We start from the raw sequence: 57671 nt of genomic DNA, 5'->3' as shown, positions 1-57671 counted from the left end.
TCGGTCAGCTGTACGCTTTCCGCGTCAGTTCCCGGAATGTACTTCCACACTTCGTCCGCCGTATGCGGGATAATCGGTGCTACAAGACGCACAAGAGCCAGCAGAATGTCATACATCACAGTTTGCGCGGAGCGCCGGCGAAGCGATTTCTCCCCGTCCGCGTACAAGCGGTCTTTCGAGATATCCAGATAGAAGGAACTTAGCTCGATCGAGCAGAAGTTGTGAATCACATGGTATACCGTATGGAATTGATACTCCTCATACGCTTTACGCACTTTTTCGATGACCTTCTGGGTTTTAGCTATCATATAACGGTCAAGCTCTTCCAGTTGTTCATAAGGCACACGGTCTGCGGCCGGATCGAAGCCTTCCAAGTTACCAAGCAGAAAACGGAATGTGTTGCGGATTTTACGGTACGCTTCGGCAATTTGTTTGAGAATAGCGTCCGAAATGCGCACGTCCGCCTGATAGTCTACAGAAGCAACCCACAGACGGAGAATGTCTGCGCCCAACTGATCCATAATCTTCTGCGGCACAATCACGTTCCCGAGCGATTTGGACATTTTCCGTCCCTCGCCGTCCAGCGTAAAACCATGGCTCAATACCGCTTTGTATGGTGCCCGTCCATACACAGCCACAGCGGTGGACAAAGACGAGTTAAACCAGCCGCGGTACTGGTCAGAACCTTCCAGATACAAGTCCGCCGGCCACACCAGTTCTTCCCGTTCGCGCAACACTGCTTCGTGGCTAGAACCTGAGTCAAACCATACGTCCATAATGTCTGTTTCTTTACGGAAGTGCTTGCCGCCGCATTTCGGGCAAACGGTGCCTTCCGGCATCAACTCTTCTACATCTTTTGCGAACCAAACGGAAGAACCTTCCTTACGGAACAGTTCGGAAATATGATGAATCGTATCGTCATTCACCAGCGGCTCATTACAATCGCGGCAGTAAAAAATCGGAATCGGCACGCCCCAGACACGCTGGCGGGAGATACACCAGTCACTGCGGTCCGCGATCATATTATGCAAACGCTGCTCGCCCCAATGCGGTATCCATTTCACATCTTTAATCGCCTGAAGCATCTGCTCGCGGAACCCGTCAATGGACGCAAACCATTGCTCGGTCGCCCGGAAAATAACCGGCTGTTTGGAACGCCAGTCGTGCGGATACGAGTGAGTAATAAAGCCCATATGAAGCAGCGCACCCGCTTCTTTTAACTTCTCAGTAACCAGCTTATTGGCATCATCGTAGAATACGCCTTCGAATCCCGGCGCTTCTTTGGTCATCATCCCTTTTTCGTCCACAGGGCAGAGTACATCTAGCCCATACTTCTGGCCAAGCATAAAGTCGTCTTCCCCGTGGCCGGGCGCGGTATGAACGCAGCCTGTACCAGCATCGAGCGTAACGTGTTCACCTAACAGCACTGGTGATGTGCGATCATAGAACGGATGGCGACATACGACGCCTTCCAGCTCCGCTCCTTTGTATGTAGCGGTCACCTCGTACTGTTCCCAACCGATCGTCTGCGCTACATTTTCAAGCAGTCCGGATGCGACGAGAAACTTGTCGGCTCCTACTTTCACAAGCGAATATTCCAGTTCTGGATGAACCGCAATTGCCAGGTTAGCCGGAATCGTCCACGGTGTGGTTGTCCAGATAACGACTTTATCGCCTTCTGCCAGTTTGCCCTTGCCGTCCGTCACAGAAAACGCGACATAAATGGATGCAGAGCGTTTGTCCTTGTATTCGATTTCCGCTTCCGCCAGCGCCGTTTCCGAAGACGGAGACCAATATACGGCTTTTAATCCTTTATAAATATAGCCCTTTTTCGCCATTTCACCAAAGATTTTAATCTGGCGGGCCTCATATTCTGGCTTCAGCGTAATATACGGGTTGTCCCAGTCGCCGCGCACACCGAGACGTTTGAACTGTTCTTTCTGCTTATCCACGTACTTGTACGCGTACTCGGCGCAACGCTCACGGAACTCGACGACGCCCACTTTATGCCGATCAATTTTCTCGTTTTTGATAATGGCATGCTCAATCGGCAGTCCATGCGTGTCCCAGCCCGGCACATACGGTGCGTCAAATCCCAGCATCGATTTCGAGCGCACAATAAAGTCTTTCAGCACTTTATTCAATGCGTGTCCGATATGGATATCACCATTCGCGTACGGCGGTCCGTCATGTAGGATAAACTTAGGCCGGCCTTTGGTGCGTGCCTGCACTTTCTCATACATTTTGTTTTCTTCCCACCATGCCTGCATTTCAGGTTCGCGTGTTGGCAGGTTTCCCCGCATCGGGAAATCGGTTTTTGGAAGCTTCAATGTTTTACTGTAATCCATCCTCGTTTCATCTCCTACAGTATAATCATCGCAAAATAGCCTTCCCAGCCCATGCAAACGGGACGAGAAGGCTACGCTATCCCTCGTAAAAATCTGGTATATTCTAAGAATTATAGACCAATCAATGCCCTAACGTCAACCGACAGAGTTTTCACATGTTGCTGCTTATTCTGTCATATTTTTCGCAAGGTCTTCTTCAATTTTTTCGAAGTCTTCCCAATCGCCGTTGTCCAGCATTTCAAGCTGCGCTTCCAAGATGGAGCGGAAACGCATGCGATATACGGAAGCGCGACGCTTTAGCTCATCGATTTCGGAAACAAGCTTGCGGGACTTCGCCAACGCCTCGTTAATCAAGCGATCTGCGTTCTTTTCCGCTTCTTTAATAATGAGCTGCGCTTCTTTGCGCGCGTTTGCCTTCAGCTCGTCCGCCGCTTCCTGAGCCATAACGAGCGATTTTTTGAGCGTCTCTTCGATGTTGGAGAACTGGGACAACCTCTCGTTCAACGTAGCCACGCGCTCTTCAAGCTGGCGTTTTTCCTTTAGCAAAATATCAAACTCTTTGATAATTTGATCAAGAAATTCATTGACTTGGTCTTCGTCATACCCGCGAAACACGCGGCTGAATTCCTTATTATGAATATCCAGTGGTGTAAGCGACACGACAGTGCACCTCCCATAAATCTAAAAAGCAAAACATAGAATCAGTCAAATACAACAACTTCCATTTTAATGCGGCCTTTTTTTGTTTCTCCGCCAATAGAAGTTACTTTAAAGCGGCCAAAACCTTTAAACGAAACAATGTCCCCTTCTTCCAGATAAAAAGACGGATCGTTTATTTCACGAAAATTCACCTTCACCCGTCCGTTTTGGATCGGAGCGACCACTTTGGCCCGGGACAAGCGGTATACATCTCCAACTACCGCATCCAGTCGGGGGGATTGTACGGTAAACGACAACGGATGAAACGACTGCTCAGGTACAGAAATCCCCTCAAGTGGAACCTCCTCCACTGTTACACGAACACGGTGAACCTGATTCATATATAAACGCACGTAACCAGCAATTTCTTCCGCCACCAAAAGCTGTGCGCCATCAGTATGAACAAGTATATCTCCAAATTTTTCCCGCTTTATACCTAACCCAATCAGAGCGCCTAAATAATCCCGATGTTCCAGCGTCAAAAAACGATTTGTCCCTTTGACCTGAAGCAGGGCTAACCCAAACTCTTCCCGCGATGGTTCCACATATTCAGGGTAAAAAAGGCCTCTTACTCGCTCCGCCTTTTCGTATCCGCCATATGTTTCAAAATATACGCCCGCTTCTCGGTTCGCAATCGATCTCGCAATAAATGCTTGACGCGGATCAAGAAAATCGGTGCGGAGCACCTGATACCGAGCGCGAACGCGCTCGGTCCATTCCAGCACCCGCTCCACGAACGGATGCTCATCCCGCCGAAAGTGCTGGTATATGCTCATCTAGTTACACCAGCGACATCAGGATGCTGATAAGCCCGATCTGGGCGAAATATAGCGCAAACAGCGCCACAATCGGCGAAATGTCAATCATGCCAAGCGGCGGGATAAAGCGGCGGAAAATTTGCAGATACGGCTCCACTAGCCGTCCCAACATTTCACCAAAAGATGTTTCGCGTACCTGGGGAATCCAAGACATTACAATATAAATAATAATCATATAATAGTATACATTGAATCCAAAATGGATCAGGCTGATAATTTGCGCCATTTCCTCACCTCGACTACTTTAACCTCTATCATCATATATCATTTCCGTAATATTTCCTTGTACTTCCATATGTTCAGGTAAGCACAAAAACGTCTTGTGTCCAACCCGTTGAATGCTGCCGTTAATAGCGTACACCGTACCGCTTAAAAAGTCGATAATCCGCTTTGCCTGTTCGCCCGGTACACGCTGCAAATTGATGACAACGGCGCGTCTGGAGCATAGGTGATCCGCAATCTCCTGTACTTCTTCATAAGATTTCGGTTCAACCAGCATGACACGGGGCGCCTGCTCTTTTACGGCGTGCAGGCTGACGACGTTATTCATCTGGCGGTTTTTGCGCGGCTTTACATACGCCTCTTCCTCTTCATACTCCTCCGCCTCATCGATAATTTCTTCATACACTTCTGCCTCGCCCCCAAGCCCGAAAAACTCCTTAATCTTGCTAACGACGCCCATGTTCATCGCTCTCCTTACCTAAATAATTTCAATTTCGTTCGTCGCCGACCAGCGTGGACCCCAAACGGATAAAGGTCGCTCCTTCCTCGACAGCGATATGGTAATCGTTGGACATTCCCATGCTTAAATGATGCAGCGGCATATGTGCATACTGTTTCCGCATCCGATCGCGCAACTGACGCAGCTCCCGGAAAATCCACCTTGTTTCCTCAGGATTTTCGACATATGGGGCCATCGTCATAAATCCACATGCTTCAATGTGCGGCATGTCCTGAATAGCCGCAAGAAAATCAGGTACCTCTTGCGGCGCAAGCCCATGTTTCGTCTCTTCACCGGAAACATTTACTTGCACCATGCATTTTGTCACTACGTCGTGTTGCGCTCCGCGCTTATTTAATTCTTTAGCGAGCGAAAAACGATCCAAGGAGTGCACATATGTAAACCGGCCAACCATGTCTTTCACCTTATTGGTCTGTAAATGACCGATAAAATGCCAGGTGGCTGCTTCCGTGCCGATTGCCTGCCACTTCGGCACGGCATCCTGTGTCCGGCTTTCCCCAATATGATGGATGCCGGCCGAAATAGCCGCACGCGTCGTCTCCAAAGACACATATTTCGTGACCGCTACAATTTGCACTTCGGACGGTTTACGCCCCACACGTTCGCAGCTGGCTTCAATCATTGCTTGTACCCGTCGTAAATTTTCCGCAATATATGACAATGTCTTCCCTTACCCCTCTTTCAATGCGATAAAAGCCGTCATCCGGCCCGTTTTTCCTTTTTCTTTCCTATAGGAATAAAATACATCGCTTCGGCAACTTGTACATAAATGACTCACTTCGATATGAGATGGCAAAATTCCTGCTCTTTCAAGCAAAATTCGATTCGTTTCCTGCAAATTTAACATATACTTTCCTTCGCGCGTCTCTGTCAATACACGAAAGGCTTTTGCACCAAGCACATTTTTAATCTCATCGGCCACTATATCATTCACTTCGTAGCAGCAGGCACCGATAGACGGCCCGATTGCTGCGTATATATTCTCCGGACCAATCGCCCATATTTTCCGCATTGTCTCAACCATTTTCGGACCGATACGCGCGACCGTTCCGCGCCAGCCCGCATGCGCCACACCAATCACTTGCGCTTTTGCTTTTGGTGCATAAAAGAAAAGCGGCACACAATCGGCGTAAAACGAAGCAAGAAACACGTTTCGCTTATCGGTCAGCAGACCATCCGTTTCTGCAATCGCGTCGCTGTGCGCCATTCTGCCCGCGCCTACATCATCGTCCGTTATCACGCGAATATTGCTTCCGTGTACTTGTTCTGCGCACGTCCAAGAAGCAAAAGAAAAACCGTTTGCTTCAACAAGTTTTCGTCTATTTTGAATGACATGCTCCACTGTATCTCCAACGTGCAACCCACAATTCAGACTTTCATATTCTCTCCTACTTACGCCGCCGTTCCTCGTGGAAAAGCCGGCCACAAGCTGCGGCCACTTGCTTTCCCATCCCGTAAGGCGGAGCATAAGCCCCTTCTCCTGCATGACGAATGGCTCCATCCTCTTCCCTCCTCACAATAAGAATCTTACCATTCCCGTTCTTATAAGAAAAGAAAGAATACGGATTTATGAACGGTACGAGCCTTCGTCCATACCCTGTTTCATAAGTGCCACCCCATCATCCAGCCGGACAAGAATTACATCTTTCCCGATTTTTACGATGTTGCGCCACGGAATTGTAATTTCTTCTCCTCCGCCAAACAACCCGAAAAACTTTCCGTTCCCTTTGCCCGGGACAACAATTGCCTCGACGCGCCCCGCTTGTAGGTTAATTTCCAAATCGATCACCTGGCCGAGATTTTTTCCATCTAATATGTTTACCACATCTTTCTCCTGAAATTCTGAAATTTTTACCATTATTTGTTCACCTCGCTTTGCAGCGCCCGGCTTCTCGGTTTATATAACCAGTATATGTACGAGATTTAGTAAATGTCCTAAAAGTATTTTTTATCTTCAAAGCACTTGCCAATAACGTATTATGCTCGTATACTTATTCATGTTACCTTATGAATAAACATTTTGTATAAATCCGTTTGAAATTGCAACATCGTTCTATAGTCTAAATGAGGAAATGCACATTATGTACAAAAATATAGGAGGTCTATACACAATGGGGAAAAAGTTTTTATTCACACTTATCGCCTGCTTGCTCGCGTTTGGACTTGCAGCTTGTGGCAGCAAGGAAAGCAATGGGGGAAATGCGGCAGGGGCAGAAAAAAAGAAGCTCATAGTAGCAACGGATGCTGCGTTCCCTCCGTTTGAATCAATGTCTCCGACCGGAGAGCCGGAAGGATTTGATATTGATTTGATTAAAGCGATCGCCAAAGCGCAAAACATGGAGATCGAAGTAAAGCATACGGGCTGGGATCCGATGATGGCCGGTCTTAAAAACGGTTCCGTTGACATCGCCATCGCCGGTATTACCATTACCGATGATCGCAAAAAAGTGTTTGACTTTACAACCCCTTACTTTACAGCAGAACAAGGGATTCTCGTTAAAAAGAACGCGCCGGCTGTGAAAACGGTAGCTGACCTGAAAGGCAAGAAAATCGGCGTTCAATCCGGTACAACAGGTCAACTCCTTGTGGAAGAAAAACTCGGAAAAGGTTATAGCGGCTTAAAAGGCTACGAAGAGGTAGCGGGCGCGATTGAAGATATGAGGAACGGCCGCATTGACGTGGTTGTTGCCGACAACGCGGTTGTGAAAAAATTCATGGAAAAGCTAAAGCTTGACGATGTGAACATTATTGAAGACACTTCAGCCAAACAAGAACAGTACGGCATCGCAGTGAAAAAAGGGAACAAAGAATTGCTGGATAAGCTGAACAAAGGTCTTGCCGCTATAAAGGAAAGCGGCGAGTTCGACCAAATCTACAACAAGTATTTCAAAAAATAAAAGTAATAATTGAAAAACGGACGCGGTACAACGCGTCCGTTTCTGTTATTGATCCACTATTCACTTCTTCACTGTACGTGCTTATACATCTGCGATATGGCGGCCTTCTCCAGCCTCGATACTTGCGCCTGGGAAATGCCGATTTCTTCGGCAACTTCCATCTGGGTTTTTCCTTCAAAAAAGCGCATAGAAAGAATCAATTTTTCTCTTTCCGTGAGCCGCTGCATCGCCTCCCGCAACGCGATCTCTTCTGTCCACTGGCTATCCCTATTTCGCTCGTCGCCGATTTGATCCATAACAAAAATCGGGTCACCACCGTCCTGATAAATCGGTTCAAACAACGAGACTGGATCCTGAATTGCATCCAGAGCAAACACTACATCTTCCTTCGGAACGTTTAATTCTTCCGAGATTTCCATAATAGTAGGTTCACGGGAATTTTTATTCGTTAGCGCATCCCTTACTTGCAACGCTTTATACGCAATATCTCGCAATGAGCGGGAGACGCGGATGGGATTGTTATCCCTAAGGTACCTGCGGATTTCCCCAATAATCATCGGGACAGCATACGTAGAAAACTTGACGTTCTGGCTCAAATCGAAATTGTCTATGGCTTTCATCAGCCCAATGCAGCCCACCTGAAACAAGTCATCCACGTATTCTCCGCGATTGTTAAAGCGCTGGATTACACTTAACACTAAGCGCAAGTTGCCATTCACTAGTTGCTCTCTTGCTGCATAATCTCCATTTTGCAGTTGGACAAACAATTCCCGCATTTGTGCGTTAGTTAGCACAGGAAGCTTGGATGTGTCCACTCCGCAGATTTCTACCTTGTTGCGTGTCACGTATTTTCCCTCCTAATGGAGCCAGCGTTACTGATAAGTATCTCCGCGAAGGGAAAAATTATGCAGCATCGACATGATACATTCGCTTTCGAATTATCACGCAATTCATGCGGTTATTATAGCATTTTGTTAAACTCTTTCTTAAGCCGTTTAATAATGCGCTTTTCAAGGCGGGAAATGTAAGATTGTGAAATGCCGAGAATATCGGCTACGTCTTTTTGCGTTTTTTCTTCTTCCCCATTTAACCCAAAACGCATTTCCATAATAATACGCTCGCGTTCCGACAGTTTATCAAGCGCTTTATACAGAAGATTTTTGTCCACTTGTTCTTCCAGATCACGGTAAATAATATCGTTCTCTGTGCCTAGTACATCGGACAGCAGCAATTCGTTCCCATCCCAGTCAATATTAAGTGGCTCATCAAAAGACACTTCCGATTTAACTTTGCTATTACGACGCAAGAACATAAGAATTTCGTTTTCAATGCAGCGGGATGCGTATGTTGCAAGCTTAATTTTCTTTTCCGGATCAAACGTATTAACAGCTTTAATCAAGCCAATGGTTCCGATACTAACCAAATCTTCGATATTAATGCCCGTATTCTCAAACTTGCGGGCAATATATACAACAAGTCGCAAATTTCGTTCAATCAAGATGGAGCGAACAGCTGGATCCCCGGTGTGTAAACGGCTTAGCAAATAGTCTTCTTCCTCACGGTTTAACGGAGGCGGGAGCGCTTCACTGCCGCCGATATAATGAACTTCTTCGGTTTTCGCGCCAATGCTAATAAGGAATCGGTACCACCACAATTGTACTAGCAAGCGTAGCTTTGCAATCATTGTATCCCTCCTTTTATCGTTAGGAAGCGAGCTCATCCTTTTCTGCCGTCGCTTTTGGATGTACTACCGCCTGATAGCTTCCATCCGCAGATAACGGGGAAGCTCGCAAACCAATCAACATCCGGCGTAAACGATATGTTTTGTTACCCGCATATACCCGCACTTCGTCCGGACGAATAGCAATAAGAAAACTTGCTTTGCTGGATACCGTACAGTACGGGATAAATCTCATTCTTTCTAACCACTTTTCCTCTCCGTCAGGCACGGCGCTTGCAATATCTATTTCTTCACAATATATCTGCCGCAAAATTCCATCCGGCAATACCTCTTTCCACAATTCGGCTTCCATAATAGTGACGGGGATGCGTGACAACGGATCATGCAATTGGTTGCCTGTATCAATAAAGCCGCGGCAGCGAACCGTGTGACCAAACACATCCACTTCAAGACAGACGTGCTGCACATCAACCTGCCGGTTGGCTTTCACGCTATAATACCCGTGACGTGTACACCACCAAAAAATTGGAAAACCAAAAGCAATAAATAGAAATGTCGGATTCGTTCCAGCAGAGCCTGTATGCGTCAATACGATCCCATTTACGACTTCACTCTTGGATTCCAGCATAGTGTGGGTAGCCATGAGCCCACCGCCGATAAAAAAGGAAACAGCGTAAAAGGCACCAAGAAGACGAAGCGTAGTCCATATTCTCGTCCAGCGGAACGCAAGCAAAATCATAATGCAAGAAAAAATAAATTTCGCAAGAAAAGTAAACGCGAAGGATAAGGGCGGAAAAAACAAAAAAACCGTATACGCGGCGCCAACGGCGGAAGCGAGTAACAACCTGCGTTTTCGAAGAGGCTGACGACAAATATGACCGGTTAAAAACAACAACATATAATCAATAACCATATTGATAACAAATACCATGTCGGCATACACCGTCACATTCGTTCTGAACCTCCTCTCCCATTTTCTCGTGTTCTTATTATCACATAGAAAAAGATGGCATTGTCCTTAAATCGTATGAAAAATTAAGACAAAATATGAGAGGAATTTTAGACAGGATATGACATAATAAAGGGAAAAAGAGGAAAAGTAAATCCTGAATATGCCGCACTCGCTTTTTGAAAATGTATGTTCTATAATAAAGATAAGTTATTCCCATTTTTCAAGCCAAAAGCCTTGAGTGATTGCATTTCACTCAAGGCTTTTGCTATTCCAGCTATCTTTCTTTATTTTTGCGTCTGCGATTGCGCAGGAATGTCGGAATGTCAAGATTGTCCATTCCGCTGTATGATGGAGCTTGACGCGGCTCTGGACGGGACAGAATTTGTGGCTCTTCGCTGTCTCGCTCCGGCTCAGCCTGATTTGTACGACGCAGCGGTCGCAAGTTCTGCACGCTTAGCGCCTTATCGCGACCTGCATCTATTTGTGGTCGGCGCGCCATTTGTTGTTGTGACTCTTCAAATCCGGTCGCAATGACTGTCACGACGATCTCGTCTTTCAGGTTCTCGTTAATTACAGCACCAAAAATCATGTTTACTTCCGAATCAGCAGCAGAAGCAACAATATCGGCCGCTTCATTTACTTCATATAGACTCAAATTCGTACCACCAGTAATATTCATTAGCACGCCGCGCGCGCCGTCAATCGATGTCTCAAGCAACGGACTACAAATCGCTTTTTTCGCCGCTTCGGCCGCCCGATTTTCTCCCGTAGCAATCCCAATCCCCATAAGTGCAGAGCCCCGCTCCGTCATAATCGTCTTCACATCAGCAAAGTCAAGATTAATTAATCCCGGTACGGCAATCAAGTCGGAAATGCCTTGCACACCCTGGCGAAGCACGTTATCCGCCTCACGAAACGCTTCAAGCATTGGAGTATTTTTATCAACAATTTCTAGCAGCCGATCGTTTGGAATGACAATAAGCGTGTCAACCTTGTCTTTTAGTCCGATAATCCCCTGCTCTGCTTGCACGGCGCGTTTACGACCTTCAAATGTAAATGGACGGGTTACAACGCCTACTGTAAGTGCTCCGATTTCTTTTGCGATTTCCGCGATGACTGGAGCAGCTCCTGTTCCCGTCCCACCACCCATTCCGGCAGTCACGAAAACAAGATCGGCTCCCCGTAGCGCCTGTTCGATTTGTTCACGGCTTTCTTCCGCCGCCTTCTTTCCAACTTCCGGATTGGCTCCAGCGCCAAGCCCGCGCGTTAACTTGGCGCCAATTTGCAGCTTATGCTGCGCCTTTGACAGATTAAGCGCTTGGTAATCAGTATTGACTGCGATGAATTCAACGCCCTGAATCCCGCTTTCGATCATCCGGTTTACCGCATTGCTCCCACCGCCGCCAACACCGATGACCTTTATCTGCGCTAGCGTATCCATTTCCAAGTCGAATTCTAACATGTATAAAAGTCCCCCTCACTTATCATGCACACAGTTCTAAATAAATTCACTAAACCATTCCTTAACCTTCTTGAAAACTCCCCCATGTTCCTTCAGCTCTTTTGAAGTTTTCAGTGCATTATTCGTTTTTTTGCTTTTCGGCTGAGGCTGTTTCACTTCCGGTTGCTGAGGCATCTGATTCATATAGTATTTGGACGCGTATTTGATCAGCCCCACTCCCGTTGTATAGGATGGATCACGCACACCTATGTAATCCGGAATCGCAATCCGCACAGGGGCCTGTAGCTCATAACGCGCCAACTCTAACAAACCCGGAATATTGGCCACTCCCCCGGTCAATACGAAACCATTCGGTATGCTTGTATCATAACCCATAAGATATAATTCGTCTTCTACCAAATTAAAAATTTCCGCAGCACGAGGTTCAATCACATTAGCCAATTCTAACTGGGTATATTCCTTCTCCACATCGCTCCCTATCCGCTTCACAAGAAAGCGCTCGTCCTCACTCGCTTCTTCGATAAGCGCGCACCCGCTGTTTAATTGAATTTGCTTCGCTTCTTCTGTTGTCGTCCTGAATCCGATCGCAATATCGTTTGTAATATAATCGCCACCGATTGGCAACACGGAAAAAGCGTTCAGCGTTCCTGACTCAAATACTGACACTGTCGTAGAACCGGCGCCGATATCCACAAGCACTACCCCTAAATTTTTTTCATCCTTCGTCAACGCAATCTCACTGGATGCAAGCGGCATAAGGTACATTCCGGCGATGGATAATCCCGCCCGTTCTACGCAGCGTACGAGGTTATGTATGACAGTCTTTGCTCCTGTAATGATCGTACCTTCCATCTCGAGGCGTACGCCCATCATACCTCTTGGGTCGCTGATTTCTCCAAGGCCGTCAACAATATATTGAATAGGAACCACATCGATAATTTCGCGTTCCGGGGGAACGGCTATCACCTGCGCCGCCTTCATTACACGTTCAATATCTTCGTCCGTAATCTCTCTGTTCTCGCTGGACACAGCAACCACTCCGTGGCTCGGCTGCAACTGAATATGGTTGCCTGAAATACCGACCACAACATGACGGATCGGCAAATCGACCATACGCTCCGCTTTTTCTACGGCTTCCCGAATCGATTGCACAGTCTCGTCAATATCTACAATGGCACCTTTTTTTATTCCATGCGAATCCGCCGTTCCAACCCCAATAATATTAATGGTTCCGCTGTTAATTTCTCCAATGATTACTCTGACTTTGGATGTACCAATATCTAAGCTGACAATATATTCACTGCTGTTCAAATTTGGCACCTCCTCTATTTTTATTTTTGGTAGTGTCTAGCGTAGCAATAAAAATGATGTACTGTATTTACTTCCACATCGCGCAGTATTTCCCCTCTTTTTTCAACGCGAAAATTTATAAAAAATATGCGTTAAGGGAGCGTTTTCTCCTCTTTTTCCCTGAACCAGCGCCCGATGAGTATACGGCGGATCACAGCAATATTGTTAAACAGGCGAACGCCAAAAGCAAAAATGGCCGCTAAATACAAATCGATCCCCATATACACGCCAAGAAAAGCAAGCCCGGCCGCCAGTAACGTATTAAAGAAAAAGCCCGACATAAATACTTTAATGTCAAAGGAATTCTGCAAATATGCGCGCAAGCCTCCAAAAATGGTGTCAAGGGCGGCCAGCACTGCGATGGACAAATAGCTGCTGTATTCCTCCGGTACCCGGAATTGAAATGATAGCCCGAGAATCACACCAATGACTAAACCGAGAATTGGTAACCACATTCGCTTACGACGCTCCTTTTTGTTCCATAGGCTTCATATATTTTACTCTTACAGTTCCTTGATACGCGGGAACCGTCACGCTTTCCGATTTTTGAATGATAAACTTTTTATTTAAAAATTGAAACCAGGCTTCCATTGATTCACGGTCCGAACCGGGAAGGCGCAGCGCAGCTTCCAAGCTCTGTGGTTCTCCGATTGCCTTTATAATATAAGGCATCTCAATTGGCTTTGTATCTACCTGAATGCCTTCACCGACGGTACGAATGGAACTGCTCACGATCAACCGATTCCCGTTAATGGCGATCGCTTTGGCACCGTTCGCGAATAACAGGCTTGTCAAATCGGTTAAATCTTGGTCAATAACTGGAGATTGAAGCTTGTTCATTCCTGGGGCGACAGGATTATCTTCAATCGTAATAATCACGCCAGGTCCCGTCACATCGGAAAAACCATTCTCTCTTTTAATGCGGGCAAACTCTTCCTGAATGACAGAAAGCCCCCCGCCTTCATTCATCGACGTTTCATATTCTCTCAACAGTTTTTCATACTTGGAAATGTCATTTAATAGCTTCTGGTGACGCTCCATTTCTTTTTGTACATTCTGACGCAGTTGAAACAAGTCTTGGCGTTCCGTTGCAAAAATCATCTGATTTGAGCGAAATTGGAGCGCTAGCATGAACCCAATAATAATACTTATTACTGTAATTATGAATGGGACCTGTCGATTATTTTTCATTTTTCATCGCTTCCTTACCGCTCCTATTAAATACACCTTAAGATACTAACATTCATCGACGTTATAAGGGAAAAAGTGATGTCAAACTATCATTCCCTTGATGCTTTAGGCTTCTGTCGACGCCTTCGCTTGCGTTTCACCGACATAGGCCGGCAGTTCAATTTTGTCTGAACTGTTGATGGTAATTTCAATCGTACGTTGCTTCAGCATGTCAATGACCCCACCGGGCAATTTTAGAGCTGAAAGAAGAGTTTCCTTGTCACCAATCGCCTTAATCACAAACGGAGGCGCAAGTTTTGTATCATTGACAATCACTGTCGGCCCGACACAGCGGACGCTTGAACCGCCCACCAAACGTTGATCATTGATGGCGATACCTTCCGCACCAGCAGCAAATAATTCGTTGACCACATCCCGAATATTCTGATCGTGCACAATCCCGTCGGCAACATTATTAAAGCTGCGGGCCGATTTACTGTCTTCAAGTGTGACCGTCACCCCCGATCCGACAACCGGTATCAATCCCGCCTTCATTCGCATTTGTTCCAATTCATTCAATACCTGTCGAGAAACTGCCTGTCTTTCCGACAGTTCCTTTTCTTTTTGATTCACTTCCAGCCGCAACTTTTGCAATCTTTTTTCCAGTTCCTCGTTCGTTTCTTTTTCCTGGATAAGCTTTTCATTTAGCTTAACTTTTTTCTCCCACTCACTATCGCTTGAAGCAGGAACATTGCTTGCACCTTCCATGGTCAACTGCACCGAATAAGCAACAATAAATCCAAATACGAGGAACACAAGCGCTAAGTATACGTGGATTCTACGAATCTTAAGGTTGTTTATTACCGTTTGTTTGTTGCTGCTTATACGGTTCAAACCACTTCACCTCTGATAAATTAATAATCCCTTCCGTCTTTCCTTCCCGCTTCAAGCTCTGTACAAATGAAGGGTACCATGCCATATTATCCGCAAAATCCTGGATTACGGTATGAACCTCAAAACCGTCTTTCATAAAAAGAATGAGACGATCTGGATTATTTTTCGTAGGTTCATGCCTAATCTCCGAAATTTGTCGACGAATTCCTGGATCTAACTTGTCGAGTTGCTCCGCAAATTCAGGCAACAGCTGCTCTGTCTTCCACAACCGGATAATCGGCTTGTCCACCATTTCGTCGCTCGACGGATACTGTCGCAAGACAACGCCTTTGTTTGTTACCGGATAAAGTTCGCCGCGGTTATTCATCAAAAACGCCACACGTGGGCGTTCTTTAACCACCAGTTCAATTTTCCCAGGAAACGTTTTACGCACTTCTACGCTTTCAATCGCAGGAATCGCTGATACGATAGAGGTGGCTACTTTCTCTTTATTCACCAGCAAATACTGCATATCAAAATGAAGGTGAGATTGTTTGATCACTTCTCCCGGAGACACAAGTTGGGCTCCGGTTACGGAAATATCCTGTACCCGGCTGATAGAGGATTGAAAAAAAAGAACGAGGAGTAACACGAGAAAAAATAGCAACAGCAGTATAAGCAATTGGCGGTTCGTCCTTTTCTTCCGGTTTTCCTTCCGTAAACGCGGGATTTTTTCTATATTCGCCATTCCGTATTCCTCCGCTTTTAAACCTGTAAACTTACAAAAGCGGCATACTCCCATATGCCGCTTCACATGCACAAAATATGCTTGTTGAAAGTGCCGCTTCACTGAACCCGCCGAATACGAGCCCCCAGACTCACAAGCTGGTCTTCAATCCTATCATAACCGCGATCAATATGATAGGATTGCGTCACTCTCGTTTCTCCTTCCGCAGCGAGCCCGGCAATAATCAGCGCCGCACCGGCTCGCAAATCAGTTGCTTCTACTACCGCGCCCGATAAACGCGGCACACCACGAATAAAAGCCGTATTCAAATCCACGTAAATATCAGCACCCAACCGACATAATTCATTCACATGCCGGAATCTCCCGTCAAACACCGTCTCTTTAATGATACTGCATCCTCGTGCCAGTGAAAGAAACGCCATCATCTGAGATTGCATGTCGGTTGGAAATCCAGGATAGGGTGCCGTCATAATTCGATCAATGGCGCGAAATGATCTGCTGGCCTTTACCGTAATTATATCATGCCCATATGTGATTTCAACACCGCTTTGTTTGACAACATCTAACAAAGACACAAGATGCATTGGGTTGACGTTGCGCAAAGTAATGCTTCCGCGTGTAATAGCCGCCGCCAGCATCATCGTCCCGGTTACAATCCGATCGGGAATCACCTGATAATCTGTGGCATGAAGTCGGGAGACCCCTTCGATGATAATCCGATCCGTTCCAGCGCCGCGTACGCGCGCGCCCAAACGGTTAAGGAAATTTTGCAAATCGATAATTTCCGGTTCACGCGCTGCATTGGAAAGAATGGTCTCCCCTTTTGCCAACACCGCTCCCATCATAATGTTCTCCGTAGCTCCGACACTCGGATAATCAAGAAAGATGACGCTACCTTTGAGCTTATTAGCTGTACAATGAATCAATCCGTCTTGAGTCGTAATTGTGGCTCCGAGAGCTTTCAATCCTTTAAGATGAAGATTGATGCGCCTCTCCCCGATAGCACAGCCGCCCGGACGTGAAAGCGTCACTTGCCCGAATCTCGCCAAAAGCGGCCCCATTAAAAAGATAGAAGAACGCATCTGCCCCATTAGATCTTGTGGAACAAACGAAGAAGAAAGATTCGTCGTATCTACGTGAACAGTCGTTCCTGTATGACTGCATACGGCACCAAGTTTTGTCAAAATCTTAAGCATTACATCAATATCAGAGAGACGGGGTACATCGTAGATGGTGTAGGAACCTCCGGTCAGCACGGTAGCCGCAAGAATCGGAAGTGCCGCATTCTTTGCGCCTTGAATGCGCAATTCTCCTGAAAGAGGGGTTCCCCCCTCTATTACGAATGACTCCAAGATTTCACCTCCGTTTACCCCTCGCCCACCACCAATACTTCCGGAACAAGTTTAATATTATACCGTTCATTTACGATTTTTATTACTTGTTCCATCAGGTCGAGGACATCCTGGGCCGTCGCGTTCCCTCGATTTACGATGAAATTGGCGTGCTTCTCCGAAATTTGTGCACCGCCGACCCGAAGCCCCTTAAGTCCCGCGCTTTCAATTAAACGTCCGGCGTGGTCGCCTGGCGGATTACGAAACACGCTTCCCGCGCACGGCAGCGACAACGGCTGTGTCTGGCGTCTTCTATCTTTATATGCTGCCATATGACGGGCGATCTCTTTACGGTCGCCGTAAGCCAGCTTAAACACCGCGCTTACAACAATGCCCCGCCTCTTCTGCAAGATGGACGTGCGGTAACTAAACCCGAGTTCGTCGGCGGAAAAAATCACCAATTCCCCTGTTTCGAGCAACACTTCAGCCGATTTAAGAATGCGTGAAACGTCAGAATTGTGTGCGCCTGCATTCATATAAATGGCGCCGCCCACCGTACCGGGAATGCCACCGGCAAATTCAAGCCCGGTTAATCCCTCTTTCCCGGCCATGACAGCTAATCGAATAAACGAATAGCCAGCACCCACCTCTATCTCTTCCCCATTAAAAGCGAGGTGATTAAATCCATCAGCCAGTTTAAAGACAACGCCGCGGATTCCTCGGTCCCGCACAAGCATATTTGAGCCTCTGCCCAGCACATACCAAGGTACATTATGCTTGTGAACGAGTTTCATACTGCGAGCTAACGCCATCTTGTCAGTCGGTTCAACGAGAATATCTGCCGGGCCGCCGATTTTCCATGTTGTATGGTTTGCCAGCGGCTCATTGATAAGCACTGTTCCAATGTTAGCTTCTTTCAACTCTCTGATTAGCTCCTGCATGATAGAACCTCCTTGAGTGAATCCCCTGCCTGGTACGCACTGCTTCCACGGGTCACGCGCCTAGAATAATGTATGCCCAACCCGCTCGCTGTGTTACAGCTAGGGGCAGGTGATCGCTTGTAATTCTTTGTATATGAGTGTGGCGGCATTCGGCTGACCAAGCGCTTTTGCCGCCTGGCGCATTCTATCCACTCGCGCGCTGTCACGCAGGATAGCGTCAATTTCAGCAAGAAGAAGAGAACCGTTCAATTGCGACTCAGTAATCACGCGCGATGCGCCCTGTTCTTCCAGCCACCTTCCATTTTTTTCTTGATGATTGTTTGTTACATAAGGAGAAGGAATCAAAATAGACGGCAAGCCGAGCGCAGTAATCTCCGCTAGGAAAGATGCGCCTGCCCGGTTTACGATTAAATCAATACCAGCCAGCACTTCAGGCATATTATAGATAAAAGGACGGATCGTCATATTTTCCGGCACACCGCCCTGATTTTTTATAGCTTCCATTGTTTTATCGTAGTGGACCTCTCCCGTTACATAAATAAAATGGTAAGCCGGATAATCACACAGCTTCGGTGCCATTTGAATCACTGCTTCGTTAATCGCTTTCGCCCCGCGGCTTCCGCCAACAATAAGAACATATTTTTTCCCTGATGGAACATGTAGCGAAACGAGCCCGGCCCGTCCGTCCGCGTGCGCAACTTCCGTAGCCCGTGGATTTCCGGTCACCACCGTTTTTCCCTGTGGAAAGTACGAAGCTGATCCGGAGAATGTAACCGCCACTCGATCCGCATAACGAGACAAAAATTTATTGGTCAGACCTGGAATTACGTTCTGCTCATGAATCAGCGTGGGAATACCAAGCGAACTCGCGGCGTATACAACCGGACCACAAACATAACCGCCGGTGCCTACGACAACATCCGGCTTAAATTCCCGGATAAGACGTTTCGCCCGGCGGGTCGCCTTAAAAAATCGCATGATTGTTTTTACATTCTCAAACGAAAGACTCCGCTTAAAGCCAGTAATATACACCGACTCAAACGGAATTCCTTCTTTCGGCACAATTTCCGACTCCAACCCTTTTTCTGTTCCAATATATAATACGCGGGAGCCCGGCTCGTGCCGTTTGATTTCTTTAATAAGGGCGAGAGCCGGATAAATATGTCCGCCTGTGCCGCCCCCGCTAATAACAATATCCATACTCGCACCACCTGTCTCCTCTATTGTTCATTTTCTCTCTATTTTAATCCGTGCACTTAGATTCGAGAATAGCGTGAAATATTTAGCAGAACCCCAATTCCCGTCAGCATCAGCGTGAGGGAAGAACCGCCGTAGCTCAGAAAAGGTAGGGTGATTCCCGTTACCGGAAACATACCGGTAACAACACCGACATTGATAACCACTTGAATCGCCAGCATACCAATAATCCCCGTCGCAAGCAAGCTACCGAATAAATCGGGCGCCGTAATTGCAATTCTCATACCGCGCCACAGCAGCAGTAAGAATAACAACAGCACTGTCGCACCGCCGATAAATCCAAGCTCTTCCGAAAGGATAGAAAAAATAAAATCGTTATACGGTTCCGGCAAATACAAGAATTTCTGGCGACTCATACCGATGCCAAGCCCCATTAGACCGCCAGGCCCAATGGCGTATAGAGATTGGATAATCTGGTATCCATCGCCAAGCGGGTCTTTCCACGGGTCGAGAAAGGCGGTAATCCGATTTATTCGGTACGGCGCCGCTAAAATAAGGCCAGCGAACCCGAGAACGCCGAGAAAGGCAAGCCCAAACAAATGCTTCATTTTTGCTCCAGCGATGAAAATCATCAATACTGAAGTATCAAGCAATACCGTGCCAGTTCCAAGATCAGGCTGCATCATAATAAGACCAAATGCAAGGCATACAATGCCGAGCGTTGGTGCCAAACCTTTCGTAAACGAAACAATCATTTTCTGGTTATCCGAAAGCCATTTGGCCAGAAAAATAGCCATACCTAACTTCGTAAACTCCGCTGGCTGAATTCCGAATGCACCAATTCCCAACCAGCTTTTTGCTCCGTTAACCTCCTTACCGATAAGGAGTACAATAACAAGCAAAAAGAAGCAAAAGTAAAGGCCAGGTTTTGCCCATTTTTTCCATATCCAGTAATCAATGTTCATCGTCACAAACATAGCGAAAATACCGAGAATCGCAAAAATAAGCTGCCGTTTGGTGAAAAAGAACGGGTCGCCTTTCTGTGCAGCGACAACCGCGCTCGAACTGTACACCATAACGACACCGACCGCCAGCAGTACAAGTGTAACAACAATAATAATAAAATCAGGAGTTGAACGGGCCTTTATCAACATAAACACCTCTTACAGCACAGAATTTACTGCATCCAGCTGCCTGTCCGTTCAATCCCCTGATTTTGGATCAAACGTTCAAACAGCGGTTACAGGCTTGTTTTAAGCTTATGCACGGATTGCTTAAACAAGACCCCCCGCTCTTCGAACGATTTGTACATATCCCAGCTGGCACACGCCGGCGAGAGCAGTACCACATCCCCTTCCTGAGCGATCAGTCGGGCCTGCGCAACCGCGTCAGTAACATTATCGACGCGCTTTCTGCGAATAATCCCTGCTTCTTCCGCCCGAGCCAACAATTTTTCTGCTGTTTGTCCATATGTGATGACCGCTTTAACGCGCTTTTTTAGAAGTGGCACAAGCTCTTTGAAATCAATGCCCCTGTCAAGACCACCTGCAATCCAGATAATTGGCGCGACAAACGAAGCAAGTGCCCGGCTCGCCGCCTCCGGATTGGTCGCCTTCGAATCGTTGTAGTATTTAACCCCATTAATTTCCGCCACAAATTCAAGCCGGTGCTCCACCCCGGCAAATGTGCGAAGTACGCGCCGAATCGCTTCTATACTCGCCCCGGCAGCACGCGCCACAGAGACACCCGCCAAAATATTTTCCAGATTATGTGTTCCTGGAAGCGCCAGTTCATCCAGACGAAGCACTTTCTCTATCTCCGGGGCTTCCGACAGTTTTTGCGCTAATCTTCCGTTTTGCGGGCGCTTAAATACGATTTCGTCTCCACGAACAAAGCTTCCCTGTTCCACCTCTTGCTTTGTGCTGAACCAAAGAAGAGCGGCCTTTATATCAGCCGCAAGCGCCCGACAAATCTCGCTATCATAATTCAGTACAGCCACATCTTCGGCTGTTTGATTCGCAAACAGCTTGCTTTTGCTATGTACGTAGTCTTCCTTTGTTTTATGATAATCCAAATGCGCGTCATACACGTTCAGCAGACAGGCAATGGACGGACGGAACCGTCGCGTGCCCTTCAATTGGAAACTGCTCAACTCTGCCACCAGCGTCTGCTCCGCCTTTGCCTGGGCCGCCTGTTCACTCAACGGTGTGCCAATATTGCCAGCCACAACCGGATGAAGACCGCTTTCCTCCAGCATGCGCCCAATCAGTGTAGTGGTCGTCGTTTTACCATTCGAGCCAGTGATTCCAATAATGGGCGCATCCGACAGTTCATATGCGACTTCCACTTCCGTTATTACTGGAATGCCAAGCGCAAGCGCCTTTTGAATCGGTACGACCGAATACGGAATCCCCGGATTTTTTATTACGAAATCGACGGACGGATTTACAATGTCGTCGGGATGCCCCCCGCAAATAACATCAATCCCTTCCGCCCACAAATCTCTTGCCTCCTCACATTCACTTTCCGGCTTTTTGTCATTTACCGTTACTAAGGCGCCGCAATGCTTCAACACGCGCGCCACAGCGGCCCCGCTTTTGGCGAGGCCAAGCACCAGGACTCTTTTCCCTTGATATAACGCTTTTCCCTCTTCTACTGACATTAGCTCAACACCCCAATATACACGCCCAGGCTTGCGCAAATCAGTCCGGCAAACCAAAAGGTGACCACTACTCGCCATTCGGACCAGCCGCCCAACTCATAATGATGGTGCAACGGACTCATGCGGAATACCCGTTTTTTTCGCGTTTTGAATGAAATAACCTGAATGATAACAGACAGGGCTTCCATCACAAATACCCCGCCAATAATCACAAGCAAGATTTCTGTTTTTGTTAAAATCGCGACGCCTGCCAGCGCGCCGCCGAGGGCAAGAGAACCCGTATCCCCCATAAACACTTTGGCAGGGTGCGCATTAAATACAAGAAAACCAAGCACTGCCCCGACGACCGCAGCCGAAAAAATAGCGATATTCATCTGGCTGGCTGTCCAGGCAATTACCGCATATGCGCTGAATGCAATCGCGCTCGTTCCCGCTAACAACCCGTCCAGTCCGTCTGTCAAATTGACGGCATTAGAAGCGCCGATAGTCATAAGCAATACAAGAGGCAAGTACAGCCATCCCAGCTCTATGCCCCAATCCGTACCGGGAATCGAAACAATTGTGTCATAACCGTTGCGGAGCAGCACATAATAAAATACGCCGCCAATTACGAGTTGACCAAACAATTTTTGTCTTGCGGTCAGCCCGAGATTTCGCTTCATCACGATTTTGATGAAATCATCAAGAAAACCAATTAATCCATAGCCCAGTGTAATAAAAAGCAACAGAAATATCTCGACCGACTGATTCGCGAATTTAATCACTGTAAAAGTCAGCGCAAGCAAAATAATAATTCCGCCCATAGTCGGTGTACCCGCTTTTTTTTGGTGCCCCTTCGGTCCTTCCTCGCGGATTGTCTGGCCAAACTTCAAGCGTCTTAGAATAGGAATGAAGAGCGGAGCGAGAAGAACCGCAATCAAAAAAGCTGCAGCGATCGAAAAAAACAAAACCCGTACTAGCATTGTGCGCCCTCCTTTCTATTTTCTCCTCATCCTACTTTTTCTTTTCTAGTATGGCTTGATAGGCCTCTTCTTTATCATCGAAATGAATGGTTTTGTCTTTTAAAATTTGATACGTTTCATGGCCTTTGCCGGCGATGAGCACCACGTCGCTCGGCGCTGCCCTGTGAATCGCTTCACGAATGGCTTCCCGACGGTCCACGCGCGTAAAGTAGCGCTCTTCATTTACGCCATCGGCGATAAGGCCAGCCACCATCTCGTCTATAATGGCCTTAGGATCCTCAGAGCGCGGATTGTCGGACGTAATCACAGCCACGTCCGCGTAGCGCGCTGCAATAGAGGCCATAATCGGGCGCTTTGTCCGGTCGCGGTCGCCGCCGCAACCAACAATGCAATACACTTTGCCTTCCGCAAATTCGCGGATTGTTTTCAATACATTTTCCAGACTATCCGGCGTATGAGCATAGTCAACGATAACCGTGAAGTCCTGTCCTGCATCCACTCTCTCAAAGCGGCCACGCACACCTTCCACTTTTTCAAGCGTAGCCTTAATCTGCTCAAGCGGTATGCCCTCTACAAGGCAAGCCGCAGTGGCAGCGAGCGCATTGTATATGTTGAAGTTGCCAATCATGCGAAGCGTAAGCGTCATGCTCCCAACAAACGTATCAATCGTCAAGCGCGTACCGTTGGCCGTAATCAAAATATCTCTCGCGCGTACATCCGCTGCATTACGAATACCATATGTAATGATCTGCGCCGGGGTTATCCGCGCAAACGTTTCGCTCGCCGGATCATCCGCGTTCAACACAGCGTATTTCATCCGCTCATTATCATACTCATTGCCAAGCTGTGAAAACAATAGGCCTTTTGCCTGCAAGTAATTCTCCATCGTTTTATGATAATCAAGATGATCTTGCGTTAGATTGGTAAATACGCCTGTCGCAAAACGCACGCCGCGTACACGTCCCATATCCAGTGCATGTGAAGATACTTCAATCGCCGCGTATTCTGCTCCTTTGTCTTTCATCCAGCGAAACGCACGCTGCAAGTCGAGCGCTTCAGGCGTCGTATTTTTCACTTCCCGTACTTCATCACCCAGGCGCATCTCGATCGTGCCGATGATGCCGGTTGGATGACCGGCTTCTCCCAGAATACGCTCAATTAAATACGTGGTCGTCGTCTTGCCGTTCGTTCCAGTTACCCCGATGATTTTCATGTGTTGCGTTGGATGGCCGAAAAACCGGTCTGCCAGCACAGCCATCGCGCGCTTTGTATCCGGCACGTACACAACCGGAACATGCACGCTTACCTCACGTTGGGCAAGTACGGCCACCGCGCCTCGCTCTACGGCTTTCACGGCGAAATCATGTCCGTCGACCGTAAAACCGGGCAAACATATAAACAAGTCGCCCGGCTTTACTTTACGCGAATCAACTTCAATCCCTGTAATGTTTGTTTTCACATTTCCTGTGGCGCGCCACAGGGCAAGAGGTGCCAATAACTGTTCTAGTTGCATTACCCTTCTCCTTCTTTCCGACGGAAAATCCGCTTTCTATCTCTCATGCATATCCGCATATATTTTAATGCTCTTTGTTTCATTTGTCACCCAGGTAGACGCGAATGGTCGAGCCTTCTTCTACTCTTGTTCCCGGTTGCGGTGACTGGTAAGTGACTTTACTGCCTCTGCCTGAAATATCAAGAGGGAAAGAATAATAGGAACCGGTAATATCTTTACGTTCCATGCCGATAAGATTCGGCACCTGAACGATTTTTTTGTCCGTATACTGATACTCTTTCTCCATCTGCTGTGTTCGGGGCAAAACTTTCATATAACGCAATGAAGAATCGAGAATGTTACGTACAATCGGCGCAGCGACACGCCCCCCGAACTGAATGCCCTTCGGATTGTTAATAGCTGTATACACAATGATTTGCGGATCATCCGCTGGTGCAAACCCAATAAACGATACAATATGCTTGTTCTTCGAGTAAACCCCGTTTTCTACCACCTGGGCGGTTCCCGTCTTGCCGCCGACACGATACCCGTCGATATAGGCATTGCGCCCTGTACCGTTCGCTACGACACTTTCCAGCGCACGTCGCACGTTGGCGGACGTCTCAGGCGAAATCACCTGACGCACCACCTTCGGCTTGTTTTCCTCTAGCATCTTGCCGGTTTTTGAATCATACCACGCTTTGGCAATATACGGCTTCATCAGCTTGCCGCCATTAATCGCGGCACCGACCGCCGCCACCTGTTGGATGGGCGTCACCGATACCCCTTGACCAAACGACGTGGTAGCAAGTTCCACTGGTCCGACACGGTTAAGTGAAAATAGCACACCATTTTCCTCGCCAAGCAAGTCAATCCCCGTCCGCTTGCCGAATCCGAACTCTTTAATATAGTGAAACAAGCGCTCTTTGCCAAGACGCTGGCCTAGCAGAACGAAACCGGGGTTACATGAATTTTCTACGCCTTCTAAAAACGTTTGATGGCCATGTCCTCCTCGCTTCCAGCAGCGCAATGTCGCACCCGCCACTTTGATAAATCCAGGGTCGTTGAACGTGTCCTTATCCAAATCAACCTTTTTATCTTCCAGCGCGGCCGCCAAAGTAATAATTTTGAACGTGGAACCCGGCTCATACGTTTTCCAGATCGGCAAGTTTCGGTTATATGTCTCAACCGGATATTCTTTGTACCGGCCCGGATCATAGTTCGGCCGGCTCGCCATTCCCAACACTTCCCCGGTTTTTGGCGAATAAGCGATCGCAAGCGCATCGTCCGGTTGGTATACAACCATCGCCTGGTCTAGCTCCCGCTCAATAATGGCTTGAATATTAGCATCGATCGTCAAATGCAAATCCTTCCCGTCCTCCGGCGGAGTAAATCGCTCCGAAAGACCTGGCATTTTCTGACCGGCTGCATTTGCGCCGAACGATATATAGCCCCACTTCCCTTTTAGTTGTTCATCATACACGCGCTCAATCCCGGTTAACCCCTGGTTATCCACTCCGGTGAAGCCGAGCACATGGGACAAAAACGCGCCACGTGGATAATAACGCTGACTATCTTCCGTCAATTGAATGCCAGGCAAATTCAACGCCTGCACCTGTTTGGCCACCTCCGGGGAAATGCGGCGGCCTCCCGGCACGCGCACAATCAACTGACGCTGGCTAATTTTTTTGAGTATTTCTTTTTCATTTCCTTTTAGAACCTGCGCCAGCTTGCGTGCGGTCATGGATTTGTCTTTGATTTGGGCCGGGATGGCCAAAACGGAAGGTACGCTAATATTGTACGCAAGCACTTCCCCATTCCGATCGAGAATCCGTCCCCGCTTGGCTTCAAACGGAATGTTGCGCGTCCACAATTCTTCCGCCATGTCCGTAAGCCCAGATCCTTTCCATAATTGTACATATCCAAGGCGTGTGATAAGCAATAGGAACATAAAAAACCCAAGCAGCATCGCAATAAAAATACGGCGTCGAACGGTAACTCCGGATACACGCACGTCCTTTCTCCCCCCTCATCGAATGGATACGCGGACGCGTGTATGCCCGTCCGCATATTATACTCTCAACAATAACCCTATTCGATGAAGAAAAAAGATAGAACGGGCTTTCCTTAGTTCGCCGTTTTTATGTTCTGTTCACCACTTTCTTCCTTGTGCTTTTTCGCTTTTTCTCCTTCCGGCTGCGCCGCGCCTGTCGTTGATTTCGGCGCCAGTGTCACCGCCAGCTTGTCGCCTTTTTTCACTTTTGCTCCTGGCTGTATACTCTGAGTGATGACGTAGCCTTCCCCGTTAATGCCGGTCACTTGGATATCGAGCAGCGAAGCAAGCTCCATTACTTCACGCAGCGTTTTGCCCGTCAAATTCGGCATCTGCGTTCCATCTTTAACGGTCAATATATACACAGCACTTCCTTTGGTCAACTCCGCTTTCGCGCTCGGATATTGCCTGACAATCGTTTTTCCGTTTCCAAGAATTTCGGCGCGAAGGCCGGCCTGCCCTAAGATTTGTTTCGCCTGACTAACGTTTTTTCCGATAAGATCCGGCATAACGGTCGATTCATCGCCCATGATTTCTGTCGTGTGGCCATCCGTCTCATCCGGCGAGAGCTTTAAGTATTGGAGACTGCGCTCCATAACAGACTTAAAAATCGGGGCCGCAATAATTTTGCCGCCCGCAGACGGTGTATCAATTTGCGGCTCTTCCACCATCACATAAACAAGCAGTCTCGGCTTATCTTTTGGCGCAAAACCAATAAAGGAGTTAATATATTTACCGCGCACATAATGTCCATTACGCGCTACCTGAGCAGTTCCCGTTTTACCGGCGACATGATAGCCCGGCAGCGCAAACGGTTGGCCGGTTCCATGCTTCTCGTTGACAACCGCATCCAGCAAATCGCGCACTTGCTTTGCCGTATCTTCGGACACAACGCGGCGAACCATTTGCGGCTTAAACTCCTGGATCACCTCGTTCGTTTTCGGGTCACGAATCTCTTTTACAATATATGGCTTCATCAGCTTGCCGCCATTCGCGATCGCACCAACTGCCGCCACCTGCTGAATCGCCGTAACAGTTACACCTTGTCCGAACGTGATAGACGCGATGTCACGCGGATAATATTTCCGATTTGGATCGAATGAACCCCGCGCCTCATGCGGCAGTTCAATCCCGGTTTTCCCACCGAAGCCAAACTTTTGCAGATAGCTAAACAACCTATCTTTTTTCAGTCTGTCGTATCCGAGAATAACAAACGCCACGTTACTGGAACGCTTCACACCTTCCTTAAACGTAATCCAGCCCCAACCAATGCCGCGGTTATGGTCACGAACTGGCGGACTGCCTTTGATCTTGTAAGTTCCGGACTTATAATATTCGTTCGCATTAAACTCCTTTTCTTCAATCGCCGCAGCCAGTGTGACGATTTTAAATGTGGAACCCGGTTCAAATTCCGCGCTGACAACCGGATTCGTGAAATTTTGAATATCCTTGGGAGCATTCGGATTAAAGCTAGGGCGGCTGCCCATCGCCAGAATCTGACCAGTGTTCGGATCTGCTACCACAACGCTAACGCTCTTCATTTTATATTTAGCGTCCGCCTGGTTCAGCGCGTCCTCGACATAGCTTTGGATCTGGTGGTCCAGCGTCAGCACAACTTTATTTCCGTCTTTGGCCGGCTTGTACGACTCCACGCCTCCCGGAAGCTGGTTGCCCAGCCGATCCTTTCTAAATTTCAGACTTCCTTTTTCTCCGCGCAGTTGCTCGTCCATCTGGCGTTCAAGCCCCATCTTCGCTTCTCCATCTAGGTTGGTATAGCCTATCACATGAGAAGCAAATGTGCCGTACGGATAATAACGGCGTGATTCTTCATATAATCCAATGCCTGGAAGGTTAAGCTCCTTTACCTTATCAGCGGTTTCTTTCGGAACTTTCCAACCACCTGGCCTGATTTCTACCTGGTCTACGTCTTTGCGCATAAGACGCTGTAAAATTTTTTCTTTCGGCATGTCAAGAATGGGAGCTAATTTGGACGCTGTTTCTTCAGGATTGCTCACATAGTTTGTATTTTTTTTGTCATTCGGGTACGGCTTTAGACGCGCGATAACGGTATACGCTTTTCCCTGATAAGCGAGAACTTGACCATTGCGGTCTACAATCTCGCCGCGTTTCGGGTTAAGCGCGCTACTTCTCTCCCATGTATCTTTGGCTTTGACAAGCAATTCAGGGCTATCAATATACTGAATCCAGAACGTGCGGAAAATAAGCGCAAAAAAAGAGAGCGTAAATAGCCCCCCTATGAAAAACGTACGCAGGTTAATTTTCTTTCTTATATCTTTCATTTCTATGTCCCCCTAATTCGAGGCCGTACCGCCTTTGAATACGCGAACCGTATTGTCAAGCTTGCTCAAACCCATTTGTTCGGCGATGCTGCGGATTCTTTCTGGCTTGCTCAGTTCATCGATTTTCGCTCTAAGCTCTCCGTTTTCCTCTGTCATTTTTTTCATCTCGCTCTTTGTCTCAAGAATTTGATAGTTATAGTCGGAAATTTGCGCATAGCGAGCGACGATGAGCGTGGATACACCCACAAGAGCAATAATCGCGAAAAAATAGAGCAATTTCTCTCCCGAGCTAATGCCGTAGCGAATTGTAACCCTTTTCTTTTGAATCATGCGCTGCTTCGGCTTCTGTTCGATACGCGCGGCGAGATTTCCCTGATTGTATAAACGCAATGCTACCTCTCCCCCTTTTCCTAATTTGCTAATTTTTCAGCAATCCGCAATTTCGCCGAACGAGCTCTGCGGTTTTCTTTCAATTCGGCTTCTTTAGGTACAATCGGCTTACGTGTAATAATTTTCAAAACCGGTCTATTCTCGCAAACACATTGCGGAAAATCCGGTGGACATACACATCCTTTGCTGTATTCTTGGTACGTCTGTTTACAAATTCTATCTTCCAGCGAGTGGAACGTAATAACACTTGCCCTGCCACCGGGTGCAAGCCGCTCAATCCCTGATTCCAATGCTTCCCTAAACGCGTTTAATTCATCGTTTACCGCAATGCGGATCGCCTGAAACGTTCGCTTTGCAGGATGTGGTCCGGTGCGTCTTGCCGCGGCCGGAATGCCGCGCTTAATAAGTTCAACCAAATCTCCCGTCGTTTCGATGGGACGCTTTTTGCGCTCCTGTACAATTTCTCTAGCAATACGGCGAGCAAATTTTTCTTCGCCATATTCAAAAATAAGGGTCGCCAACTCTTCTTCCGGCCACCCGTTCACAATCTCATGGGCCGTTAGCGGCTGCGTCCGATCCATTCGCATATCAAGCGGCGCGTCCGCATTATAGCTAAACCCCCGTTCAGCTTCATCAAGCTGCGGAGAGGAAACGCCTAGGTCGAACAATATGCCGTCAATTTGTTCGATATATAATTCGTCCAATATGTGCGCAATACGGCGAAAGTTGCTTTTTACCAGCGTCACATGTTCCATATACGGCGCAAGCCGCTCCTTAGCGGAAGCAAGGGCGTAATCATCCTGGTCAATCGCGATAAGACGGCCTCCTTTCGTCAGGCGCGACGCGATTAACGAACTGTGGCCAGCGCCCCCAAGCGTACAGTCCACATAAATTCCGTGCGGCTTAATCACCAGGCCGTCTACTGCTTCCTGATGCAGCACCGTAATATGATGGAACATCATATTTCCTCCTTGTATCCTGCTACAAATCAAAATCAATCATCTTTTCTGCAATTTCATTAAAATATCGCTGGAATGGGCGACATATTCCTTCCACATCGCCCGGCTCCAAATCTCAATGCTGGATACGCCAATAACGGCGCATCCTTTATCAATAAGACCATATTGAAGCAAAACGATCGGTATATTTACTCTGCCCTGCTTGTCCTGTACACATTCAGTCATTCCTGAAAAAAAGGCGAGTGAAAGCGCGGACATCCACTTTGCCCCACTTTATACCACATACGTAATTCTAGCTTATAAACGAAAATCCTTCTATAAAAAAATAGGAAGTTTTGCTGAATTAGCGCTAAAATCATAAAAAAAATGTCGAATAGGTAATTACACCTATTCGACATTATAACCTTTTTCCTATTCTTCTTTCCAACTTTCCAAATACGCCTTTTGTTCCTCGGTCAAAGTGTCTATACCCAGTCCCAAAGCTTCTAGTTTGAGACGGGCCACTTTTTCGTCCAATTCATAAGGTACATTCAGTACGCGCGGACCGATTTTTTTATAATGCTCATTAACATAAGCGAGCGATACAGCCTGCAGTGCGAACGTCATATCCATAATTTCTGCCGGATGGCCGTCCCCAGCCGCCAAGTTTACGAGACGTCCTTCTGCAAGCAGATAAATTTTGCGACCGTCTTTCATCACATATTCTTCAATGTCTTTGCGTACTACGCGCTTGGATACCGCAAGCGCTTCAAGCTCTTGCTTATTAATCTCGACATCAAAGTGACCGGCATTAGAAAGAATTGCACCATCTTTCATCACTTCTATATGTTCGCCACGGATAACGTCGCGGTTGCCTGTTACGGTTACGAAATAGTCCCCATGCTTTGCGGCCTCCGCCATCGGCATGACTTCAAAACCGTCCATGTACGCTTCGATGGCCTTAATGCCGTCAACCTCCGTAACGATAACTTTGGCACCCAGCCCCTTCGCACGCAGCGCTACACCGCGTCCGCACCAGCCATAGCCTACAACGACAACCGTTTTGCCAGCCACAACAAGATTCGTCGTGCGGTTGATGCCGTCCCAAACAGATTGACCCGTACCGTAGCGATTATCAAACAAGTATTTGCAATACGCATCGTTTACAGCAATCATTGGGAATTTCAGTTCGCCGGACTTTTCCAGTGCCCGGTTGCGAATTACGCCTGTTGTCGTTTCTTCGCAGCCGCCGCGCACCTGCGCAAGCAAATCCGGACGTTCGGAATGCAGAATGGTGACAAGATCTCCTCCATCGTCAATAATCAGATCCGGCTTCGTTTCCAATGTTTTGATAAGATGCTCTTTATATTCATCCGGGTTCGGATTGTATTTAGCAAATACTGTAATACCATCTTCAACAAGCGCAGCCGCTACATCATCTTGTGTGGAAAGCGGGTTGCTGCCTGTAATCGTCACGTCAGCGCCGCCGGCTTTAATCACTTTCGCCAAGTATGCCGTTTTTGCCTCCAGGTGCAGCGAAATAGCAACTTTCAGCCCTTTGAACGGCTGCTCTTTTTCAAATTGTTCGCGAATGCGGTTTAACACCGGCATGTGTTCTTTTACCCAATCAATTTTCAGATGACCGCTTGGCGCCAGACTCATATCGCGCACAATGCTTTTTTCCATCGTGTTCAAATTGTCAGCCCCCCGTTTTTTAATCAATGCATACGACATAGTGTTCGGGCGAAATGTCGTATAGATACGAAACAAACTCCCTAAACCATGTTATGCCGTATTTATTAAGATAACCAAATATATTGTAAACTCGTTCCTGCGGTTTGTCCAATGGAAAGAGCGATGCTCTAATGCGGTCAAACTGCCGCAGCGCCGCTTCGTGCCGTTTAATAAAAGCGGAGCGGGTTTTCCCTTCGTAGTATGCCACCTGCTCAAGAATTTTCTCCAGGTTTTTCTCACCCAGCTTCTCAAGGCCGCGTTCAATGCCGGCCGCTTCCCGGATCAGCGGCTCGTACAGCGCCTGTATCTCGGCTTTCACTCGTGCAAACTTGTCTTCCAGGTGAAGCGTATCCTGTGCAGCTAGAAATTCTTCTTTTTTCTCCTCCAGCCTGTTCAATACGTCCTCTACGCTTAAACCAAACTTCCGCATACTTTTCTGTACCGCTCCTTCAAACAAACTGAAAGTCAGGCGCGGAACAAGAGGCGGCATGTTAAATCCCAGAAGCATAAAGCTGTTCCTATACAACCCCCAGTATGCAATTTCACCCGGTCCGCCGACAAATGCCAGCGTGGGCAATAAGTACTCCTGCATAAGCGGGCGAGTCACCACGTTTGCACTGAATCGATCCGGTCGTTCTTCAAGCAACGCCAAAAGTTCCTCTTTTTTATATGTTTCACTGCCGTCTCGTGTTTTAAATGTTCCGTCTGGCAACCGCGTAACGCCTATTCTTTCGTTGCCTTTATACAAGAAAAACTGTGCATTCGTCTCGTCGGTCTCTACTTGCCGATGATAACCAAGTGCTACGAGCTTATTTCCTTGCGCAGCAACCGCCTGGTTTAACTCCGCATTCTGTTCGATAACACGGGCAAACACCGGCCTTTCTAATTGGCGGACAAAGGAAAGCGCCGAATCCATAAGAACCAGTCCCTGTTCCCCAAACAGCCAAGCCATCGTTCGCGCGAAAAAGCCTGTCAACGTATCCGAAGCATCGGCAAACTCATACAGCTTTTCTTTTAGCTCATCAGAAAACTCAGTCACAATCTGCTGAATGAAATATTCGTCTACGAATGCACGCAGCGTTTCTGGCTTTATCGGTAACCGGGAAATGGAGACGCGCCCTGGCGATTCTGTCTCCAGCTTTATTTTCTTAATGTCGGAGCCGCCGCTCTGCGTATATACATGGTTCACTTCTTCATAATCATGATCTTCACCTGCGATCCAGAACACAGGAATCATTCGCTTGCCCAGAAGCCGCTCCTGCTCAGCGGCAAGCCGAATAATCGTAATCGCCTTATGAATCGTATACAGCGGCCCTGTAAGCGCGCCTGCCTGCTGACCAGCCACTACGACATATGTATCCGGCTGGCGCAGCTTTTCAATATTCTCCAGCGCACGGGCATGATTGCCAATTTCTTTGTTGAACGCAAGAAGCCCTTCTACAAGTTCGACGCGGTGCAAAATCGGATGCGCCTCGAGCCATGCCAGACGTTCTTCGTAATCCTTCTGCCGGTACGGGTGATATGGATAGAACTCCTTCACCTTTTCGTAGTTATGTATATAATCATGTACAAGTTTTTGATCGAATGATATCTTCACCTGTTTAATCTGCACGTGGCTCATCCTTTCTTCTCTTATCAAAAATAAGTATATCGCTAAACGAGAAAAAAAGAAAACAGCGGTGCGGACATAAAATATTTCTTTGTAAAAATAGAAAACAAATCTAGGAGAAAGAAGAGATTTACCGATGAATCTTCTTATAGCACAAAAAAGAACTGCTATAGAAGCACTTCTATGCAGTTCTTTTTTTGCTTCGCTTTTTTATTTGTACTATATAGTGTCGCAGTTTTTCTTTTCCGTTAACTGAACGATATGTTGAACCAGTTCAGTCACATATTCTCGGTTCATATCTAATTGATCCGGAAAAAACACACCGATATGTGTGACCGCGGCAATATACGTCAGTACGTGGCGCTCAATCCAAGCTGAATCGTCGGTTACCATTTCGGAAAACAAGCGGCGCAAATGCTTTTTCAACTGTTCAAACGCCTGAATCTGGGCTTTATGTCCTTCATCCGGCAATTCTGCTTCGCGTTTCGAGTCTTCCATAATTTCCCGCCAAAAACTGGAGTGTTGCGATACGAATTTAAGCAAACAATCTGTAATATTGTGCAGTCTCAAAAGCGGTTCCAGTTCTCTGTCGCATGTCATCCGGAAAATAGCCTGCTCCAATTCGCTCCACTGCCCAGTAAGAATCTCCTGATACAGTACCGCTTTATTCGGATAATAGTTATAAATCGTACCGACGGCGATTCCTGCTTCTCTGGCGATGGATCGCATGTCGGACTGACGATACCCATTTTCGATGAAAACTTTATGTGCAGCCTCTAAAATCCGCTGCTGAAAAGACCGATTCATACTCCCGCTCCTCAATTGCTATCGTTATGTTCCATCATAGCACATTCGTACACATCAGAAAACGCCGGGAGCAAAGTACCAATCCTCAGTATGAAATGAAAAGAAGGGCGGAGGTGCCGCTTTACTCCCCACCCCGCTTACACCGGATACACCGGATGTTTGCGATGTGAGAACGTAAGCTGCTTACTACTGTAAGCGGCAAGACGGTCAATCAGTTCCTCGCGCAGGCGGCTTCCTTCCACAATACCATCAATAATAAGTTCCGACGCAAGACGATAAATATCAATATCCTGCTGATACTCTTTACGTTTCTCCATAATGAACGCCTGGCGCTCTTTCGGGTCTTCGATACCATTAATTTTGTTGCTATACACCGCGTTCACCGCCGCTTCCGGTCCCATAACAGCGATCTGGGCGGTTGGCAGCGCAAGGCAGCAATCCGGTTCAAACGCGGGTCCCGCCATCGCGTACAATCCAGCACCATACGCTTTGCGCACAATGATCGAGATTTTTGGCACAGTGGCTTCGGACATCGCGGAAATCATCTTTGCCCCGTGACGGATAATTCCCGCGCGTTCTACTTTCGTGCCGATCATAAAGCCAGGTACATCGGCAAGAAAAATAAGCGGAATGCCGAACGCGTCGCACAAGTTGATAAAGCGCGCCGCTTTGTCAGCCGAGTCAACGAACAAAACGCCGCCCTTAACGCGCGGCTGATTGGCGATAATGCCCACCGGTTTGCCGTTCATACGGGCCAATCCGGTAATAAGTTCTGCCGCAAACAATTTTTTTATTTCATAAAAAGAACCTTCGTCCACAATTGCTTCAATCAATTCATACATATTAAACGGCGCGTTCTGATTGGTCGGCACGATTTCTTCCACGCTGCGGACTCCTGTTCTTGGAGGCCTCGCCTCTTCTACCGGAGGCTTCTCCTGATAATTAGCAGGGAAGTAGGACAAGTATCTGCGCGCAGATGCGATCGCCTCCTGCTCCGAAGAGGCAAGCACGTCACCGCAACCACTCACCGAGCAATGCATACGGGCTCCACCCATTTCTTCCAGCGTCACTTTCTCACCGATTACCATTTCCGCCATACGCGGCGAACCGAGATACATGCTGGCATTACCTTCCACCATAATTACGATATCGCAGAATGCTGGAATATACGCACCGCCGGCCGCAGAAGGCCCGAACAAAACACACACCTGCGGTATCATACCGGATAATTTTACCTGATTGTAAAAAATGCGGCCAGCTCCACGACGGCCCGGGAACATTTCAATCTGATCCGTGATGCGCGCACCTGCGGAATCCACAAGATATATCATTGGCACGCGCAATTTCTCCGCCGTCTCCTGAATACGAATGATTTTTTCAACCGTACGAGCCCCCCATGAACCTGCCTTAACGGTTGAATCATTTGCCATAACACAAACTGTCTGGCCGTTTACTTTACCCATGGCTGTTACGACACCGTCCGCCGGCAAATCCCCCGCCATGAAATTGGCAAACAAGCCATCCTCAAGCTGAAAATCGTCATCAAATAACAACTTCAGCCGATCGCGTACAAACAGTTTATTTTGCTCTTTATTCTTCGCATGGTATTTCTCCGCTCCGCCCCGTTGAATTTGTTCGATTCGCTCATGAAGCGTCTGTTCCAATGTTTGATTTGCCTGCTGTGTATCGCTCATTGCCGCATTCTCCTTCCTTGCCTGTCTTTTTCATCACCTGCAACACGCGTGAAGGCAGCTCTCGACCCAAAACCCGTTCCATGAATTCCCCCGCCTCCACAAGCTTCTCCAAGTCTACGCCTGTATTCAGTCCCATACCATGCAGCATGTAAACAACATCTTCCGTAGAAATGTTGCCGGAAGCGCCCGGCGCATACGGGCAACCGCCCAATCCGCCAATGGAACTATCAAACGTGCGAATGCCCGCTTCCAGCGCCGCATATACATTTGCAAGCCCCATGCCGCGCGTATCGTGAAAATGACCAGCTAACTTATCGCTTCCAAATTGTCCAATCAACGAAGTGAATCGCTCTTTTACCTGCTTAGGCGTACCTACACCAATCGTGTCTCCAATGGACACCTCGTATACGCCCATTTTCAGCAGCTGTTCCGTCACATGAGCAACTGCCGTAAGCGAAATCTCCCCTTCATACGGGCAACCAAAAGCCGTCGATACGTATCCACGTACGTCCATCCCTTTGGCCGTAGCTGCTTCGACCACCTCCTGAAGCACAGGAAATGTCTCTGCGATAGACTTGTTAATATTGCTTTTGTTATGGGATTCGCTTGCGGACATAAACACCGCGATTTCTTTGATACCGGTCTTGCACGCGCGCTCCAGTCCTTTTAGATTTGGGACGAGCGCGCTGTATACAACGTCGTCATGTATACGTACTCGGTTTAACACCTCTACGGCATCCGCCAGCTGTGGAATCCATTTCGGATTCACGAACGAAGTCGCCTCCACTTTACGAAGACCTGATCTGACTAATCGCTCAATCAGTTCAACCTTGTCAGAAGTAGAAATGACCGTTTTTTCATTCTGTAGCCCATCGCGTGGGCCGACTTCAAAAAGGGTAACCTGATCTTTCACGTTTTCCCCTCCTTACCCTTCTAATTCAATGAGCACATCTCCCTCATTGACAAAATCGCCGGGGTTCACCTTGACAACCTTCACTTTGCCAGACACTTCGGCTGCCACTGGAACTTCCATTTTCATCGATTCAATCATCACCACATCACTACCTGCCTGCACTTCGTCCCCTGTATTTACAAGGACACTGATGACCGTACCCGCCATGTTTGCTATCACTTGTTTCATAATCTACCATCCTTCTCCTTCTATTTATTTGTTGTCCGTTTCATTTGCTGCACAAACTGCGTCGTATACACGCCTGCTACAAATTCCTCGTCACGCAACACTCCAGAAAGTAGCGGCAAATTCGTCTTAATTCCTTCAATTACATACTGCGCTAACGCGTCCTGCGCCCGTTCTATCACTTCTTGCCGCGTATTTCCGCTTACAATCAATTTGCCTATCATCGGATCATAGAATGGTGTAATGACAGACCCCGATTCGACCGCATCATCAACACGAATCCCTTCCCCCTCAGGCTGCACATAACGTGAAATTGTGCCGGGAGATGGCATAAACGTTATCGGGTCTTCTGCATACACCCTAAACTCCATCGCATGTCCCTGCTGTTTCACCTCTTTCTGGGAAAATGAGAGCGCTTTCCCTTCCGCAATCGCAAGCTGCAACTCCACCAAATCAAGTCCCGTTACCGCTTCGGTAACCGGATGCTCGACTTGAAGGCGAGTATTCATCTCCAAGAAGAAAAATTCCTTGTCGCCGTTCATAATAAATTCGACCGTACCGACGCCTGTATAGTTGACCGCTTGCGCCGCGCGTACAGCCGCATCACAAATCAGGTACCGCGTTGTCTCATCAAGGAACGGAGAAGGACTTTCTTCAATCACTTTCTGATGGCGACGCTGAATCGAGCATTCTCGTTCAAACAAATGTACAATATTTCCATGCTCATCACCAGCAATCTGCACTTCAATATGGTGTGGATTGTCCACATATTTTTCAATAAATATATCATCGTTGCCAAAGTATGCTTTCGCCCGTCCTTTAGCGGATTGGAATGCTTTTCTAACTTCTTCGTCATCCCGGCAAATCTGCATACCGATGCCTCCGCCACCCGCGCTCGCCTTCAGCATTACCGGATAGCCGATCTCCGAGGCAATACGGCAAGCTTCTTCCGCATCCGGAATGTTTCCATTATAACCTGGCACAACCGGCACGCCTGCTTGCATCATTTTGGCACGTGCGCGAATTTTATCCCCCATCTCCTCCATGACTTCCGCGCGTGGCCCGATAAACACGATTCCCTCTTCCACGCATCTTCTGGCGAAACGCCCGTTCTCTGACAACAAACCGTAACCCGGATGGATGGCGTCCGCTTCGTGTTCTTTCGCCGTTTGCAAAATCGCATCCATATTTAAATAACTTTGCGCAACAGGCGCAGGACCGATTAGGGCGGCCGCATCAGCTTCACGCACAAAAGGCATAGAGGCATCCGCTTCCGAATGAACCGCTATCGTGCGAATTCCTTTCGCTTTGCACGTCCGAATAATCCGGCGGGCAATCTCTCCACGGTTTGCAATAAGGATCGTTTTGATTTCCATTTGCTCACCCTTTCATGCATGGTATGTAAAAATAAACGACTGTTATATTACTTTCTACAAATATTTGCAAAAACCTTTTAACTTTCAAAATTTTTACCATAAAAAAAAGAGGCCCACTCCAACCGCAATGTTTGGCCGGTTCGCCTCTTGCTTTTCAAGTATTTACCTGTAGTCTACACGCTCTAAATTACCATTGGCATCCATTTTAAAGCGTGGCTTTGCATCAATATCTTCATTATCGCCAAGGAACGCCATCTTGCGGGCGCGATCCATAATTTGAATAAGCGCTTTATAATCGTCGTTTACAATCTGGTAGTCCGATTTCATAAGGTTCAATTCTTCTTTTAGACTATCGTTTTCAGCGCGTAATTCTTCGATTTTCTTACGGCTTTCCACCACTTCTTTTTCTAATTGCTTCACCCGCTTGAATGCTTCTTTCTGATTGCGTAAAAAACGGATAACAATATCAAACGAAATCTCCTCTTCTAATTCCTGCGTACGCATGATGCCTGTGCTTCCTTCTATGGCAGAAGCCCCATTTGCTAGACTTGTCTGTGCTTCCGCAGAAACAGCGACTGACTTCAGCTTGCGTTTTGCCTTTTTCCGTTCCTGGCGATGCGCTTTCGCAATTTGAATCGCGTCCTCGTAACGTTTGCGCACAGTACTGTTCCAGCGGAAGCCGCAAGCTGCCGCCGTTCTATTCAACCGTTCACCCACTTCTTCAAATGCGGATAATTGAGTACTTCCTTCACGAATATGGCGCAATGTCACTTCAGCCAACACCAAATCATCATCCGGCGTCCAAGCGTCTTGACGTGTTGCTGTCATATTGCAAATCCCTCCGTTTATTTAGCAATTTACTTTGTTATCACTATCTTTATGCACTTGCTAGAGTTCATAGACTGACTTTCTACTAAAATAGTATGTCCAGTCCAAGACATCTTTAAACGGAGAGAATAATACTTTCTTATTTTTTTCGCAAAAATTTCTGAACAATTCCATAATGCGCGTCCGAGCCCCATAACGAAGAGCACAAATCAATTTCCTCTTCAATGCATACGTCGCTTTCCAGACCTGAATCCACCATTTTCGCTACTTTCATATACGCCTCGATGCTGCATAATGGCTTCTCCGCAATCTTAGCAGCGAACCCAAACACTTCTTCACGTAACTTTTCATGCGGAAATACGCGATCGATAAACCCAACTTCCTTACCGTACGCTGCATCGAACATCTCCCCAGTTAAAAGTAACGCCAGCGCACGATTCGTTCCAATCTTCTTCATAAGACGCGTTCCACTGCCCCATCCGGTAATAATATGCATGCCAATTTGTACAAATCCCATCCTTGCCCTGTCACTAGCCATACGAAAGCGGCAAGCAACGGCGAACTCGCAACCACCTCCGATCGCCGCCCCATTTATCATCGCGATCGTCGGCTTTGGATAGCGGTCGATTTTGCTCAAGAGGCGCGCCACCCGCATCAACATCGGATGGGACTTGTCTTTCGTGCGTACGGACAAAAACTGATCCAAATCACCGCCAGAAACAAAGGCTTTATCTCCAGAACCTGTGAAGATCACAACCTTAACTTCCCGGTCAACCGCCAATTCATCCAAACATTTATCCAATTCTTCTACCATTTCAAAACTGATGGCATTGCGCACCTCCGGACGGTTCAATGTTACCAGAGCAATGCCGCCCTGTCTGTCTACTAAAATCGTATTCATCCTCTCTCCCTCCATTAAATTACGCGTTGGTAGTATATTCAACCAGCCTGTTCAACAGACGGTGAATCTCATATTCTTCGAATTTTTCGCGCGCCTGTTCTACGTCCACGCACCATACGCATGTATCCAGCGTTATCTTATGATCAACATCACAAACGATCGTGGCAAGTTCGCGAGAAAGATGCAGCATGTCCAAGCTCTCGATAATTTTCTTGCGCAATCCTGGCGTTAAATCGTCCATATTCGACAAAAGATTCTCAATCGTTCCATATTTAGTAATAAGTTTAATGGCTGTTTTCTCCCCGATACCTTTCACGCCCGGATAATTGTCCGAGGCGTCTCCCATCAATCCTTTGACATCGATCATTTGTACCGGGCTTAAACCTTTTTCTGCACGGAGTGCTTCCAGCGTGTACACTTTATAATTGGACAATCCTTTTTTCATAATTGCCACGTGCACATTTTCTTCAACTAGCTGAAGTGTATCATGATCTCCGGTCAGTATTATTGCTTGCGCGCCCTGCTTAGCAAACGTATGACTAATGGAGCCGATAACATCATCTGCTTCATATCCGGGCACCCCGACATTCGGTACATTAAGGGAAGCAATCATTTCTTTTACAAGGTCGAACTGCGGCAACAAATCATCAGGTGCTTCGCTACGGTTCGCTTTGTATCCTGCAAACTTCTCGTTACGAAACGTTTTCGCCCCCATATCCCAACAGCAAACGACATGTGTCGGTTCAAAAGTCATGATCGCGTCAAAAAAATATTGCATAAAACCATATACAGCGTTCGTTGGATACCCGTTCTTTGCGCGCATCGGCCCTCGGTTCGCCATCGCGTAATACCCGCGAAACAGAAGACTCATGCCATCGACAAGCAGTGCTTTATTCTGTTTCAATCCTATCTCCTCCCTCTGTATTGTAACACAAAAAACCGACAGGCATTCTGCCGTCGGCTTTCTTCGCTTCTATCGTCTGTTATATAAGTTCCGTACTCTATGCCAGCAATTCTTGCATCGCGTTGCGGTTATATCCAATAATCAGATTTTCACCGTCAAAAATAATCGGACGGCGCAACAATCTCGGCTCTTCGCTTACCATTTCCAACAGTTCCGAAACGGTCATCTCTTCGATATTTTTATCTAACTCTTTAAATTTTCGGCTGCGTGTAGAAAGAATATCATCCGTTCCGTTGTTTGTCATTTTGATAATTTCTAACAATTCTTCAACCGAAGGAGGATTTTTAAATAAATGGCGTTCATCGTATGGAATTCCATTCTCTTTCAAGAACGCTTTCGCTTTACGACAAGACGTACAGCTTGGATAAGTATAGAATGTCAAGTGCCCACTCATCCCCGGTCATCTCCTTGTTCACAATTTCACAATTTATATAAAAATATATAGCTGATTAAAAATGTAAAGTGATAAAATAATAAAAATTCCCATTCTTGTTAGTTAACTTAATTATATTATTGTGTTTAATTCTATGTCAATAGTGTTTACAAAAGTTTCATTTACCGCTTTCTCTATTTATACTATAATTAACCCCAGATATTTAAAAAAATAAAGAGGGGGGAATACTCGATGGACAACGAAACTTTGAAGCTAACAAGCGTGCTCGCCGATCCTACTCGCTTTTCCATTTATCAATATATCGTATCCAAGCATGGAACCGTTACCGTTCAGGAAATTGCTGAACAATTTGATATTCACCCAAATGTCGCGCGACTCCATCTAACAAAATTAGAGGACGTCAATCTGCTTACTTCCACCTCCGAAAAAACTGGAAAAGGCGGCCGTCCAAGTCGTCTTTACTCGCTATCCGATCAGATGATTAGCCTACAATTCCCACCGCGGGATTATCAGTTACTTGCCAACATCGCCATAGAAACGCTCGTAACTTTAGGAGAAGAAGGGCAGAAAGCTCTTTATGAAATGGGCCGCAAATTCGGGCATGAGGCAGCGAGACAGGCCATCGAAAAAGAACGCGTGAGCATTACCGAAATGAACATAGAGGAAAAAATCGCTTCCATTCAGCGCCTCGTGGTAGCGCAAGGATTACACCCTGAAATCGAACTCACCGACGGGCAAAATCTCCGCTTCCGCGTATTCAACTGCACATTTAAAGAAGCGGCCATTAATCATCCAGAAAGCATTTGTCGTATGCATCATGCGTTACTATTAGGAATTTTTGAAACGTATTTCGGTAAAAATATTTCTTTAATCGAAGAAAATTCCATGCTGGTAGGGTGCAAGTCCTGCGACTATACAATGCTTCGCCTGTCCTAAGGGTTTATTCGATAGACAAACCTTCACGTTTACAGTCCTTTACTGCTGGATTATAATATTTCATAGATTATCCATATTGTAGCTATAAGGAGGGGAATGAGGATGGCACGCATGTACCGTGTACTTGCGTTTTTTTGCCTGGTGATTGCTTTAATGGGGTTATGGGGTGGACTGCAAACAATGGCGCTCTTATTCTTTGCACAAACAGGGATGTTCTTAGCTCTCAGCTACGTTGATTTGTCTGAAAAAACATACATGATTATTTTCATGACTTATTTATTGTTAGCGTTTACTGGGTTTATGTTCTATGCAACCTTCGGTAATTATCAGAAAAATCTGGATGAGGTCCATGCAAGCGCAGCGATAAATACTGTCGTTTCATTTCTGTAACACGTCGAAAACGGAGCGGAGTTTTGATGCCCCCCTCCGTTTTTTGTTTATTTCAAAAATCCCACGGACGGCAACATGCAAGCTTATGATCGGTCTTTTTCGCTTGAATAAGCACGCAGAACGCCTGTCCCATACCTTCAGGCATAATTAGCTGACGAATAGCGCGGTTTCGTTTCGCTGCTTTGCTGGCAAACGGATCACCGCCCGCGTGTCCTTGAAGACGCGTCAAAATCCCCGCTTGAATTAAGAATTGCTGCTGCGAATAAAATCCTATCGTTTCCAACCCATGAAGCATCCCTGCGTCCATCAGTGCAGAAAAATTCACATGAGAAGTCATATCGCACTCTCCCGGATATTTATACGGGTTCTCGCTTACGGTATGAGCTCGGTAACAAAGCAATGTGCCCGCATTTCTTGAAGGTGCATATAATATCTTCCGTTCGTATCCATAATCCACAGTCAAAACGTATCCCTGCGTAAGCCATTCCGCCATTTCTATCATCCATTGCAAAGCCGCCAAGTTCACTTCCGTACGATATCCTTCAAGAGACGGGATGTTTTCTCTTTTAATATAGACACCCAATTCCGGAACCGAAAGCGGGCCCAGTTTTTCGCTGAATTTTTGTGTGCTGTTTTTATTTTCTGTTACATATACCTCTTGCCACTCTCCATCTCTATATTCAATAAGATGAACAGGAAATGCATCAGCAAGCTCGTTTGAAAACAACACACCTCGCAATTCTGGAATCTCTTTTTTTGCCTGCGCCATACTTTCATACCATCTTATTTCTACCATATCCCGAAACGTTTCCAGCGTTTCTTTCTGTAAACGACGGTGATAGTTGCTTGACTCAATCATGATATAGGTAATGTTTTGCAGCGGAAGAAGACACTTCTCCTTAAAATAATGAAGAATCTGGGCGCTTAGTTGTCCCGTACCGCCTCCTATCTCCACAATCGCTCGCGGCCTATCATCCGGAAGTTTCACAATCATCTCCCAAATGACATCGGCCATCACTTCACCATACACCGAGCCAACGGAAACATTGGTGTAAAAATCCCCTTTTTTCCCAATTTTTTGATTATAACGCTGATAATAGCCGCTTTGTGGATGATAGAGCGCATATTCCATATATGTGCGGAACGGAATCATTTTTTCTGGCGCATTTCGTATTTTATCTTTGATAACTGATATAACATTCATAATGATTCTTTCTTCCCCTTATATTCGTAAATCCTTCCACCACTTTTTCCATAAAAGAATTTATAGACTTTAATAAATCAAACGATGTAAAAGTAGCTATAAATTTTCACGTAGAAAAAGTGAGAGCTAAAACAAGAGTGTATGTTATAGATGATACGGCACGAAAACTCATGCTATAAAGAATATTCATTCATCCTGGTAGTTAGTTTATTAAAAAAATGATGCTGAGAGCAACAAAAAACAAATTACTACTTAACACTATTGACATAGTTTAAAAAGAGATTTATCATTTAATTAACATCCCATATGTAAAACCCAGGGGCAGTGCCCCACCCTATTAGTAGTTTAACTCTAAATTCTAATCCTCCCCCTAAAACACCACCTATACCCCAAGGTGGTGTTTTCCTTTTTCTTAATTCATTATAACATGGCATGAGATTTTTGTTAGAAAAATGACAAGTTTCCAAATAAAATATAGATGACTTATTGTCTTTCTATGCGTACATATGGTAATACATAAAAGTGCCACACGCTCCTCATGGAAAAAGGCAACGTTTGGCACACGCCTTGCAAGTGTTTCCCCGTTTACTCATAGAAAGAAAGGATATGTTACTTTATAGTGATAAAGTAACATATCCTTTCTTATACGACAAAAAAAAGCATACTCAGGCAAGTATGCTTTTTCAACGCTTTGCATCAATTGGCGCATCCACAGCGGACTCTTCTTCAAGCATTCGATACTTTACGCCTTCTACATCGTCAAACTGTCCGCTTGTTTTGGCAGCATACCAGATCAGCAGGGCGGAGCCGGAGAAGCAAACCATAGTGATGAGTAAAATCCATGTTCCGATGGACATTCCCAACAACATTCTTTCACCATTCCCTTTCTTGACAGTAAATCACCAAACATCCATGAATATCCTCATTCTTCCAAGCCCTTCTATCTTTTAGTTTAGCAATGTTCGTGCCTTTTGTGGAAATGTAACACAACACTAGTGTGAAAAGTATGTGACAATCCTAGTATTACCGTAACGTTCCAGCAATAAACGGATTATGCATTTTCTCAAATCCGATAGTAGTCTCAGGCCCGTGCCCCGGGTATACATGCGTTTCTTCGGGAAGCGGCATGAGCTTCTCCTGAATACTGCGAATCAGTTGCCCGTAGTTTCCGCCCGGCAAATCGGTCCTGCCAATGGAATGGGCAAACAGCGTATCCCCGCTAAATAAATGCTCACCAATCAGAAAAGATACTCCACCTGGCGTATGTCCCGGCGTCTCCAACACACGTATGCTCATACCGGCCAAATCCAGAACATCTCCGTCTGCAAGTTCGTATTCCGCCCGTTCTGTCCTCATTGCATCTCCGACCATCGGCCAGTGTGAAGAACCGTTTAAATCCGGATTTTGCAGCCATTCCTGCTCATTCGGGTGAATATATACAGGGGCACCGGTTTTCTTCCGGATTTCATCCAATCCGCCCATATGGTCAAAATGAGCATGCGTCATCAAAATCGCCCGCACTTTGTATTCGGACGCTTTGTCAAGCAACGAGCCTGGATGCATCCCCGCATCAATAATAATCGCTTCGTTTGTTTCTTCGTTGGCGATAATATAACAGTTCGTTTGCAGCGGTCCTAACGGAAAAGTATAAATACGCAATCAAAACTCCCCCTCTTCTTGTTTTTTTTTAGTGTAACATCTTTCTCCATAAAACGAAAAGCAAAAGCTCTACCCGGAAGCGGATAGAGCTTTTACCATTCTCTTATAGCAAGTCGGCCGCGAGTTGCGCCAGCAAAGACCGTTCACCTTTATGCAATGTAATGTGTCCCGACATTTTCTCGGTTTTAAATATTTCTACCACATACGTCAGCCCGTTGTTTACTTCATCAAGATACGGATGGTCAATTTGCTGCGGGTCACCCATCAGGATGATCTTGCTGTTTTCTCCAACCCTTGTCAAAATTGTTTTTACTTCATGCTTTGTTAAATTCTGTGCTTCGTCAATAATGATAAACTGCTCGGGGATGCTGCGTCCGCGAATATACGTCAACGCCTCCACCTGAATACTTCCAAGACCCGCCAAAATTTTATCCAAATCCCGCGACTGTTTCGTGTTAAACAAATACTCCAGGTTATCATAAATCGGCTGCATCCAAGGACGAAGCTTCTCTTCTTTTTCACCCGGCAAATAGCCGATGTCTTTGCCAAGCGGCACAATGGGTCTTGCTACTAGCAATTTTTTGTATGCGTGTTCATCTTCCGTTTGCATCAAACCAGCAGCAAGCGAGAGCAGCGTTTTGCCTGTACCAGCCTTACCAGTAAGGGTTACAAGCGGTATCTCTTTGTTTAATAGCAATTCCATCGCCATTTTCTGCTGAGCGTTACGCGCTTTGACTCCCCAAACAAATTCGTCACCAAACACTAGAGGAAGCAAATACTTTCTGTCACCGCTGACCCGCCCGATGGCCGATGCCGATGATCCCAGTTCATCTTTCAAGATCAGGAACTCATTTGGCAAAAAAGAGCGACCGGGAAGAAAATTTTGAATTTCAAACAGGGGCATGCTGTAAAATTTTTGAATAATATCAACAGGAACATTGATGATCGTATATCCTTTATAGAGACTGGAGAACTCATGCACCACACGGTCGGATAAAAAATCTTCCGCCACAAGTCCAATCGCATCGGCTTTTACCCGCAGCAATGCGTCTTTTGACACTAAAATCACGGGCCGTGGATGCTGTTTTTGCTGTTCTTCATCATGTAGATTCATAGCCACTGCAAGAATCCGATTGTCATTCGTCATATCGTGAAATAACTCCTGCATCCTGGCAAAAGAGCGATGGTTTAATTCCACCCGTAAACGGCCGCCATTTTCCATCATGACTCCATTGTGCAGTTGTCCTTTCACCCTCAGTTCATCCAGCAACCTGGCTACATGTCGCGCGTTCCTTCCTATTTCATCCATCAACCTTTTTTTCGAATCCACCTCTTCCAATACCACGGCTGGTAATACAACATCGTTATCCTGAAACGAAAAAATCGCCAGCGGATCCTGCAACAATACATTCGTATCTAAGACATAGATTTTTTTCAATGTCTCGCCTCCCAAGGCAATATATATGGATGCTATCCAGCGGCAAACGCATAAAAAACGCTTGCTGAAAGCTTTTTTGTTTGCAAGTACAAATAAAGTGCAACCGTTAATACATTCGCTTTACTTTACTTTATGGTTTACGGAGATTTGTTGTTAGTGTATGTCACAAAAATATTCTAGAAGGAAAAATCATGTATGACTCCTTTCGGTTTGCGAAACACTACGCATAAAGCTTATGCATTTCAATACCGGAAAGGATGTGACAAGATGAAAGAACGTTTGCTCTTGCCACTCATTGTCCTTGCTCTTATATTTGCCGGATGCAGTGCAAATAAAAAGGCAAGCCCTAAACCCGCTCCACAAAGCAATGGAACCCAGCGTGTGCAACAAACAGCACCGAAACCGAAGCAACCGCAAAATGCCAAAGCAACCGCGGATAGACTGGTGAAACTCGCTTCCAGCGTGCCAAAAGTAAACAGTGCCACCGCTGTTGTATTTGGTAAGGTAGCCATCGTCGGCATCGATGTCGATGCCAGGCTTGATCGCTCGCGAGTCGGTACCATTAAATATTCGGTAGCGGAATCCCTTAGGGAAGATCCCCAGGGAGCGAGAGCTTTGATTACCGCTGACCCGGATATCGTACAGCGGCTTAAGGAAATAAACGCGGACATTCGCCGCGGCCGTCCGATTGCGGGATTCGCAGAGGAACTGGCCGATATCGCTGGCCGTATCGTTCCGCAAGCGCCGCCTCGTCTTCTAGAACGCAATCAGCTGCGAAGCACCAAGCAATAATCGAGTAGGAGGGGGTGACTAGCCCCCGTCCTCTCACACCACCGTACGTACCGTTCGGTATACGGCGGTTCATTATGTACGCCGCAAGGCGTGATATCGTTCTTTTAGACTCTTAAGTTGATACGATTCGAAGAATCGTTTATCAAGAGTCCGATGTAAAACAGGGCTTTTGGCGATACGCCAGTATCCCTTACGGGAATTTCCCCACTCATAGGCTTTTCCTCTAGGCACGCCTAAAGCGAGAAGCCTTTTCACTTTTGTTCGGGGAAGTTTCCACTCTTTCCACAAACACATACGCAGTCGCCTGCGCACCCATGCGTCGAGATGTAATCTGACGGATTTTCTGCTTCACCCGCTGTAGTGACTGTTTTGCAATGCGAATCTTTGGTTCAAGGAGAGAAGTAAAACTGAAACCGAGAAACTTGCGTTTCCATGGTCGGTCAACAGCACTCTTTTCTTGATTGACCTTCAATTTTAGCTTCCCTTTGATAAAGGCAGTGACAGACTGTTTCACCCGTTCACCTGCTTTGTGGGTTCGTACGTAGATATTACAGTCATCCGCGTAGCGAACAAATTTATGTCCCCGCTTTTCAAGTTCTTTATCCAATTCATCCAATACAATATTGGAGAGAAGCGGACTCAGTGGGCCACCTTGCGGTGTTCCCTCTGTAGGATTAAGAACTACACCGTTCACCATAATGCCAGATTGGAGGAAACGACGGATAAGCAGGAGAAGCTTCTTATCTTCTATTTTCTCCGCGATTCTTGCCATCAGTCGGTCATGATGGACACGGTCAAAGAACTTTTCAAGTTCAAGGTCAACTACCCATCGATAGCCTTGCTGAATGTATTGCTTTGCTTTTCGTACCGCGTCATGTCCGCGCCGTGAGGGGCGGAATCCATAACTATGTTCGGAAAAATAAGGGTCAAACACAGGGGTAAGTATCTGTGCAATTACCTGTTGGATGAAACGGTCGAGCACGGTAGGGATACCTAACTGTCGGACTCCTCCGTTCGGCTTCGGGATTTCGACGCGACGGACAGGCCTCGGTTCATAAGTTCCCGCCTCAATGGAACGACGAATGTCATGCCAGTGGTCCATGATATATCTACGTAGGGATTTTACGGACATACCGTCCACACCATGACTTCCTTTATTTCGTTCTACCTGTTTCAAGGCACGTAAGAGATTGTCCCGTGCTAACAATTGTTCCATCATTGAACGTACACTCCTTGCGTGAGCGAAAGGTTCCATTTGTGCCGAAGGCACACTCTGCCCTTCCGAAGTCCCCCGTGGAATTCACCACATCCTCCTTCGGATAAGTCCATACGGATTGTCTGCCTTCATCGCGTGTCTTCGAACGCCTGGTCTTTCGTTCTCCATAATGTTCGGCCCTTCCATGTCATGTCGTCACATGGCATGTACTATGACCTCTGCTGACTTCTGTCTGTTCAACTCATTCTCGCGAATGAGGTTACCGAGGATACTCGGCCTATCAGACAGATCTCCCCGGGTAAGAGCGCCATCTTCCCCTCCATCTACCTGCCTCATTTACCTTCGCTCGCCTTCGGCAGTATGGACTTCGCCTTGTTGTGCAGGCTCATCCAACGAACGCTGGCCTTATATGAGATTCGTGTTCCTCAGGCCGGAGGTTTGCCGCCGGCTTCCTTCAGATTCGACCTCACGGTCGACACCCTTGCCACAAGCTAATGGCTACTACTGCCTTCGCCACTCGGGACTTGAACCCTAGAGATGACGCCCATGCCGGGCACACACAACAAAATGCCTAGTCATACGACTAGGCATTTTTAAGCGCTTGCATAACCTGTTTATCCAATTTTTCCGCTGCGCGCGTATCATACGTCTTCTCATAACGCGGCTCAATGGCAATACGCGAGCCATAAAACATAACATCACGCACTTCCTCAATGGTAATCTCCACCATCGTAAGCTTAAGCGGGACATTTTCCATACGATCCGCTTTAATCCGCGCGCGCCCATGAATCGAATATACGGAACCCTCAGCAAACACACTCAGCGTAACTAGATGATTATGCTGAATGTTTTCAACGATCACTGATTTGCTGTTCACAGCAAACAAAATAGTAGATACTTCCGGCGCATACACCCACGAAATTGCGCTTACATACGGAGCGCCGGATTGTTTGCTGATCGTGGAAAGCATGACAAACCGCTCACCCTGAAGCAGTGAAAGCAATTCCTGGCTTAAAGATTGCGCCACAACTTCTGCCATAAGCAAAACCTCCTTGGACATGAGGATACTTTTATTGTACACTGCGTAGAAACGTATCCTCAACAGCCAATTGGAAAGCAGTATGATCGCTGAAAATGGTGAAAGTCACTCCCCTCCTACACTAGTGCTCGCTTAGAGGCAGGGGGAGCCTATGCGATTTTAGATGAAAATAAACTATCGCAAGATATATACCGTTCACTTGGGTTACTCTCCACTCTCTTGACGGGGTGACTTTCTCCGTTTTTTATCTTTAATTATGTTTTATTGTTTATATTGTATAAGTTTCCCACCGCGACACTTTTTTGATTGAATAATAATGTATATAATATAGTTCTCTCCAGTAAAACTTGCGATAGTTTATTTATTCATCCTCTATACTTTTTATAATAATGCAAATTCAATGCCAAATTCCACCCCAAGCTTTTTTAGCACATTTTGCGCACTTTGTTCTTAGAAAATTGATGCATATGCATCAACTTTTGCATCAATCCTCGCATCACCGATGCATATGCATCACTTTTTCTGCTGAACCCCGTACTTATTCAACCTGCGAACGACTGTCGATTGATGAATTCCAAGCACTTTCGCTACTTTTCGGGTACTGCGGTATTTTTCATACAATGCAAGCAAACGCTCTTTTTCACTCTCCTGATCCGCCGCATGAAGAACCATCTTTGAATGCATGCCCACCTCTCGCTTTTCTTCCATCGGAAAAGCGACCGAGGCAAGATTCGCCCCAAGCATCAATTTTGGAAGATGCTTTACTTCAATGATCGGGTCTACAGTCGTTACCACCAGGCGCTCGATGATATTTTCTAATTCCCGCACATTGCCCGGCCACGAATACGCTTGCATCACTTCCAACGATTCATAGGAAATACGCTTATTTGTATGGTGCTTTTCATTAAACTTGTTCAAGAAATACCGGATCATCGGGAACAAATCCTCCCGTCGCTTACGCAACGGCGGCACTTCGATGGGAACAACATTAATCCGGTAATACAAATCTTCCCGAAACGTTCCTGTCTGTACTCGTTCCAGCAAATTAGCGTTTGTTGCGGCAATTAACCGAAAATCGACGGCCCTTTCCTTCACATCCCCAATGCGGGTAACATGTTTTTCCTGCAACACCGTCAACAATTTTACTTGAAGATCAAGTGGCAGGTCTCCGATTTCGTCCAAAAATAGTGTGCCTCCATCTGCAAGTTCAATGAGGCCGGGCTTACCTTTCTGCTGTGCCCCCGTAAAAGCGCCTGATGCGTACCCGAACAATTCCGACTCCAACAAATTGCTAGGAATCGCGCCACAATTGATGGAAATGAACGGGCCGCGTCCCCGATCGCTCCGCTGATGAATCAGCTTGGCAAGCACCCCCTTTCCAACGCCTGATTCTCCGAGAATCAAAATGGACGTATCAACCGGGGCGATGCGGATACACATCTGCAGAATGTTACGCATTTCTTCGCTTTCCGCAATAATTCCTTCGATTTCCATTTGCTGCGCGCGCAATACTTCCAGCTCGGAATGGTATCGTTCAGAAAGCTGCTTCGCTTCTTCCAACTCCGCTTTTACCCGGTTCAGCTGGCTTAAGTCTCGACAATTCATAACAATCTGTAGGATTTCCCCTGTTTCATCGTCTAAAATCGGCGTTCCCGTCGATAAAAGCACGCTACCGTTCGCCGCATGCTGAATCACGCTTACCCTTTTTTTCTTTTCGATAACCAACCTGCTAACCGCCTGGGAAATGATTCCTCGCCGCTCTAATTCTTCTTCCTTACAACCGATCGCTTCGTACGCCGGCAAGCCTGTCATTCGACTAAAGGCCTGATTAAAATGGCGAATGACGCCGTTCCGGTCGGTTACGACAATTCCATCATGAGACGACTCGATAATTGTATCTAGTTCACGGTTTAACTTTTGCATGGCAGTCAATTCCTGGGAAATCACTTCAAGCTCTGTAATGTCCTGCATGACGCTTGCCATTCCGATTTTTTTTCCCTCATCAGTCACAATCGGAGTATGGTTAATCAACAATTTGCGTCCGCCGTAGTCAAGCCGCACCATATGCTGTTTTTCAAGCGAAAGAAGCAGGTTCAACAATGTCTTATCAGATACTAATTCTGTAATGGATGTGCGGATCATATTTTTTTGCGAAATGCCCAAGAGCCTTTCAGCCGCTTGGTTAATGGATAGCACATGCCCCGTTAAATCAACAGCTACAATGCCATGATACGTAGATTGTAAAATGGCATCTAATTGTGATATGGTTTTCCGCGTCTGGTGTTCGAACGCGCGCAAAATGTCGGTACGCGTCAAAATGCCAACCAACGTGCCAGAACGGTCAATAACAGGCAGGCGACCTGCATCCAATTCTTCATCCCAGTCCTCATAAATTTGCTGATCGTCATACAATGTGACGAGCCGAGTCTGCATAAGTATACCTACCGGTGTTTCCTCAGGCAAATGGTTTTTCATCGCTCGGAATACGTGCGATTTTGTTACAAGGCCGATAAGTTTATGCGCCTCATCCACCACTGGCAGGCCATCAATTCGGTTTTCCAAAAGTAGCGACGCCGCCCGGCTAATCGGGTCTTCCTTATGCAATACAATCGGATTGGGCGTCATGTAATCCCGTACTCTCATCTATTTCCTCCTTCCCTGCTCGACCTGTGCTTTCTTTTCTATACTCTAATTATGTACGAGAATCATAAAATCAGCAAAAAGGAGAGGGGTATCCTCTCCTTACCGGCCATAACGCGGCTCCGCTTCAATCGCCGAAAGCAATTGCTCTACAGCTTCCCTATCGAAAAACTGTGTTTTGGTTTTACCGTCAGATATATATTTTATATGATACATCGTATCGTCTTTTGTAATTTCCAAGCCCTCAAGTTTATAATCTTCCTTAAGGATGGAATAGAAAAAATCACTTGTTTTCTTTGCCGCATTATCCTCAGGCCGGGCATCGGAAACGACCTTTATCTGCAAATAGTCAAACAAAGCATTTTCCAACCGCTTCATCGCACTCTCTCCTTTCCCTCTATTCTTTTATAAGAATGACGTAATCGCCCCGTTCAAGCCAGTAAGACATCCGTTCGGCCACCGGCCCGGAAATACCGAAAACAACCGCCAGCAACTTCCGCGCCTCATCTTTCAATACTTATCGTCCGGTGTCAAGGAAACAGGAGTTAACCACAGCATACTATCACCCCTTATATTCTTTTTCGCGCCACGACTTCGCGACTTTCCTGCGAATACGAACGATAGCAAGCACGGCGACAGCCACGCACAACGCTGGAATCATCGACAATCCTATAGCGTTTAAAATTGTCAGCGGAAACGCGCCAACAAGAAGCAATACATAAATGATCGCTTTTTTAAGAATCGGCAGCTTTTGTGCGAAACCGAGTTCATATGTAACCGCCGTCAATACAAAAATAAGAAAAAATTCTGGATATTTCATATATCTCCCGCCTATGAAAACTTATATATGTTCTCATCTTAAACCAGCCTGCCAGCAAAAAACAACTGCTGAAAAGCATAGATACAAAAAAGAGAGGTGTAAACACCTCTCTTTTTACGCATGAATGTAGTTCGGGTTCACTTTTGGCGTTACAATTTCCATTTCACCCATACCGCGAACTAACTTTTTCACATAGTATTTTTCCGGTTTTAAAATAGAAACCATGTAATCAATAGCAATCTGCGGATCCACTGTTTCACCGCAAGTGTAGCAGTCTAGGGCAGCAAAGCCTTTTTCAGGATAGGTATGAATCGAAAGATGGCTTTCCGAAAGCATAACAAGTACAGTCGCGCCCTGCGGTTCAAACTGTTTCGCCTGCACCGACAACACGGTCGCGCCGCAAGCTTCTGCCGCTTCTACCATATGGTTTTTTAGGAATTCGGCGTTATTCAAACGCTCAAAATCCACTCCCCAAACATCAATTGCAATGTGTCTGCCGAAAGTTGAGTATTCCATCTTCCAGCTCCCCCTTCCTAGGATGAGTATTGTAAACATCTCTAGGACCTACGTCATTCACCACGGGGGCGAGTGAGCGATGAACATTCCCACCCTTTAAGTGAATCCTGGTTCCTAATCACAAATTTTCTTAACGAGAAATAACATAACACGGTTGAAGCAAACATGCAATACTTTTTTATTCGTCTTTAGCCCCATTTTTTATCGCCAGCGCAAGCGCCTGCTTTTCTTCTTCGGACAATGCGTACAATGAAGCCCCGTTCTCAACCGGTTTCGCATATACCCGGGATTCATGACGCCCATAAATGCTTGTCATGACCATTCCGTTGTTATTTTCATCCACAAGCGCGAAAGAAAAGCTTAAGTCGCTTCCTTCGTTTTCAAATGCAGAAAACCGAAGAATGCCAAGCCGGCCTTTTTGTTCCCGGATACGCGCCCGCATACTCTCTGTCAACTGTTCAACCGCCCGCTGAGAATTCTCCAGAGTTTCCATACGATCGAACAGTTTCTCTAACATCTGCTCCAAATTTTCTTTGGAACTGCCTTGCGCCATCCTCCGGAACCGTTTCTGTAACCGTCCAAATTTTACGCTAAGTACAATGTTCCAGATGAAAAGGAGAAGGAACATAATAAGAAAAAGACCGACGATGCCCATGGCGATCTCTTTCGTGAACCATACCTCCACGGCTATACCATCCTTTCACTACAAAAAATCCACAACGTGTTTATTTTATATCAGGGAAAGCCTCATGACTACACCGAATCACCGACATTTAAATAATTATGCCAATTTTACCGGACAAAAATAAACCTAGCTTGTCCGAAACATAAGAAAAAAGCTTTCTCCTAAATAAAGGAAAAAGCTTTTTTCTTATGGTCTTTATTTTCCGCCAAAGCGGATAGCCAGTTGAATGAGCGTGCGCACCGCTACGCCGGTTGCTCCTGTCGGATTGTGACCTCTGTCCTTGTCGGTTGTAGCTGTACCTGCAATGTCAAGATGCACCCAAGGCGTATCTCCAGCAAACGCGCCGATAAAAATGCCGCCTTGGATACAACCGGCTGGACGTCCCGCATCATTCTTAATATCAGCAATTTCGCTCTGGATATATTCCTGATATTCTTCAAAGTTCGGTAACTGCCACATTTTTTCGCCTGCAATGCGCGCTGCTGCCTTTACTTCTTCAAGCCATTGTTCATTATTGGTGATCATGCCGGTTGCGACATGCCCAAGCGCGGAAATGACGGAGCCGGTAAGCGTTGCCACATCAACAAGTTTAGTTGCGCCAAGATGCTTGGCGTATGCAACCCCATCTGCCAGAATGAGTCTGCCTTCCGCATCGGTATGCACGACCTCAATGGTTTTGCCGGAAAAGGAAGTGATAACATCCGCCGGCTTCAGATTGTTGCCCGAAATCATATTTTCGCATGCGGGAATCACCGCGATTACATTGACATGCGGCTGTAGCGCACCAATGGCATCCATCGCGGCGATAACAGCTGCGGCTCCCGCCATATCAGTTTTCATCTCACCCATACCTTCATCAGGTTTTACCTGAATGCCGCCAGTATCAAATGTGACACCTTTGCCTACGTATCCGAGCACTTCTTTGCTGTCAGCCGCCCCATAATATTTCATGACAATCATTTTAGGCGCGTTGGCGCTCGCTTGACCAACAGCCAGCAATGCACCCATGCCAAGCTCTTCTAACTCTTCTCGATCCAGCACTTTAATTTCTAAATTTCGACGATGTGCCACTTCGCGCGCACGCTCCGCTAAGATTGCTGGCGTCATTTTATTTCCTGGCTCATTTACCAAATCACGCGCCAGATTCGTCGCATACGCCGCGACGTCCGCCCTGTCGAGTCCAGCTTGGATCGCGCTTTGTTCCATCTTTTCGTCTACTCCTAAGATAAACTCTTCGATAACGAAAGGCTGCTCCTCACGCTTTTTATAACCTGCGAAGGTGTACGTTCCAAGCGCAACGCCTTCCACAACATTTTGCACAATATCGACTGCATTCCAGAGTTGCTTCTCGACATAATAATTCGATACACCAAATGTAATGTTTTTAACTCCGCGCTTCTGGGCGTAACGGGCAGCGATTCCAATCGCGTCGCGCACTTTAGCCACTGTTAATTCCTTTTCTTTACCCAAACCAAGGACAAGCGTCCGCTTGGCCGGAATCTTGCCCCAGTTATGCAGCAATGTTACTTCCCCGAAGGTTCCACGGATTTCTTTTTCCGCAATCAGTAGCGAAATACGGTGTTCAAGCGCGGTGTCGACAATTTTCGCGTATCCCTTCACCGTGTCTTGATCCTCACAATATGTCACAATCAAACAATCCGTAGCGATGGAAGAAATTGTTTCTTTTGAGATTTTTACTTTCATGCTCTACCCTCCGCAAGTCAAAATGTCTTCTCTGTTAGTATGCGATATCCAAAATGCAAAAAAGCATACTCCGGGTGAAGTATGCTTTACTTATTTCTCCATGGAAAAACTATTTCCTGCTTTCCTTTACAATTATACTTCTAGCATCACCATTTCCTGATGAAGCTTGCTGAGCTTTTGCTTGCAAGCTGCAATCGTCTCTTCATCTCCCGCTTCCATCGCTTCATGCAGCACCGCCAATTCATAGTCAATTTCAAGCGTCAGCACCGGAATCCTTTCTTCAGCATCGCGCCGACAAAGCACTGCCATTACTTCTTCCATCGAGACAGAACACTCCTTCTCGAAAATAACCTCTTTAGAAGCACCGGAAATTTTTATAATTTGTTCCGCTTCTCCATAGCGAATTTTTTGAATGACAAGCTGTCCTCCGAAGAAGATTTTCACTACCGCATGCCCTTTCACCTGTTCAATAAAATACTGCAAAATCTTTTCAAAGCGCGGATCGGAAATATTATAATGGCGATCGCGCAAACGATAGCGCGCGCCCACCTTACGAAACGTTAACCAATGAGTTTTATGTTCTGTCCGGACGGAGAGGGTAAAGTATTTCTTCGTTTCTTTCCATGCGATGCTCATACCTGCTTCGACGATATGTGCCACAAGTTCGTGTATCTGCTCTTCGTTAAACCATAAAGCTACGTCGCTGTACTCAATCTGTTCAAATGTGTGCACAACTACCCCTCCATTCGTAGAATTTTCAAAATATTTAATTTATTATGTTTATTGTACTATATTCATCAAACAAAAGCAATGTGTTTCTATTACCAATCTAGCTTGTCTGCAACAATCGACTTCACTACGACAAGAGAAAAGCATACAGGCAGCCTGTGTTCACATTTTATGCATCGCATGGTACGATGAGAACAGATTTTGACGAGGAGGAACCCGAATATGCACAGCTTCACTGAGCAGGATTTTGCCGTATTTGCTGTTCCAGGGCTCGATGCGCGTATGAAAGCGCTGAGAGCTACAATTCGCCCAAAACTAGAGGAATTAGGAAAAGAAATAGCTTTGTTTTTATCAGCAGAAACAAAAGATGAGATGTTTTACCATGTCGCCAAACACGCAAGGCGTACCGTACATCCTCCAAACGACACATGGGTCGCATGGGCGGCGAACAA

57 protein-coding genes and 1 pseudogene (2 of these 58 cut by a window edge) are annotated in these 57671 nt (G+C 46.6%); 5 read left to right on the top strand and 53 right to left on the bottom strand.

Going from position 1 to position 57671, the window contains the following annotated elements; genetic code table 11:
* From ileS to ACH33_RS06785, 8 genes are all read right to left on the bottom strand, one after another.
* Positions 1 to 2348: the 5' portion of an isoleucine--tRNA ligase gene (ileS, locus tag ACH33_RS06820; RefSeq protein WP_057898327.1), read on the bottom strand. The gene continues 424 nt to the left of window position 1, outside the view; the window shows 2348 of its 2772 coding nt (coding positions 1-2348); its start codon is at positions 2346 to 2348; its stop codon lies off the left edge, out of view.
* Between the two features lie 165 nt (positions 2349 to 2513).
* Complete coding sequence (locus tag ACH33_RS06815) at positions 2514 to 3008, bottom strand: DivIVA domain-containing protein (RefSeq protein ID WP_057898326.1); 495 nt, start codon at positions 3006 to 3008, stop codon at positions 2514 to 2516.
* 41 nt (positions 3009 to 3049) lie between these two features.
* A complete protein-coding gene (locus ACH33_RS06810; RefSeq protein ID WP_057898325.1) occupies positions 3050 to 3823 on the bottom strand; it encodes a YlmH family RNA-binding protein in 774 nt (257 codons plus the stop codon).
* A gap of 4 nt (positions 3824 to 3827) precedes the next feature.
* Positions 3828 to 4091 (bottom strand): YggT family protein, encoded by a 264-nt coding sequence (locus ACH33_RS06805; protein WP_057898324.1) that lies wholly within the window; start codon positions 4089 to 4091, stop codon positions 3828 to 3830.
* Positions 4092 to 4109: 18 nt separating this feature from the next.
* Entirely contained in the window at positions 4110 to 4547 is a 438-nt protein-coding gene (locus tag ACH33_RS06800) for a cell division protein SepF (RefSeq protein ID WP_057898323.1), read from the bottom strand.
* Positions 4548 to 4575: 28 nt separating this feature from the next.
* The gene (locus ACH33_RS06795; RefSeq protein WP_281423684.1) at positions 4576 to 5268 is read right to left on the bottom strand and encodes a YggS family pyridoxal phosphate-dependent enzyme; all 693 of its coding nucleotides are present in this window, start codon (positions 5266 to 5268) and stop codon (positions 4576 to 4578) included.
* A gap of 9 nt (positions 5269 to 5277) precedes the next feature.
* Positions 5278 to 6108 (bottom strand): peptidoglycan editing factor PgeF, encoded by an 831-nt coding sequence (gene pgeF, locus ACH33_RS06790; RefSeq protein WP_057898322.1) that lies wholly within the window; start codon positions 6106 to 6108, stop codon positions 5278 to 5280.
* 66 nt (positions 6109 to 6174) lie between these two features.
* A complete protein-coding gene (locus tag ACH33_RS06785; RefSeq protein ID WP_057898321.1) occupies positions 6175 to 6465 on the bottom strand; it encodes a YlmC/YmxH family sporulation protein in 291 nt (96 codons plus the stop codon).
* Between the two features lie 253 nt (positions 6466 to 6718).
* On the opposite strand from ACH33_RS06785, the gene ACH33_RS06780 reads away from it, so the two are divergent.
* The gene (locus tag ACH33_RS06780) at positions 6719 to 7504 is read left to right on the top strand and encodes a basic amino acid ABC transporter substrate-binding protein (RefSeq protein WP_057898320.1); all 786 of its coding nucleotides are present in this window, start codon (positions 6719 to 6721) and stop codon (positions 7502 to 7504) included.
* A gap of 68 nt (positions 7505 to 7572) precedes the next feature.
* Here the strand turns inward: ACH33_RS06780 and sigG are convergent, their stop codons facing one another.
* The 32 genes from sigG to ACH33_RS06620 form a co-directional block, all read right to left on the bottom strand.
* Entirely contained in the window at positions 7573 to 8349 is a 777-nt protein-coding gene (gene sigG, locus ACH33_RS06775; protein ID WP_057898319.1) for an RNA polymerase sporulation sigma factor SigG, read from the bottom strand.
* Between the two features lie 116 nt (positions 8350 to 8465).
* A complete protein-coding gene (gene sigE / locus ACH33_RS06770) occupies positions 8466 to 9188 on the bottom strand; it encodes an RNA polymerase sporulation sigma factor SigE (RefSeq protein ID WP_057898318.1) in 723 nt (240 codons plus the stop codon).
* Between the two features lie 19 nt (positions 9189 to 9207).
* Complete coding sequence (gene spoIIGA, locus ACH33_RS06765; RefSeq protein WP_057898317.1) at positions 9208 to 10134, bottom strand: sigma-E processing peptidase SpoIIGA; 927 nt, start codon at positions 10132 to 10134, stop codon at positions 9208 to 9210.
* Positions 10135 to 10411: 277 nt separating this feature from the next.
* Positions 10412 to 11599, bottom strand: coding sequence for a cell division protein FtsZ (gene ftsZ, locus ACH33_RS06760; RefSeq protein ID WP_057898316.1), 1188 nt, complete (start codon positions 11597 to 11599; stop codon positions 10412 to 10414).
* Between the two features lie 36 nt (positions 11600 to 11635).
* Complete coding sequence (gene ftsA, locus ACH33_RS06755) at positions 11636 to 12910, bottom strand: cell division protein FtsA (RefSeq protein ID WP_057898315.1); 1275 nt, start codon at positions 12908 to 12910, stop codon at positions 11636 to 11638.
* A gap of 131 nt (positions 12911 to 13041) precedes the next feature.
* Positions 13042 to 13404, bottom strand: a complete 363-nt coding sequence (locus ACH33_RS06750) for a small basic family protein (protein ID WP_057898314.1) — start codon at positions 13402 to 13404, stop codon at positions 13042 to 13044.
* Between the two features lie 4 nt (positions 13405 to 13408).
* Positions 13409 to 14140: a DUF881 domain-containing protein gene (locus ACH33_RS06745; RefSeq protein ID WP_057898313.1), complete on the bottom strand. Its 732-nt coding sequence runs from the start codon at positions 14138 to 14140 to the stop codon at positions 13409 to 13411.
* Between the two features lie 105 nt (positions 14141 to 14245).
* Positions 14246 to 15013, bottom strand: coding sequence for a DUF881 domain-containing protein (locus tag ACH33_RS06740; protein WP_057898312.1), 768 nt, complete (start codon positions 15011 to 15013; stop codon positions 14246 to 14248).
* Positions 14967 to 15740 (bottom strand): cell division protein FtsQ/DivIB, encoded by a 774-nt coding sequence (locus ACH33_RS06735; RefSeq protein WP_162265005.1) that lies wholly within the window; start codon positions 15738 to 15740, stop codon positions 14967 to 14969. Before ACH33_RS06735 ends, ACH33_RS06740 begins: the two co-directional genes overlap by 47 nt.
* Before the next feature lie 98 nt (positions 15741 to 15838).
* Entirely contained in the window at positions 15839 to 17092 is a 1254-nt protein-coding gene (gene murA / locus ACH33_RS06730) for a UDP-N-acetylglucosamine 1-carboxyvinyltransferase (protein WP_057898310.1), read from the bottom strand.
* A 14-nt stretch (positions 17093 to 17106) separates the two neighbouring features.
* Positions 17107 to 18012, bottom strand: coding sequence for a UDP-N-acetylmuramate dehydrogenase (gene murB, locus ACH33_RS06725; protein WP_057898309.1), 906 nt, complete (start codon positions 18010 to 18012; stop codon positions 17107 to 17109).
* A 99-nt stretch (positions 18013 to 18111) separates the two neighbouring features.
* Positions 18112 to 19212 (bottom strand): undecaprenyldiphospho-muramoylpentapeptide beta-N-acetylglucosaminyltransferase, encoded by a 1101-nt coding sequence (gene murG, locus ACH33_RS06720; RefSeq protein WP_057898308.1) that lies wholly within the window; start codon positions 19210 to 19212, stop codon positions 18112 to 18114.
* Between the two features lie 56 nt (positions 19213 to 19268).
* Positions 19269 to 20360 (bottom strand): stage V sporulation protein E, encoded by a 1092-nt coding sequence (gene spoVE, locus ACH33_RS06715; protein ID WP_057900276.1) that lies wholly within the window; start codon positions 20358 to 20360, stop codon positions 19269 to 19271.
* An 89-nt stretch (positions 20361 to 20449) separates the two neighbouring features.
* A complete protein-coding gene (gene murD, locus ACH33_RS06710) occupies positions 20450 to 21871 on the bottom strand; it encodes a UDP-N-acetylmuramoyl-L-alanine--D-glutamate ligase (RefSeq protein ID WP_057898307.1) in 1422 nt (473 codons plus the stop codon).
* A complete protein-coding gene (gene mraY / locus ACH33_RS06705; RefSeq protein WP_057898306.1) occupies positions 21871 to 22833 on the bottom strand; it encodes a phospho-N-acetylmuramoyl-pentapeptide-transferase in 963 nt (320 codons plus the stop codon). Before mraY ends, murD begins: the two co-directional genes overlap by 1 nt.
* A gap of 31 nt (positions 22834 to 22864) precedes the next feature.
* Positions 22865 to 24346 carry a UDP-N-acetylmuramoyl-L-alanyl-D-glutamate--2,6-diaminopimelate ligase gene (locus tag ACH33_RS06700; RefSeq protein ID WP_057898305.1) on the bottom strand — a complete coding sequence of 494 codons (1482 nt, stop codon included), beginning with the start codon at positions 24344 to 24346 and terminating at the stop codon, positions 22865 to 22867.
* A gap of 79 nt (positions 24347 to 24425) precedes the next feature.
* Positions 24426 to 26339 (bottom strand): stage V sporulation protein D, encoded by a 1914-nt coding sequence (locus ACH33_RS06695; protein ID WP_057898304.1) that lies wholly within the window; start codon positions 26337 to 26339, stop codon positions 24426 to 24428.
* A 113-nt stretch (positions 26340 to 26452) separates the two neighbouring features.
* The gene (locus ACH33_RS06690) at positions 26453 to 28678 is read right to left on the bottom strand and encodes a PASTA domain-containing penicillin-binding protein (RefSeq protein WP_082705936.1); all 2226 of its coding nucleotides are present in this window, start codon (positions 28676 to 28678) and stop codon (positions 26453 to 26455) included.
* A 12-nt stretch (positions 28679 to 28690) separates the two neighbouring features.
* Complete coding sequence (gene ftsL, locus ACH33_RS06685) at positions 28691 to 29068, bottom strand: cell division protein FtsL (protein ID WP_057898303.1); 378 nt, start codon at positions 29066 to 29068, stop codon at positions 28691 to 28693.
* 20 nt (positions 29069 to 29088) lie between these two features.
* Complete coding sequence (gene rsmH / locus ACH33_RS06680; protein WP_408863243.1) at positions 29089 to 30030, bottom strand: 16S rRNA (cytosine(1402)-N(4))-methyltransferase RsmH; 942 nt, start codon at positions 30028 to 30030, stop codon at positions 29089 to 29091.
* A gap of 36 nt (positions 30031 to 30066) precedes the next feature.
* Positions 30067 to 30252: a division/cell wall cluster transcriptional repressor MraZ gene (locus tag ACH33_RS06675; protein ID WP_236781981.1), complete on the bottom strand. Its 186-nt coding sequence runs from the start codon at positions 30250 to 30252 to the stop codon at positions 30067 to 30069.
* A 186-nt stretch (positions 30253 to 30438) separates the two neighbouring features.
* Positions 30439 to 31701, bottom strand: coding sequence for an adenosylhomocysteinase (locus ACH33_RS06670; protein ID WP_057898300.1), 1263 nt, complete (start codon positions 31699 to 31701; stop codon positions 30439 to 30441).
* A 19-nt stretch (positions 31702 to 31720) separates the two neighbouring features.
* Complete coding sequence (gene bshC, locus ACH33_RS06665) at positions 31721 to 33361, bottom strand: bacillithiol biosynthesis cysteine-adding enzyme BshC (protein ID WP_057898299.1); 1641 nt, start codon at positions 33359 to 33361, stop codon at positions 31721 to 31723.
* A gap of 207 nt (positions 33362 to 33568) precedes the next feature.
* A complete protein-coding gene (locus ACH33_RS06660) occupies positions 33569 to 34156 on the bottom strand; it encodes a TetR/AcrR family transcriptional regulator (protein ID WP_057898298.1) in 588 nt (195 codons plus the stop codon).
* Between the two features lie 137 nt (positions 34157 to 34293).
* Positions 34294 to 35850, bottom strand: a complete 1557-nt coding sequence (locus ACH33_RS06655) for an acyl-CoA carboxylase subunit beta (RefSeq protein ID WP_057898297.1) — start codon at positions 35848 to 35850, stop codon at positions 34294 to 34296.
* The gene (locus tag ACH33_RS06650; RefSeq protein ID WP_082705935.1) at positions 35801 to 36763 is read right to left on the bottom strand and encodes a hydroxymethylglutaryl-CoA lyase; all 963 of its coding nucleotides are present in this window, start codon (positions 36761 to 36763) and stop codon (positions 35801 to 35803) included. The genes ACH33_RS06655 and ACH33_RS06650 overlap by 50 nt, the downstream gene beginning before the upstream one ends.
* 12 nt (positions 36764 to 36775) lie before the next feature.
* A complete protein-coding gene (locus ACH33_RS06645) occupies positions 36776 to 36991 on the bottom strand; it encodes an acetyl-CoA carboxylase biotin carboxyl carrier protein subunit (RefSeq protein ID WP_057898296.1) in 216 nt (71 codons plus the stop codon).
* A gap of 20 nt (positions 36992 to 37011) precedes the next feature.
* Entirely contained in the window at positions 37012 to 38358 is a 1347-nt protein-coding gene (locus ACH33_RS06640) for an acetyl-CoA carboxylase biotin carboxylase subunit (protein WP_057900275.1), read from the bottom strand.
* Between the two features lie 168 nt (positions 38359 to 38526).
* Entirely contained in the window at positions 38527 to 39192 is a 666-nt protein-coding gene (locus tag ACH33_RS06635) for an RsfA family transcriptional regulator (RefSeq protein WP_057898295.1), read from the bottom strand.
* Between the two features lie 139 nt (positions 39193 to 39331).
* Positions 39332 to 40093, bottom strand: coding sequence for an enoyl-CoA hydratase/isomerase family protein (locus tag ACH33_RS06630; RefSeq protein ID WP_057898294.1), 762 nt, complete (start codon positions 40091 to 40093; stop codon positions 39332 to 39334).
* A gap of 19 nt (positions 40094 to 40112) precedes the next feature.
* Positions 40113 to 40997 (bottom strand): 5'-3' exonuclease, encoded by an 885-nt coding sequence (locus tag ACH33_RS06625; RefSeq protein ID WP_409338413.1) that lies wholly within the window; start codon positions 40995 to 40997, stop codon positions 40113 to 40115.
* 97 nt (positions 40998 to 41094) lie between these two features.
* Positions 41095 to 41451 carry a Spx/MgsR family RNA polymerase-binding regulatory protein gene (locus ACH33_RS06620; RefSeq protein WP_057898293.1) on the bottom strand — a complete coding sequence of 119 codons (357 nt, stop codon included), beginning with the start codon at positions 41449 to 41451 and terminating at the stop codon, positions 41095 to 41097.
* Between the two features lie 231 nt (positions 41452 to 41682).
* On the opposite strand from ACH33_RS06620, the gene ACH33_RS06615 reads away from it, so the two are divergent.
* Positions 41683 to 42387, top strand: a complete 705-nt coding sequence (locus ACH33_RS06615) for a helix-turn-helix transcriptional regulator (protein ID WP_057898292.1) — start codon at positions 41683 to 41685, stop codon at positions 42385 to 42387.
* Between the two features lie 102 nt (positions 42388 to 42489).
* Positions 42490 to 42777, top strand: coding sequence for a DUF2626 family protein (locus ACH33_RS06610; RefSeq protein WP_082705934.1), 288 nt, complete (start codon positions 42490 to 42492; stop codon positions 42775 to 42777).
* A gap of 52 nt (positions 42778 to 42829) precedes the next feature.
* On the opposite strand, the gene ACH33_RS06605 is transcribed toward ACH33_RS06610, so the two are convergent.
* The 4 genes from ACH33_RS06605 to ACH33_RS06590 all read right to left on the bottom strand — a co-directional run bounded on the left by ACH33_RS06605 (position 42830) and on the right by ACH33_RS06590 (position 47078).
* Positions 42830 to 43981, bottom strand: coding sequence for a class I SAM-dependent methyltransferase (locus ACH33_RS06605; RefSeq protein ID WP_057898291.1), 1152 nt, complete (start codon positions 43979 to 43981; stop codon positions 42830 to 42832).
* Between the two features lie 683 nt (positions 43982 to 44664).
* Complete coding sequence (locus ACH33_RS06600; protein ID WP_204244858.1) at positions 44665 to 44838, bottom strand: cbb3-type cytochrome oxidase assembly protein; 174 nt, start codon at positions 44836 to 44838, stop codon at positions 44665 to 44667.
* A gap of 166 nt (positions 44839 to 45004) precedes the next feature.
* Positions 45005 to 45640, bottom strand: a complete 636-nt coding sequence (locus ACH33_RS06595; protein WP_057898289.1) for an MBL fold metallo-hydrolase — start codon at positions 45638 to 45640, stop codon at positions 45005 to 45007.
* A 103-nt stretch (positions 45641 to 45743) separates the two neighbouring features.
* Complete coding sequence (locus tag ACH33_RS06590; protein ID WP_057898288.1) at positions 45744 to 47078, bottom strand: PhoH family protein; 1335 nt, start codon at positions 47076 to 47078, stop codon at positions 45744 to 45746.
* A gap of 267 nt (positions 47079 to 47345) precedes the next feature.
* Here ACH33_RS06590 and ACH33_RS06585 point away from each other — a divergent pair, with 267 nt between their 5' ends.
* Positions 47346 to 47870, top strand: a complete 525-nt coding sequence (locus ACH33_RS06585) for a YhcN/YlaJ family sporulation lipoprotein (protein ID WP_057900273.1) — start codon at positions 47346 to 47348, stop codon at positions 47868 to 47870.
* Positions 47871 to 47942: 72 nt separating this feature from the next.
* Here the strand turns inward: ACH33_RS06585 and ltrA are convergent.
* The 9 genes and pseudogenes from ltrA to ACH33_RS06540 all read right to left on the bottom strand — a co-directional run bounded on the left by ltrA (position 47943) and on the right by ACH33_RS06540 (position 57222).
* A pseudogene (gene ltrA / locus ACH33_RS06580) lies at positions 47943 to 49089 on the bottom strand (group II intron reverse transcriptase/maturase).
* 580 nt (positions 49090 to 49669) lie between these two features.
* Complete coding sequence (locus tag ACH33_RS06575) at positions 49670 to 50125, bottom strand: pyridoxamine 5'-phosphate oxidase family protein (RefSeq protein ID WP_057898287.1); 456 nt, start codon at positions 50123 to 50125, stop codon at positions 49670 to 49672.
* 513 nt (positions 50126 to 50638) lie between these two features.
* Entirely contained in the window at positions 50639 to 52768 is a 2130-nt protein-coding gene (locus ACH33_RS06570) for a sigma-54-dependent Fis family transcriptional regulator (protein WP_057898286.1), read from the bottom strand.
* Positions 52769 to 52867: 99 nt separating this feature from the next.
* Positions 52868 to 53143 (bottom strand): hypothetical protein, encoded by a 276-nt coding sequence (locus tag ACH33_RS06565; protein WP_057898285.1) that lies wholly within the window; start codon positions 53141 to 53143, stop codon positions 52868 to 52870.
* A 184-nt stretch (positions 53144 to 53327) separates the two neighbouring features.
* Positions 53328 to 53585 carry a YlaH-like family protein gene (locus ACH33_RS06560; protein WP_057898284.1) on the bottom strand — a complete coding sequence of 86 codons (258 nt, stop codon included), beginning with the start codon at positions 53583 to 53585 and terminating at the stop codon, positions 53328 to 53330.
* Positions 53586 to 53699: 114 nt separating this feature from the next.
* Positions 53700 to 54101 (bottom strand): adenosylmethionine decarboxylase, encoded by a 402-nt coding sequence (speD, locus tag ACH33_RS06555; protein WP_057898283.1) that lies wholly within the window; start codon positions 54099 to 54101, stop codon positions 53700 to 53702.
* 178 nt (positions 54102 to 54279) lie between these two features.
* Positions 54280 to 54786, bottom strand: a complete 507-nt coding sequence (locus ACH33_RS06550) for a DUF4446 family protein (protein ID WP_057898282.1) — start codon at positions 54784 to 54786, stop codon at positions 54280 to 54282.
* 195 nt (positions 54787 to 54981) lie between these two features.
* Positions 54982 to 56490 (bottom strand): leucyl aminopeptidase, encoded by a 1509-nt coding sequence (locus ACH33_RS06545; RefSeq protein WP_057898281.1) that lies wholly within the window; start codon positions 56488 to 56490, stop codon positions 54982 to 54984.
* A 132-nt stretch (positions 56491 to 56622) separates the two neighbouring features.
* Positions 56623 to 57222, bottom strand: a complete 600-nt coding sequence (locus ACH33_RS06540) for a hypothetical protein (protein WP_057898280.1) — start codon at positions 57220 to 57222, stop codon at positions 56623 to 56625.
* Positions 57223 to 57441: 219 nt separating this feature from the next.
* On the opposite strand from ACH33_RS06540, the gene ACH33_RS06535 reads away from it, so the two are divergent.
* Positions 57442 to 57671 carry the 5' portion of a YktB family protein gene (locus ACH33_RS06535; protein WP_057898279.1) on the top strand. Its footprint extends 460 nt past the window's final position, so the window shows 230 of its 690 coding nt (coding positions 1-230); its start codon is at positions 57442 to 57444; the stop codon falls past the right edge of the window.

Source organism: Aneurinibacillus sp. XH2, from assembly GCF_001439585.2.
In the GTDB taxonomy this organism is placed as follows: Bacteria; Bacillota; Bacilli; order Aneurinibacillales; family Aneurinibacillaceae; genus Aneurinibacillus; species Aneurinibacillus thermoaerophilus.
The sequence above is the reverse complement of the archived record's forward strand: the minus strand, read 5'-3'. Positions and strand labels throughout refer to the sequence as shown.

What these genes read in the sequence shown, in the direction of transcription:
- ACH33_RS06810 (WP_057898325.1), bottom strand. Translation starts at nt 3,823, where the DNA reads ATGAGCATATACCAGCACTTTCGGCGGGATGAGCATCCGTTCGTGGAG.
- ACH33_RS06805 (WP_057898324.1), bottom strand. Translation starts at nt 4,091, where the DNA reads ATGGCGCAAATTATCAGCCTGATCCATTTTGGATTCAATGTATACTAT.
- ACH33_RS06800 (WP_057898323.1), bottom strand. Translation starts at nt 4,547, where the DNA reads ATGGGCGTCGTTAGCAAGATTAAGGAGTTTTTCGGGCTTGGGGGCGAG.
- pgeF (WP_057898322.1), bottom strand. Translation starts at nt 6,108, where the DNA reads ATGGAGCCATTCGTCATGCAGGAGAAGGGGCTTATGCTCCGCCTTACG.
- ACH33_RS06785 (WP_057898321.1), bottom strand. Translation starts at nt 6,465, where the DNA reads ATGGTAAAAATTTCAGAATTTCAGGAGAAAGATGTGGTAAACATATTA.
- ACH33_RS06780 (WP_057898320.1), top strand. Translation starts at nt 6,719, where the DNA reads ATGGGGAAAAAGTTTTTATTCACACTTATCGCCTGCTTGCTCGCGTTT.
- sigE (WP_057898318.1), bottom strand. Translation starts at nt 9,188, where the DNA reads ATGATTGCAAAGCTACGCTTGCTAGTACAATTGTGGTGGTACCGATTC.
- ftsZ (WP_057898316.1), bottom strand. Translation starts at nt 11,599, where the DNA reads ATGTTAGAATTCGACTTGGAAATGGATACGCTAGCGCAGATAAAGGTC.
- ACH33_RS06750 (WP_057898314.1), bottom strand. Translation starts at nt 13,404, where the DNA reads ATGTGGTTACCAATTCTCGGTTTAGTCATTGGTGTGATTCTCGGGCTA.
- ACH33_RS06745 (WP_057898313.1), bottom strand. Translation starts at nt 14,140, where the DNA reads ATGAAAAATAATCGACAGGTCCCATTCATAATTACAGTAATAAGTATT.
- ACH33_RS06735 (WP_162265005.1), bottom strand. Translation starts at nt 15,740, where the DNA reads ATGGCGAATATAGAAAAAATCCCGCGTTTACGGAAGGAAAACCGGAAG.
- murB (WP_057898309.1), bottom strand. Translation starts at nt 18,012, where the DNA reads ATGCAGGAGCTAATCAGAGAGTTGAAAGAAGCTAACATTGGAACAGTG.
- murG (WP_057898308.1), bottom strand. Translation starts at nt 19,212, where the DNA reads ATGGATATTGTTATTAGCGGGGGCGGCACAGGCGGACATATTTATCCG.
- murD (WP_057898307.1), bottom strand. Translation starts at nt 21,871, where the DNA reads ATGTCAGTAGAAGAGGGAAAAGCGTTATATCAAGGGAAAAGAGTCCTG.
- mraY (WP_057898306.1), bottom strand. Translation starts at nt 22,833, where the DNA reads ATGCTAGTACGGGTTTTGTTTTTTTCGATCGCTGCAGCTTTTTTGATT.
- ACH33_RS06700 (WP_057898305.1), bottom strand. Translation starts at nt 24,346, where the DNA reads ATGCAACTAGAACAGTTATTGGCACCTCTTGCCCTGTGGCGCGCCACA.
- ACH33_RS06690 (WP_082705936.1), bottom strand. Translation starts at nt 28,678, where the DNA reads ATGAAAGATATAAGAAAGAAAATTAACCTGCGTACGTTTTTCATAGGG.
- rsmH (WP_408863243.1), bottom strand. Translation starts at nt 30,030, where the DNA reads ATGATGTTCCATCATATTACGGTGCTGCATCAGGAAGCAGTAGACGGC.
- ACH33_RS06675 (WP_236781981.1), bottom strand. Translation starts at nt 30,252, where the DNA reads ATGACTGAATGTGTACAGGACAAGCAGGGCAGAGTAAATATACCGATC.
- bshC (WP_057898299.1), bottom strand. Translation starts at nt 33,361, where the DNA reads ATGAGCCACGTGCAGATTAAACAGGTGAAGATATCATTCGATCAAAAA.
- ACH33_RS06660 (WP_057898298.1), bottom strand. Translation starts at nt 34,156, where the DNA reads ATGAATCGGTCTTTTCAGCAGCGGATTTTAGAGGCTGCACATAAAGTT.
- ACH33_RS06655 (WP_057898297.1), bottom strand. Translation starts at nt 35,850, where the DNA reads ATGAGCGATACACAGCAGGCAAATCAAACATTGGAACAGACGCTTCAT.
- ACH33_RS06645 (WP_057898296.1), bottom strand. Translation starts at nt 36,991, where the DNA reads ATGAAACAAGTGATAGCAAACATGGCGGGTACGGTCATCAGTGTCCTT.
- ACH33_RS06635 (WP_057898295.1), bottom strand. Translation starts at nt 39,192, where the DNA reads ATGACAGCAACACGTCAAGACGCTTGGACGCCGGATGATGATTTGGTG.
- ACH33_RS06630 (WP_057898294.1), bottom strand. Translation starts at nt 40,093, where the DNA reads ATGAATACGATTTTAGTAGACAGACAGGGCGGCATTGCTCTGGTAACA.
- ACH33_RS06620 (WP_057898293.1), bottom strand. Translation starts at nt 41,451, where the DNA reads ATGAGTGGGCACTTGACATTCTATACTTATCCAAGCTGTACGTCTTGT.
- ACH33_RS06615 (WP_057898292.1), top strand. Translation starts at nt 41,683, where the DNA reads ATGGACAACGAAACTTTGAAGCTAACAAGCGTGCTCGCCGATCCTACT.
- ACH33_RS06610 (WP_082705934.1), top strand. Translation starts at nt 42,490, where the DNA reads ATGGCACGCATGTACCGTGTACTTGCGTTTTTTTGCCTGGTGATTGCT.
- ACH33_RS06605 (WP_057898291.1), bottom strand. Translation starts at nt 43,981, where the DNA reads ATGAATGTTATATCAGTTATCAAAGATAAAATACGAAATGCGCCAGAA.
- ACH33_RS06600 (WP_204244858.1), bottom strand. Translation starts at nt 44,838, where the DNA reads ATGTCCATCGGAACATGGATTTTACTCATCACTATGGTTTGCTTCTCC.
- ACH33_RS06585 (WP_057900273.1), top strand. Translation starts at nt 47,346, where the DNA reads ATGAAAGAACGTTTGCTCTTGCCACTCATTGTCCTTGCTCTTATATTT.
- ACH33_RS06575 (WP_057898287.1), bottom strand. Translation starts at nt 50,125, where the DNA reads ATGGCAGAAGTTGTGGCGCAATCTTTAAGCCAGGAATTGCTTTCACTG.
- ACH33_RS06570 (WP_057898286.1), bottom strand. Translation starts at nt 52,768, where the DNA reads ATGAGAGTACGGGATTACATGACGCCCAATCCGATTGTATTGCATAAG.
- ACH33_RS06565 (WP_057898285.1), bottom strand. Translation starts at nt 53,143, where the DNA reads ATGAAGCGGTTGGAAAATGCTTTGTTTGACTATTTGCAGATAAAGGTC.
- ACH33_RS06560 (WP_057898284.1), bottom strand. Translation starts at nt 53,585, where the DNA reads ATGAAATATCCAGAATTTTTTCTTATTTTTGTATTGACGGCGGTTACA.
- speD (WP_057898283.1), bottom strand. Translation starts at nt 54,101, where the DNA reads ATGGAATACTCAACTTTCGGCAGACACATTGCAATTGATGTTTGGGGA.
- ACH33_RS06545 (WP_057898281.1), bottom strand. Translation starts at nt 56,490, where the DNA reads ATGAAAGTAAAAATCTCAAAAGAAACAATTTCTTCCATCGCTACGGAT.